Origin of the sequence: Cytobacillus oceanisediminis 2691, assembly GCF_007678455.1 — a bacterium.
GTDB lineage: Bacteria > Bacillota > Bacilli > Bacillales > Cytobacillaceae > Mesobacillus > Mesobacillus oceanisediminis_A.
Map to the genome: position 1 here is coordinate 114,129 of NZ_VEEP01000001.1, position 57,671 is coordinate 171,799.

General features: G+C 45.1%; 57 protein-coding genes (2 of these 57 cut by a window edge). 42 read left to right on the forward strand and 15 right to left on the reverse strand.

Translation table 11 applies throughout. The features are described from left to right. A protein-coding gene (locus tag FS736_RS00640; RefSeq protein WP_144474438.1) for a YjcZ family sporulation protein crosses the window boundary here: on the forward strand, positions 1-26 show its final stretch. The gene continues 67 nt to the left of window position 1, outside the view; 26 of the gene's 93 nt are visible here — the last part of the coding sequence; its start codon lies off the left edge, out of view; its stop codon occupies positions 24-26. Between the two features lie 384 nt (positions 27-410). On the opposite strand, the gene FS736_RS00645 is transcribed toward FS736_RS00640, so the two are convergent. From FS736_RS00645 to FS736_RS00655, 3 genes are all read right to left on the reverse strand, one after another. After that, positions 411-599: a hypothetical protein gene (locus FS736_RS00645; RefSeq protein WP_214705013.1), complete on the reverse strand. Its 189-nt coding sequence runs from the start codon at positions 597-599 to the stop codon at positions 411-413. A 346-nt stretch (positions 600-945) separates the two neighbouring features. Further along, positions 946-1,521, reverse strand: a complete 576-nt coding sequence (locus FS736_RS00650) for an HTH-type transcriptional regulator Hpr (RefSeq protein WP_144474439.1) — start codon at positions 1,519-1,521, stop codon at positions 946-948. Between the two features lie 238 nt (positions 1,522-1,759). Further along, entirely contained in the window at positions 1,760-2,128 is a 369-nt protein-coding gene (locus tag FS736_RS00655; protein ID WP_144474440.1) for a YtxH domain-containing protein, read from the reverse strand. Positions 2,129-2,289: 161 nt separating this feature from the next. Here FS736_RS00655 and FS736_RS25715 point away from each other — a divergent pair, with 161 nt between their 5' ends. Continuing rightward, the gene (locus FS736_RS25715; protein WP_144474441.1) at positions 2,290-2,496 is read left to right on the forward strand and encodes a membrane protein YhzF; all 207 of its coding nucleotides are present in this window, start codon (positions 2,290-2,292) and stop codon (positions 2,494-2,496) included. Positions 2,497-2,542: 46 nt separating this feature from the next. Here the strand turns inward: FS736_RS25715 and FS736_RS00665 are convergent, their stop codons facing one another. The 3 genes from FS736_RS00665 to FS736_RS00675 form a co-directional block, all read right to left on the reverse strand. Further along, positions 2,543-3,061 (reverse strand): tryptophan transporter, encoded by a 519-nt coding sequence (locus tag FS736_RS00665; protein ID WP_144474442.1) that lies wholly within the window; start codon positions 3,059-3,061, stop codon positions 2,543-2,545. A gap of 124 nt (positions 3,062-3,185) precedes the next feature. Next, the gene (gene serC / locus FS736_RS00670) at positions 3,186-4,268 is read right to left on the reverse strand and encodes a 3-phosphoserine/phosphohydroxythreonine transaminase (RefSeq protein WP_144474443.1); all 1,083 of its coding nucleotides are present in this window, start codon (positions 4,266-4,268) and stop codon (positions 3,186-3,188) included. A 394-nt stretch (positions 4,269-4,662) separates the two neighbouring features. Then, positions 4,663-5,082: an HIT family protein gene (locus tag FS736_RS00675; RefSeq protein ID WP_144474444.1), complete on the reverse strand. Its 420-nt coding sequence runs from the start codon at positions 5,080-5,082 to the stop codon at positions 4,663-4,665. Between the two features lie 581 nt (positions 5,083-5,663). Here FS736_RS00675 and FS736_RS00680 point away from each other — a divergent pair. From FS736_RS00680 to FS736_RS00690, 3 genes are all read left to right on the forward strand, one after another. Beyond that, positions 5,664-6,404 (forward strand): ABC transporter ATP-binding protein, encoded by a 741-nt coding sequence (locus tag FS736_RS00680; protein WP_144474445.1) that lies wholly within the window; start codon positions 5,664-5,666, stop codon positions 6,402-6,404. Continuing rightward, positions 6,397-7,608: an ABC transporter permease gene (locus tag FS736_RS00685; protein ID WP_144474446.1), complete on the forward strand. Its 1,212-nt coding sequence runs from the start codon at positions 6,397-6,399 to the stop codon at positions 7,606-7,608. Before FS736_RS00680 ends, FS736_RS00685 begins: the two co-directional genes overlap by 8 nt. Before the next feature lie 106 nt (positions 7,609-7,714). After that, a complete protein-coding gene (locus FS736_RS00690; protein ID WP_144474447.1) occupies positions 7,715-8,437 on the forward strand; it encodes an EcsC family protein in 723 nt (240 codons plus the stop codon). Between the two features lie 227 nt (positions 8,438-8,664). Here the strand turns inward: FS736_RS00690 and FS736_RS00695 are convergent, their stop codons facing one another. Then, the gene (locus tag FS736_RS00695) at positions 8,665-9,876 is read right to left on the reverse strand and encodes a M20 family metallopeptidase (RefSeq protein WP_186326625.1); all 1,212 of its coding nucleotides are present in this window, start codon (positions 9,874-9,876) and stop codon (positions 8,665-8,667) included. A 146-nt stretch (positions 9,877-10,022) separates the two neighbouring features. Then, the gene (locus tag FS736_RS00700) at positions 10,023-11,414 is read right to left on the reverse strand and encodes a hypothetical protein (protein ID WP_144474449.1); all 1,392 of its coding nucleotides are present in this window, start codon (positions 11,412-11,414) and stop codon (positions 10,023-10,025) included. A 283-nt stretch (positions 11,415-11,697) separates the two neighbouring features. Here FS736_RS00700 and liaF point away from each other — a divergent pair, with 283 nt between their 5' ends. Genes liaF through FS736_RS00715 form a run of 3 tightly spaced genes read left to right on the forward strand, consistent with a single transcriptional unit; the run spans position 11,698 to position 14,158 of the window. Beyond that, complete coding sequence (gene liaF / locus FS736_RS00705; protein ID WP_260983496.1) at positions 11,698-12,471, forward strand: cell wall-active antibiotics response protein LiaF; 774 nt, start codon at positions 11,698-11,700, stop codon at positions 12,469-12,471. Positions 12,472-12,482: 11 nt separating this feature from the next. After that, entirely contained in the window at positions 12,483-13,517 is a 1,035-nt protein-coding gene (locus FS736_RS00710) for a sensor histidine kinase (protein WP_251544603.1), read from the forward strand. Then, the gene (locus FS736_RS00715; RefSeq protein ID WP_144474451.1) at positions 13,517-14,158 is read left to right on the forward strand and encodes a response regulator transcription factor; all 642 of its coding nucleotides are present in this window, start codon (positions 13,517-13,519) and stop codon (positions 14,156-14,158) included. Before FS736_RS00710 ends, FS736_RS00715 begins: the two co-directional genes overlap by 1 nt. Before the next feature lie 123 nt (positions 14,159-14,281). Here the strand turns inward: FS736_RS00715 and FS736_RS00720 are convergent, their stop codons facing one another. Continuing rightward, entirely contained in the window at positions 14,282-14,791 is a 510-nt protein-coding gene (locus FS736_RS00720) for an antibiotic biosynthesis monooxygenase family protein (protein ID WP_144474452.1), read from the reverse strand. A gap of 286 nt (positions 14,792-15,077) precedes the next feature. Between FS736_RS00720 and hemE the strand changes: the two genes are divergently transcribed. The 5 genes from hemE (at position 15,078) to FS736_RS00745 (ending at position 21,575) form a co-directional block, all read left to right on the forward strand. After that, complete coding sequence (gene hemE, locus FS736_RS00725) at positions 15,078-16,124, forward strand: uroporphyrinogen decarboxylase (protein WP_144474453.1); 1,047 nt, start codon at positions 15,078-15,080, stop codon at positions 16,122-16,124. A 90-nt stretch (positions 16,125-16,214) separates the two neighbouring features. Next, entirely contained in the window at positions 16,215-17,159 is a 945-nt protein-coding gene (gene hemH / locus FS736_RS00730) for a ferrochelatase (protein ID WP_144474454.1), read from the forward strand. A 19-nt stretch (positions 17,160-17,178) separates the two neighbouring features. Continuing rightward, on the forward strand, positions 17,179-18,606 hold the full coding sequence (gene hemY, locus FS736_RS00735) for a protoporphyrinogen oxidase (protein WP_144474455.1): 1,428 nt from the start codon (positions 17,179-17,181) through the stop codon (positions 18,604-18,606). Positions 18,607-18,725: 119 nt separating this feature from the next. Then, positions 18,726-19,298 (forward strand): TetR/AcrR family transcriptional regulator, encoded by a 573-nt coding sequence (locus FS736_RS00740; RefSeq protein WP_144474456.1) that lies wholly within the window; start codon positions 18,726-18,728, stop codon positions 19,296-19,298. Between the two features lie 75 nt (positions 19,299-19,373). Beyond that, positions 19,374-21,575, forward strand: coding sequence for a YhgE/Pip domain-containing protein (locus FS736_RS00745; RefSeq protein WP_144474457.1), 2,202 nt, complete (start codon positions 19,374-19,376; stop codon positions 21,573-21,575). A 106-nt stretch (positions 21,576-21,681) separates the two neighbouring features. Here the strand turns inward: FS736_RS00745 and yhfH are convergent, their stop codons facing one another. Continuing rightward, a complete protein-coding gene (yhfH, locus tag FS736_RS00750; RefSeq protein ID WP_144474458.1) occupies positions 21,682-21,816 on the reverse strand; it encodes a protein YhfH in 135 nt (44 codons plus the stop codon). A 170-nt stretch (positions 21,817-21,986) separates the two neighbouring features. On the opposite strand from yhfH, the gene FS736_RS00755 reads away from it, so the two are divergent. From FS736_RS00755 to FS736_RS00800, 10 genes are all read left to right on the forward strand, one after another. Beyond that, complete coding sequence (locus tag FS736_RS00755) at positions 21,987-22,721, forward strand: MBL fold metallo-hydrolase (protein ID WP_144474459.1); 735 nt, start codon at positions 21,987-21,989, stop codon at positions 22,719-22,721. Between the two features lie 14 nt (positions 22,722-22,735). Then, a complete protein-coding gene (locus FS736_RS00760) occupies positions 22,736-23,725 on the forward strand; it encodes a lipoate--protein ligase (protein WP_144474460.1) in 990 nt (329 codons plus the stop codon). A 169-nt stretch (positions 23,726-23,894) separates the two neighbouring features. After that, complete coding sequence (locus FS736_RS00765; RefSeq protein ID WP_144474461.1) at positions 23,895-25,451, forward strand: fatty acid--CoA ligase family protein; 1,557 nt, start codon at positions 23,895-23,897, stop codon at positions 25,449-25,451. 103 nt (positions 25,452-25,554) lie between these two features. Beyond that, the gene (locus tag FS736_RS00770) at positions 25,555-26,331 is read left to right on the forward strand and encodes an enoyl-CoA hydratase-related protein (RefSeq protein WP_144474462.1); all 777 of its coding nucleotides are present in this window, start codon (positions 25,555-25,557) and stop codon (positions 26,329-26,331) included. Between the two features lie 290 nt (positions 26,332-26,621). Next, the gene (locus tag FS736_RS00775) at positions 26,622-27,350 is read left to right on the forward strand and encodes an AzlC family ABC transporter permease (protein ID WP_251544205.1); all 729 of its coding nucleotides are present in this window, start codon (positions 26,622-26,624) and stop codon (positions 27,348-27,350) included. Further along, positions 27,343-27,648 (forward strand): AzlD domain-containing protein, encoded by a 306-nt coding sequence (locus FS736_RS00780; protein WP_144474463.1) that lies wholly within the window; start codon positions 27,343-27,345, stop codon positions 27,646-27,648. The genes FS736_RS00775 and FS736_RS00780 overlap by 8 nt, the downstream gene beginning before the upstream one ends. A gap of 241 nt (positions 27,649-27,889) precedes the next feature. Beyond that, a complete protein-coding gene (locus FS736_RS00785; RefSeq protein ID WP_144474464.1) occupies positions 27,890-28,678 on the forward strand; it encodes an ABC transporter ATP-binding protein in 789 nt (262 codons plus the stop codon). Continuing rightward, a complete protein-coding gene (locus FS736_RS00790; RefSeq protein WP_144474465.1) occupies positions 28,662-29,417 on the forward strand; it encodes an ABC transporter permease in 756 nt (251 codons plus the stop codon). Before FS736_RS00785 ends, FS736_RS00790 begins: the two co-directional genes overlap by 17 nt. Positions 29,418-29,434: 17 nt before the next feature. Continuing rightward, entirely contained in the window at positions 29,435-30,433 is a 999-nt protein-coding gene (locus FS736_RS00795; RefSeq protein ID WP_144474466.1) for an aliphatic sulfonate ABC transporter substrate-binding protein, read from the forward strand. Positions 30,434-31,300: 867 nt separating this feature from the next. Then, a complete protein-coding gene (locus FS736_RS00800; RefSeq protein WP_144474467.1) occupies positions 31,301-32,584 on the forward strand; it encodes a M48 family metallopeptidase in 1,284 nt (427 codons plus the stop codon). A gap of 108 nt (positions 32,585-32,692) precedes the next feature. Here the strand turns inward: FS736_RS00800 and FS736_RS00805 are convergent, their stop codons facing one another. Continuing rightward, on the reverse strand, positions 32,693-32,929 hold the full coding sequence (locus tag FS736_RS00805) for an IDEAL domain-containing protein (RefSeq protein ID WP_144474468.1): 237 nt from the start codon (positions 32,927-32,929) through the stop codon (positions 32,693-32,695). 191 nt (positions 32,930-33,120) lie between these two features. Between FS736_RS00805 and FS736_RS00810 the strand changes: the two genes are divergently transcribed. Next, positions 33,121-33,699: a competence protein ComK gene (locus FS736_RS00810; protein WP_144474469.1), complete on the forward strand. Its 579-nt coding sequence runs from the start codon at positions 33,121-33,123 to the stop codon at positions 33,697-33,699. 23 nt (positions 33,700-33,722) lie between these two features. Here FS736_RS00810 and FS736_RS00815 read toward each other — a convergent pair whose 3' ends face one another. Further along, positions 33,723-34,115: a YhjD family protein gene (locus tag FS736_RS00815; protein WP_144474470.1), complete on the reverse strand. Its 393-nt coding sequence runs from the start codon at positions 34,113-34,115 to the stop codon at positions 33,723-33,725. A 243-nt stretch (positions 34,116-34,358) separates the two neighbouring features. Between FS736_RS00815 and FS736_RS00820 the strand changes: the two genes are divergently transcribed. The 6 genes from FS736_RS00820 (at position 34,359) to FS736_RS00845 (ending at position 42,483) form a co-directional block, all read left to right on the forward strand. Further along, positions 34,359-36,338: a S9 family peptidase gene (locus FS736_RS00820; protein WP_144474471.1), complete on the forward strand. Its 1,980-nt coding sequence runs from the start codon at positions 34,359-34,361 to the stop codon at positions 36,336-36,338. A 148-nt stretch (positions 36,339-36,486) separates the two neighbouring features. Further along, positions 36,487-37,425 (forward strand): LCP family protein, encoded by a 939-nt coding sequence (locus FS736_RS00825; protein ID WP_144474472.1) that lies wholly within the window; start codon positions 36,487-36,489, stop codon positions 37,423-37,425. Between the two features lie 107 nt (positions 37,426-37,532). Continuing rightward, positions 37,533-38,144, forward strand: a complete 612-nt coding sequence (locus tag FS736_RS00830; RefSeq protein WP_144474473.1) for a TVP38/TMEM64 family protein — start codon at positions 37,533-37,535, stop codon at positions 38,142-38,144. Between the two features lie 36 nt (positions 38,145-38,180). Continuing rightward, positions 38,181-38,735 (forward strand): signal peptidase I, encoded by a 555-nt coding sequence (gene lepB, locus FS736_RS00835; RefSeq protein WP_144474474.1) that lies wholly within the window; start codon positions 38,181-38,183, stop codon positions 38,733-38,735. A 100-nt stretch (positions 38,736-38,835) separates the two neighbouring features. Beyond that, positions 38,836-42,066 (forward strand): winged helix-turn-helix domain-containing protein, encoded by a 3,231-nt coding sequence (locus FS736_RS00840; RefSeq protein ID WP_144474475.1) that lies wholly within the window; start codon positions 38,836-38,838, stop codon positions 42,064-42,066. 21 nt (positions 42,067-42,087) lie between these two features. Further along, positions 42,088-42,483, forward strand: a complete 396-nt coding sequence (locus FS736_RS00845; protein ID WP_144474476.1) for a VOC family protein — start codon at positions 42,088-42,090, stop codon at positions 42,481-42,483. 13 nt (positions 42,484-42,496) lie between these two features. Here FS736_RS00845 and FS736_RS00850 read toward each other — a convergent pair whose 3' ends face one another. Next, the gene (locus tag FS736_RS00850; protein WP_144474477.1) at positions 42,497-42,814 is read right to left on the reverse strand and encodes a hypothetical protein; all 318 of its coding nucleotides are present in this window, start codon (positions 42,812-42,814) and stop codon (positions 42,497-42,499) included. Positions 42,815-42,894: 80 nt separating this feature from the next. After that, positions 42,895-43,152, reverse strand: a complete 258-nt coding sequence (locus FS736_RS00855; RefSeq protein ID WP_144474478.1) for a DUF3949 domain-containing protein — start codon at positions 43,150-43,152, stop codon at positions 42,895-42,897. 185 nt (positions 43,153-43,337) lie between these two features. Between FS736_RS00855 and FS736_RS00860 the strand changes: the two genes are divergently transcribed. The 11 genes from FS736_RS00860 (at position 43,338) to FS736_RS00910 (ending at position 53,226) form a co-directional block, all read left to right on the forward strand. Continuing rightward, positions 43,338-44,546 (forward strand): substrate-binding domain-containing protein, encoded by a 1,209-nt coding sequence (locus FS736_RS00860; RefSeq protein ID WP_144474972.1) that lies wholly within the window; start codon positions 43,338-43,340, stop codon positions 44,544-44,546. Positions 44,547-44,631: 85 nt separating this feature from the next. Further along, the gene (locus tag FS736_RS00865) at positions 44,632-45,405 is read left to right on the forward strand and encodes an ABC transporter ATP-binding protein (RefSeq protein WP_144474479.1); all 774 of its coding nucleotides are present in this window, start codon (positions 44,632-44,634) and stop codon (positions 45,403-45,405) included. Next, positions 45,383-46,090, forward strand: coding sequence for an ABC transporter ATP-binding protein (locus FS736_RS00870; protein ID WP_144474480.1), 708 nt, complete (start codon positions 45,383-45,385; stop codon positions 46,088-46,090). Before FS736_RS00865 ends, FS736_RS00870 begins: the two co-directional genes overlap by 23 nt. Before the next feature lie 17 nt (positions 46,091-46,107). Further along, a complete protein-coding gene (locus tag FS736_RS00875) occupies positions 46,108-46,968 on the forward strand; it encodes a branched-chain amino acid ABC transporter permease (protein WP_144474481.1) in 861 nt (286 codons plus the stop codon). Positions 46,969-46,984: 16 nt separating this feature from the next. Then, positions 46,985-47,986: a branched-chain amino acid ABC transporter permease gene (locus FS736_RS00880; protein WP_144474973.1), complete on the forward strand. Its 1,002-nt coding sequence runs from the start codon at positions 46,985-46,987 to the stop codon at positions 47,984-47,986. Then, the gene (locus FS736_RS00885) at positions 47,983-48,165 is read left to right on the forward strand and encodes a hypothetical protein (RefSeq protein ID WP_144474482.1); all 183 of its coding nucleotides are present in this window, start codon (positions 47,983-47,985) and stop codon (positions 48,163-48,165) included. Before FS736_RS00880 ends, FS736_RS00885 begins: the two co-directional genes overlap by 4 nt. Next, the gene (locus FS736_RS00890) at positions 48,159-49,226 is read left to right on the forward strand and encodes a 3-oxoacyl-ACP synthase (RefSeq protein ID WP_144474483.1); all 1,068 of its coding nucleotides are present in this window, start codon (positions 48,159-48,161) and stop codon (positions 49,224-49,226) included. The genes FS736_RS00885 and FS736_RS00890 overlap by 7 nt, the downstream gene beginning before the upstream one ends. Continuing rightward, positions 49,227-50,129, forward strand: coding sequence for an intracellular short-chain-length polyhydroxyalkanoate depolymerase (gene phaZ, locus FS736_RS00895; RefSeq protein ID WP_144474484.1), 903 nt, complete (start codon positions 49,227-49,229; stop codon positions 50,127-50,129). Between the two features lie 12 nt (positions 50,130-50,141). Continuing rightward, positions 50,142-50,882 carry a 3-oxoacyl-ACP reductase FabG gene (fabG, locus tag FS736_RS00900; protein ID WP_144474485.1) on the forward strand — a complete coding sequence of 247 codons (741 nt, stop codon included), beginning with the start codon at positions 50,142-50,144 and terminating at the stop codon, positions 50,880-50,882. A 383-nt stretch (positions 50,883-51,265) separates the two neighbouring features. Further along, positions 51,266-51,598, forward strand: a complete 333-nt coding sequence (locus tag FS736_RS00905; protein WP_144474486.1) for a hydrolase — start codon at positions 51,266-51,268, stop codon at positions 51,596-51,598. A gap of 116 nt (positions 51,599-51,714) precedes the next feature. Next, on the forward strand, positions 51,715-53,226 hold the full coding sequence (locus FS736_RS00910) for a class I adenylate-forming enzyme family protein (protein ID WP_144474487.1): 1,512 nt from the start codon (positions 51,715-51,717) through the stop codon (positions 53,224-53,226). Positions 53,227-53,317: 91 nt separating this feature from the next. Here the strand turns inward: FS736_RS00910 and FS736_RS00915 are convergent, their stop codons facing one another. Next, entirely contained in the window at positions 53,318-54,472 is a 1,155-nt protein-coding gene (locus FS736_RS00915; RefSeq protein ID WP_260983497.1) for an MFS transporter, read from the reverse strand. 370 nt (positions 54,473-54,842) lie between these two features. Here FS736_RS00915 and addB point away from each other — a divergent pair, with 370 nt between their 5' ends. After that, positions 54,843-57,671, forward strand: partial view of a helicase-exonuclease AddAB subunit AddB gene (addB, locus tag FS736_RS00920; protein WP_144474489.1) — the 5' portion only. Its footprint extends 747 nt past the window's final position; 2,829 of the gene's 3,576 nt are visible here — the first part of the coding sequence; the start codon lies at positions 54,843-54,845; its stop codon lies off the right edge, out of view.

Here is a 57,671-nt window from a genome sequence, read left to right on the forward strand (position 1 = left end):
TCATCATCGGTGCATCTTGGCTGTAAGATTTGATGAGGCGATGCTTTCTGCATGCCTGATTAATAAAAATAGTCTTTGTGGAGACCGAAAATAAAAAGCGGTGAGGATGTCCTCACCGCTTAATTTATGTTAATAGTATTTTATGATTTCAACTTCGAGAAATGTCTAGTTCCAGCGCCTAGCACCTCGAGACGCTTGGCTAGTGTCGCCTCCTAGAAACTCCGAAACTTCAACTCCGTCGGCAGAAGCAAAAAGCGCTTCTTTGTCGGACTCTCCAGTTTCTGCGTTTCTGAACAGTCGGCTATACTTTTCGGTTTCGGTCCTGCCAATGAAGTCAAAGAACGACTTCACTGTCATGCCCTCCAGCGCTTGTCGAAGCTGACCACGGCGCTTACGCTTTTCGTATGTAGTCACGTATACAAAATTTCAACGAAAGATGAAATAAGCAAAATTGTAACTAGGATATTGATCGTCCTGAAAATTTTAGCATGTTTGTCTTCCGGGATTTCCTTCTGGATGCAGAGGGAATCTGTTAGCTTATTTATATAGAAAAGAATGAAGGCTGCAAAAAGGACAAACACAAATAAAATGGAGATCATCGAAGAATCCCTCCTTATCAATCTTTTTATCTTAAATACAATAACAAATATTCAAGGAAAAAGATAGTTTTTTATAAAGCGGATGATTAGTAAGTTAGTGGAGGGTGAGAATGAATTTTTTAAATTCATTGCAAAGATAATATAAAGTTTGAATTTTTCGAAATGTGAGATAATGAGCATTTAAATGGAAGAACAAAAAGCGGAAGGATTCATTTTTACAACCGCTTTATAGGATGTTGTCGGCTGAAAGCGAAACCGTTTTTCAGCCAGAGGAAGTGAACAATGCTAGTGTATCTTGGAAGTAATCCCTTCCTCTATTTACGGAGCGAAACTGTGTTTGTCTATCTTAAGCATACTCCTTCTCGGCTGGATCGATCTTTTTAAGCGTTCCGTCCTCGTCTGTAAACTTTCTGTCAATATTCGAGAATGATTTCTCGAATATCTCCATGAAATCATCGCCATAAATATTCCTGACAATCGCCATGATTTCAATAATATCAGGGAATTTTCCATAGAGTTCCTTTAAGGGCATAGCACCTGAAAAAACTGCATTCTTATCAGGTTCGTAGCTTTCCATTAAAGCGAGCAATACGCCTTCGCCTTCTTCGGTTAACTGGATATACGTATTCCTTTTGTCGCTTTCCTTTTTGGAAAACTTTAGATAGCCACGTTCTTCAAGTTTCTTAGAAAAGTTGAAGGCAGTGGATACATGCATCACGCCAAATTTGGCTACATCAGAAATCGAAGCACCATTCAAGTGATAAGCAATCCATAAAATATGATGCTCATTGATATTCAGGTCGAATGGCTTGATCCATTGCTGCCAATCCTTTTCGACAGACTTCCAAAGGGCTTTACTTAACTGGGCAACTCTCTGGCTAAACATCATCGCTTCTTTCATAGTATAATTTTTATCTCCCATTCTCATATTCACCTACTTTATTATTTCTATTTTCATTATGCCAATAAAACAAAAATTAATAAAGATATAAATTTACTAAATTTTTAGAATTTGTTATTTTCCCACTGTAGTCTGGTGTAATTATGTAAAAATTGATAGGTCATAATAAAAATGCCATTTGCATAGTATATTTTTTCTTCAAAAAATAGGAAAATCCTTCCCGATGAAAAAATTTAGTTGGAGGGAAGGATTTCTCCTTTTATTTTTCTTCTGAATTGGCAGCCAATTCAGATTCAAGATCTGAAATGGATTCCTCCAGCTCTTTGATATCTTCCTGAAGGGCCATTTTATTTTCCTCTGTTTCAAGTTTCCATTCCCAAAGAGCGGTTTTTACATCGGTGACAAAAGTTTGGATGGAAGCCTTTCCTTCTTTGGAAGCAGTTGCCACCGTATTTTTTAATTCCACAACGGAATCCTTGATGTCTTTAAGAGACCCGATATACTCATCCTTATTCGCCTTAAGTGTCCTTCTTGTCTCATAACCAGACTTTGGCGCTGCGAGCAGCGTTGCAATTCCAGCTGCCACTCCTCCAACAACCATTCCCATTAAAACTGATTTTGCTTTCATGATTTGACCACCTCGTCATTTTTCTGTATATGTTCTGCAAAAGGATTCAAATTCCTCTATTCCTTCTATATTTAATTTCCTATTCTCGGGCAAATAAACGTTTTATGCTTCATAGGCTCAATTTAACAGGCATAAAGATAAATTAGGTTCATGTACAGAGGATGGAGAGGAGGGGAGCGGGGATTTTTGTTAGTATCGTATTTTTCATCAGTATTGCTTTCTTTTTGGGGGCAGTCCATAATCTCCTTGCATTGAAGAAACCAGGCATGTATCCTCCGAAGATGCATCTGCGAAAAAGGGCTGGCACGTTCGCAGGCGGGGGAGCCATTTTTCTATTGCTCGGGATTATCTTTTATTCATTTCAGTAATGTAAAAAAGCCCCTGTCCTCAAGCTTAGGACAGGGGCTCTATGATTTAATTGATTTCTGCAAGTTTTGCTCGTTTAAAGATATTGGTTGCCACTGGATAAAGAATGGCCATGAATACTGTGTTAAAGGCAGCTGCAGGCAGAACGACTCCCGCGAAAAGGGCGATGAATGGTCCAGGAAGGCCCACTAGGAAGTAAGCTGCTCCAAGGAAAACAATCCCGGAAACAATGGTTCCGATTGCCGTCAGGCCAGCTGCGATATATACTGATGACTTGAATTTTTTCAACGCCAGCAGGAGTGCCAAAAAGACAAATGCCGTTACAGGCTTGTCGATGATATTTGGAATAAGTCCGCCAGGGAACGTTGTAGTCAATCCAGAAATCAAACCAGTTACAGCTCCGATCAAAAATACACTTTTCTTGTCAGGAAACATAAGGACCCCAAGGAACATCATGGTAAGCATCATATCTGGCTTCATTCCAAGGATAAATCCGGGTACAACAGTGTGCAGCACTGCACCCATCCCAACTAATAGTGATAAGGCTACAAGGTTTTTCGTATTCAATTCTCATCTCTCCTCTGCTATTCTAGCTAACTATAGCTCCTCCTGCAGTGCTCTCAATGCCTGCAGCGAAAAGCTTGCTACTATTATAACATATATTTTAGGTGAGTAAAGGGATAATATTCTGTTAATTTCTTAGCCTGAAATCATTCATGAATTTAGCCAGTTTTTCGACATGGCCGAGCGGGACGGCATTGTATATGGAAGCCCTGCAGCCGCCAACAGATCTATGGCCGGCCAAACCAATAAAGCCTGCTTCCTCTGCCTCATGCAGGAAGGAGTCGGTCAAGTCTTCGTTTTCCAGCGTAAAGGTGATATTCATTAAAGAGCGGCTCTCTTTTTCAGCATGGCCCTTATAGAATCCATTACTGCTGTCGATTGCTTCATAAAGCATTGCTGCCTTCTGCTTGTTTTGCAGTTCTAGCTGTTTTACCCCGCCAATGGATTCGGCCCATTCGAGGACTAGCATCAGAAAATAAACGGACAGAGTAGGCGGAGTGTTGTATAGCGATTTGGAGTCAGCCTGCACCTGATAATTGAGCATTGCAGGCAAATCCGGCCTTGAACGTTTGATCAAATCCTTATGTATGATCACTACTGTGACACCGGATGGACCCAGATTTTTCTGCGCACCAGCGTATATGAGCCCATAGGAAGATATATTGACAGGACGGCTTAAAATGTCACTTGACATGTCCGCAACAAGCGGAACGTTAACTTTTTCAGGCAGGTTATGCCACTGGGTACCGAAGATCGTGTTGTTCGTCGTGATGTGGAGGTATGAAGAGCCAGGTTTTAAATTGATTTCTGAGAAGCTGGGGATTGATTTATAGTTAGAAGATTTTGATGAAGCAATTGCCTCCGCACTCCCGATTTTTTGTGCCTCCTTTAATGCTTTTTCAGACCATGTGCCAGTCATGACATATCCTGCAGTCGATCCTTCTTCAAGAAGATTCATCGGTACCATGGTGAATTGAAGACTTGCACCACCCTGGAGGAGAAGCACTTCGTAACCATCCGGAATGTGGAGGAGGTTGCGCAGCAATGACTTTGTCCGGTCATTGAGTGCTTCGAATTGCTTGCTGCGGTGGCTAAGTTCCATGACTCCCATCCCGCTGCCCTGGTAATTCATCATTTCTTTTTCGGCCCTCGCCAGCACAGCCTCAGGCAAGGCGGCAGGTCCGGCATTAAAATTCAGTGCACGTTTCAAGATCATCCCTCCGGAAAAATAAAATTGCAGTGTTTCGTTAATGCATTAAAGTTATTATCATGCTAACAGAAAAAGAAGGGAATTTCTAATGTTTTCAGAAAAGTTTAAACAAATTTCAAGAAGTTCGTTTTGCCTTACATATGACGAAAAGAGCAAAATAGCTGTATGGACAAGTTCTCCATTGCTTTTCAGAGAAGGTCAATTGGACAAAAACGATGGAAGAGCGGCAAAAAGTGTCCGATAGGAAAGCTCTATCGGACAAACACGAGGGGAAAACGGCAAAAAGTGTTCGATAGGAAAGCTTAATCGGACAAACACAAAGTGGGCAGCCAGAAAATTGTCCAATATAAAAGTTGTTTCTAACCAATAAAAAAACTCCCGCAAGTGCGGAAGTCTAGATTTTACTGTTGATCTCGGCAGCGATTTTCTGGTAGTCGTCTGCAGTATATTGATCCTGGTGTGTTTTCCAGACAGCCCCGAAACCGTCTCCATTGCCGTAGCGAGGAATCAGATGCATATGGAAGTGGAAAACAGATTGGCCGGCTGCTTCGCCGTTGTTCTGAAGGACATTCAGCCCGATTGGCTCATAGGCAGCCTTGATCGCATTGGCGACTTTAGGAACAGCCTTAAAAACATTAGCTGCCACTTCATCCGTTAACTCATACACATTTTCTTTATGTACTTTTGGGATGACAAGTGTATGTCCTTTCGTTACCTGGCTGATATCAAGGAATGCCAAAACGTTTTCATCCTCATATACCTTTGCTGAGGGAATGTCGCCATTGATGATTTTACAAAAAATACAATCATTCATATGTTCCACCCTTTCCATTAATCATGTTTCTGGTATTTTATCATATTTTGCCAATAAACATAAAGAAAGAAAGGACAGGATCCGTATGGATTCCTGTCCCTGAAGGGGGAACTGATTACTGTTTATTGACGTTCTTTAGCAGGTTTACCTTTGATAAACACCTCATTTTCAATTCATTCGAATCAAAAGAATGATGGGTTATTTCTCAGTACCTGGTTCAATCGGACCATCCCCTGTCTGCTTTAGTCGGTTTCACAACTTATAAAGCGGGAAGTGATCTGCGACACACACCTCATTTCAAAATGTGGAGTGATGTTACTGAACGGCTGGGTTAACATTTACGTAGCGCAATGCAACCATCCCCTTGTTTGAACGTGGTAAATCAGTGTGCTTATAAATCGAATAATATGTCTTTTACAGACACCTCATTTCGAATTATTGCTCGTTCCCCTTCAAAAATTATGATGCCCCGACTGGCAGTTTATATGTAAAAAAGTTCACCACTTACTTGAAACTTTTCTTAAATGAGATGCATTTGTTAAAATAACGGTACACGACTATGAACTGGAAGGGCGTTGCACATGTCTTTATTGGAAATAAACCAGGTTACCGGCGGATACACGAGGAATCCTGTGCTGAAAAATGTAAGCTTCACAGTCAATAATAATGAAATTGTTGGATTGATTGGCCTAAACGGCGCTGGAAAAAGTACGACGATCAAGCATGTGATTGGATTGATGGAACCTCAAAAGGGTGATATCAAAATCAATGGAAAGACATTCATTGAAGGGAAGGAAGAGTACAGAAAGCAATTCACTTTTGTACCTGAAACGCCTATCCTGTATGATGAATTGACGCTCGAGGAACACCTTCGATTGACAGCGATGGCCTATGGCCTTAAGGAACAAGAGTATGAACAGCGCATTGAAGCTTTGTTAAAAGAGTTCAGGATGAGTAAAAGGCTGAAATGGTTCCCTGCCCATTTCTCAAAAGGAATGAAGCAAAAGGTGATGATCATGTGCGCATTCCTTGTACAGCCATCACTCTATATCGTTGATGAGCCATTTGTTGGCCTTGATCCTCTAGGAATTCAATCTTTGCTGGATTTAATGGACAAGATGAAGCGAAATGGTGCGGGCATTTTGATGTCGACACACATCCTGGCTACGGCTGAACGGTATTGCGATCGTTTTGTGATTCTCCATAATGGAGAGGTACGGGCACAGGGGACACTTGAGGAATTACGGGAACAGTTCAATATGCCCGGCGCTACACTTGATGACCTGTATATCCAGCTGACAAAGGAAGAAGACTATGTTTAATCCGCAAGACTTATGGAAGGAGCGCTTCGGGACTTTTGCGAAGGAAACCGGGAGCTATCTCCGTTATATCTTCAATGGCCATTTAATGATTGTCGTCCTGTTTTTATTGGGAACAGCGGCGTTCTACTATCAAGATTGGATAAAAACACTGCAGTCCGATTTTCCGGCTGCGTGGATCATTGCGTTTATTCTCGCAGCTGTACTTACATATAGCCCTGTCCAGACATTCCTGACCGAAGCGGATAAAATCTTTCTTTTGCCGCTCGAAACAAAGCTGGGTGATTATTTCAGGAAATCGGTCATTTTCAGCCTGAGCCTGCAGTCTTATCTTTTGCTTATGGTGCTTGCGGTTTTAATGCCTCTTCACGTAAAAGTGCATGGTGCAGACTTCAAGTCGTTTTTCATCCTGCTGATTGCTGTGATCCTGATAAAACTGGTCAATCTATTGATTCGCTGGCATGTCCAGCATTATATTGAATCAAGCGTGAAAATGATGGACAGCATCATTCGTTTTTTTATCAACACGGTGCTGATTTATTTCATCTTCTCAGGGGCTCAAATTCTATTTGCAATAGTTCCTGCACTGATTTTCGTTTTCCTATATCTGTATTATAAAAAACAGACTGCGGACAAGGGACTGAAATGGGAGCAATTGATTGAGGATGAAGAGCGGAGGATGAATGCCTTTTACCGTGTTGCCAATATGTTTACGGATGTTCCAAAGCTCCGTGGCAGGACCAGAAGGCGGAAATGGCTTGACTGGCTGGTCAATAGGATTCCTTACCGACAGGACCTTGCATTCAGCCACCTTTATATAAGGACATTCGCAAGAGCCGGGGATTATTTTGGCTTGCTCGTCCGTCTTACCGCAATTGGAGGAGCTGCGCTTTACTTCCTCACATACGGGCCAGGCCAAATTTTGTTCGCCTTGCTTTTCATGTATTTGACAGGGTTTCAGCTCTTGCCGTTATGGAACCATCATGAAAATAAACTTTGGGTCAGTCTTTATCCTTTATCGGAAAAGTCGAGGCGGAAATCCTTTACGAGCCTGCTGTTGGGCATATTGATTTTTCAGACGGCCGTGTTTGCAGGAATGGTCCTGATTAAAGGAGAGCTCGTATTTGGCGCCATCATTTTGGCTGCAGGCGTCGCTTTTGCATTGTTTTTTGTCTATTTTTACAGCATCAACAAACTTAAATCATGATCATAAATCCTTTTCATAATGGCTCCCAGGCTTTTATGAAGAGGATTTTTTTGCAACAAATGTGATTTAAATACGTAAGTATTAGTACGAAAAGGAGTGAAGAGACTTGAATGAGTATGAACTGAGGGCATTTGATGAGGTAATTGCCTGGAAGCGGAAGCTGAATAAACGATCTGGAATATTGGCGCGTGCCTCAAAAAAAGCTCAGACAAAAGTGAACCAGCTAATCCCGGAAAAAGTCCATCAAATCCTCACGGAAAGTATTAAAAACATGGTCAAAGCAACACTTGCTGGCTCGAATTTAACGACGAAAAAGCAGCAGGGAACCGGTTTGACACTTGCCAGCAAGGACGAATTGCTGAACAAGAAACTATCAGGATATAAAAGGACGGCAGCTGTCGAAGGGGCAGGCACTGGTGCTGGCGGAATATTGCTTGGAATGGCAGACTTTCCGCTGCTGTTATCGATTAAAATGAAATTTTTGTTTGAAGCTGCCTCCATATATGGTTTTGACCTTTCGAAATATGAAGAAAGGCTGTTCATCCTCTATGTATTCCAGCTGGCATTTTCGAGCGATGCCCAAAGGAAGCAGACATTGGATGTGCTTGAAAATTGGGAAAGCCGAAAATCAGAGTTGCTGGAACTGGATTGGCAGCAATTTCAACAGGAATACAGAGATTATATTGATTTTGCCAAAATGCTGCAGATGATGCCGGGGATTGGAGCGGTGGTAGGTGCCTATGCTAATTACAATTTGCTTGACCAGCTTGGAGAAACAGCGATGAATGCCTACCGGATGAGGATCCTGCAGACACCGCCACAGATGTGAGAGGCTGGGTTAACGGGCAGGCCTGAAATTATTTCGTGAGCCCGACACCAAAGCGCCTATGAAGCCTGTAGGAAGGCAAAAGGGTGTTGGTCCGTTAACAGGACCCTTATCGGCCATTAAGCAGCTCTGGGTGAACACGAAATTATGTTTTTCTTCGATTTCTGTCCCAATAAAAAATCTGACTGCAGCCAAGTGATTTGTCTGCAGTCAGATATAGTAAGATTTTTTTACGCTAATGTTTCTTGATGGTTATGCTGTTCCTTCGTCTGGTAGTTCAATGCGGCTGAGCAAAGCGCTTTTGCGGCAATGAGCATTGCTTTTTCATCAATGTCGAACCTTGGATGGTGGTGGGGGTAAGATTCAGCACTTTCCGGTTTTGCTCCAGTGAAAAAGAACGTCCCTTTCACATGCTGGAGGTAGTAGGCAAAGTCTTCACCACCCATTTGCAGGTCGCTTTCTTCAATTTTGGTCACTTCCGGCACTTTTGAAGCGCAATCAATCAGGAACTCGGTTTCTGCTGCATGGTTCACTACAGCTGGATAGCCCTTATCATACAAATACTCATAGGTACAGTCGGATGCCAGACATGTTCCCTGAACAACTTTTTCGATTTCGGCCGCGATAAAATCGCGGGTGTTTTCATTGAATGTCCTCACTGTACCAACCAGTCTGGCTTTATCGGCGATGACATTGAAAGCATTATCTGCCACAAACGAGCCCACGGTTACAACGGCAGAATCGACGGGATCCACACGCCTGCTTACGATTTGCTGCAAGTTGGAAACCAGCTGTGCTCCAGCCACAATGGCATCCTTTGTTTTATGTGGCTGGGCACCGTGTCCGCCTTTGCCCTGGATTGATATCTCAAAGCGGTCTGCTGCTGCCATGATCGGACCGATGCGATATTGGACAGTACCTGTCGTCTCACTGGCCCACAGGTGGGTGCCAAAAATGACGTCAACACCTTCGAGGCAGCCGTCTTCAATCATCGAAATGGCGCCGCCTGGTGCATACTCCTCAGCGTGCTGGTGAATCATCACATAAGTTCCGTGAAGATTTTCCCTTGCTTCATGCAATACCTTTGCCAGGACCAGCAATGTCGCTGTATGGCCATCATGTCCACATGCATGCATAACGCCCGGAACGAGGGATTTGTATGGGACATCCTTTTCATCCTGGATTGGAAGGGCATCAAAATCAGCTCTAAGTGCAACTGTTTTGCCCGGTTTGGCTCCATATATTTTTGCGACTACCCCGTTGCCGCCAACATTGGTGCGCACTTCAACCCCAAGCTTCTCATAAAAGGCTGCGATATACCTCGCAGTGTTCTCTTCCTGGAAAGACAATTCTGGATGTTGGTGCATAAAGCGGCGGATTTCCACCATTTCCGGATAAAGATCTTCTATTTTCCTAAAAAGCTGATCCTGCAATTGGTTCATCTCCTTATGTATAATAGTTTGATAATTTTAATAATTATAACATGATTAGAGAATAATAACATTCAAGAATAACAGCAAAAGAAGCTCCCTGATAAAGGAGCTTCATATATAAATGGTGCCATTGAATGGCAGCCAGTGTTTTCAAGCTAAATCAGGAACATTGCCACAATCGTGGTTACGATTAGTCCGATGGTGACAGGCAGGAGGTTGCGCCTTGCCAGCTCGAATGGATCCACACCGCAAATAGCGGCTGCCGGAATAAGTGCCCAGGGTACGAGGGTGCCGCCGCCGACCCAAATTGCGGCAATCTGTCCGAGTGCAGTCAGGGTTGCTGCACCGGCGCCTATGGCAGTCGAGAAAATTGCTGCGACCGATCCAGCCAGGGATATGCCGGAAAATCCTGAGCCATCCAGACCGGTTATCGCTCCCACTGCTGTAAGTGTCACGGCTCCGACTTCGGCATTAAGGGGTACGACAGAAGCCAGCGCCACCCCCAGGTCATTGACGATTCCCTGGGACGTCTCCGGAAGGAACTCACCAATGATTTTCATGAAGCCGGAGTCGCCGAGATAGAAGAAGGCGGCAATCGGGATGACAGCCCCAAAAACCTTGAATCCAAACTGAAAGCCTTCAATGAGGTAGCTGGTCGTTTTTTCAAGACCTTTGTTCTTGTGAGCTGCAAGGGAAATTAGAAGCAGGATAAAAATCGAGGTTCCGCCAACAAGAGCAGTCGCATCGCCGCCCTGAAGGTCAAGGATGGACATTGCGGCAACATCCGCTGCGAACAAAACCGGTACCAGGAGAGCGAAGAACTTCTTCGCACCATCTGTCAGCAAGGTTGGATCACTAGTTTGTTTTAATTCAACATCAACGGAACCGCTGCTTACTAATTTGCCGCTTTTCATATCCCTTTTTAACAGATAAAATGCGGTCACCGTCGTAACAACCCCCATGACAATGACCAATGGGATACTTGCCTGAACCACCGAACTGACGGGTATGCCGGCAGCATCAGCTGTCAGTTTTGGAGCAGCCTGAATGACAAAGTCCCCGGAAAGGGCAATTCCGTGTCCAAAGAGATTCATAGCGACCGCTACGCCAAGGGCAGGAAGCCCGACTCTTACCGCGACTGGCAAAAGGACAGCGCCCATCAAGGCTACTGCTGGAGATGGCCAGAAAAACCAGGATATGCACATCATGACGATCCCAATCGTCCAGTATGCCAGCGCTGGTGTTTTAATCAACCTGGCGAAAGGCGAGATCATCGCATCGTTTATCCCCGTCACGGTAAGCGTCCTGCTCATCGCCACAATGATGGAAATTACAAGAATGGTAGGCAATAGCTCAGTGATGGCATATATGAAACTATTGAAAACACTGCTGACCGAGCCGCTCAAAGAGCCTGTCGCGACGATGGCCAATAAAAAGATTCCGAGGATCGATACAAGCGTTGTATCTCTTTTCATGACCATGAACCCGATGATCAGGAAGATGAATAATACATATATCCAATGAAGTGCTGTTAATTCTATAATCATAAAATATTGCTCCCTTCTGAATGACGTACTGTTATCTGCCTGCACTGAATAGGCAAATTTCCTAATTAAGTACTACAGAATATGATGGAAGCAGAAAGGTGTGAGAAGGATCCTGTAAAAAAATTATCAGTCCCGGGACGGAGGCGAAAAACTTCTCTGGAGGGGAGAAATAAGCTTTTCCTTTTCTTAAAATAGTTATATCAAGCAAGTTTACTAGTGAATTAAAGGGATTTTTTCGAATGAAAAAGAATAATAGAGTAGGAAAGCAAGAAAGAAGGGGAAAGTGTTGCGTACTCGATCGGTGAATCAAATAGCAATGGCTATTGGGCTGGCAGGCGTGGGAATCATTCTTTTGCTCGTCAATTTAGGTGTAATTTCCTTGGAAATAAAAGAGCTTTTTGTCGTTTCTTATCCTTTCGTGCTGTTGGTTTATGGGCTGGTGGCTCTTCTGAAAAAGCAGTTCGGCTGGGGATTGTTCATTGTTGTTTTTTCATCGCTTTTGGTCATGGACCGTCTTGATGTGATTGACTTCAAACTCCTGGACGTGTGGAAGCTCTGGCCGCTGTTCCTGATTTATTTTGGGGTAAGCATGTTAATCGGGAAACGGAAGTTTAAGCTCATCTACCAAACAGAACTGCCATCAGCTAAACAGCTTGAGGATTTTCAAGGAACCGAAGGGAATTCCACTAAGAAAATTCGGGGTGCCTCAATTGGCAAAGTAACATTCAAAGAGCAAAACTGGGCAGTTGAACCAATGGATCTTTATAATATGGTCGGTGAATACTTTATTGATTTCAGCAAAGGCTTCATTCCCGACAAAGAGACGCCGATCAGGGTAAGAGGCTGGGTGGGTGAAGTGAAAATGCTCATCCCGGAGGGAATCCCGGTAAAAGTAAATGCCGTGATCGGCGTAGGTGAAGTAAAGCTGTTCGATTATGCTCAGGAACAAATCAAACATGTGATTGCATATAAATCAGATGACTATGATGATGCCATCAGGAAACTGAACATCACCATTGAGTTGAAGATCGGTTCTGTCAGAATCGACCGTGTTTAGGGGGGAGTGAAATGACAAGTATCCGCTTATGGTTTATTCAGACTTTCTTGATGATGGCATTCATCACTTCCCTCATTCTCTTCATTGGCCTGCAGATTTTCTTATTCATGGTGCCTGACAGCGGCCTCACAACTTCGATGACCTTTTGGTTTTGGCTGTACAGCTTTGTCGTCCTGTCGGCAGCGGGATTCTATTTCAGCCTGCGTGGGAGCTATACAATTAAAGGGCGTCTCAGCGATATCTTATTATTTATTGCTACCTTGCGCAGGGGGAAATTCACAGAAAGGATCATCACCGATGAAAAAGATGAAATCGGCCTGATTTCGGAGGAGCTCAATCAGCTGTCAGAATATCTTCAGGAACAGGTTCATTCCCTGCAAAAGATGGCAGAGGAAAAAACTGAACTGTCCAAAACAGCCAAGTCAGCAGCAATCATGGAGGAAAGACAGAGGCTTGCCAGGGATCTGCATGATGTAGTCAGCCAGCAGCTGTTTGCCCTAAGCATGATGTCATCTGCTTCACTCCGTTGGTTCGATCAGGAACCTGGAAAGGCCAGGAAACAACTGGAGCAGATTTCCGAGATAGCAGGCAAGGCCCAGGGAGAAATGCGGGCGCTCCTTCTGCATCTGAGACCAGTCCAATTAAGCGGGGAGAGTCTTTGCGAAGGAATCGTTAAACTCATTCAGGAATTAAAGCAAAAAACAAACCTTGAATTTGAGGCAAGCATTGATGAAATCGAAAACATTTCCCAGGCTGCAGAAGAGCATATTTTCCGGATCGTCCAGGAAGCACTGTCCAACATCCTGCGACATGCAGATGCGGCAAAAGTGAAAATCTTGCTTGCAGAAGAGAATCAAACGATTCATCTATATATTGGCGATGATGGAAAAGGCTTCGATATTCATGAAGAAAAGATGGCATCTTACGGCTTGAAGACAATGCGGGAGCGTTGCGAACAAATTGGCGGTACCTATACTATCCGTTCAAAAGAAAATGAAGGTACATATATAGAGATCAGGATACCCGCTATGAGGAGAGAAGAATAATGGGGAAAATCAGAGTGGTCGTGGTTGATGATCATGAAATGGTCCGAAAAGGCATCCTTTCCTATTTGGAGACCGAACCGGGCATCGAAATTGTCGGGGAGGCGGACTGCGGTGTAAAGGCTGTATCACTGGTGAAAGACTCGAGGCCGGATGTCGTCCTTATGGATCTTTTAATGGAAAAAGGCACGGGGATTGACGCAACCAGGGAGATATTAAGCTTTTATCCGGAATGCAAAATCATTATCATAACAAGCTTTTACGATGATGATCAGGTTTTTCCGGCAATTGAGGCAGGGGCATTCAGTTATATGCTAAAAACCGCGACAGCAGCAGAAGTCATTGCGGCAATTGAAAAAGCTGCCAGAGGAGAAACGGTGATTGAACCAAAGGTAGCCAACAAAATGATGAGAAAACTGAGGCCGCAAGAACGCAAGCCTCATGATGAACTGACAGAACGTGAGCTGGATGTCCTGAAATGTATTGGCGAAGGCATGACAAACCAGCAGATCAGCGAAGAACTATTCATTGGTGTGAAAACAGTAAAAACACATGTATCCAATATACTCGGAAAATTAGGTTTATCAGACAGGACACAGGCTGCCGTTTATGCAAACCGGAACGGATTGATCAAGATGCCATAAGGAGGGGAGGGTGTCATGGGATGGCATCCTCTTTATTATTCAGCTGAGATAAAGGCACTGATAAGAGCAGGGAACAAAAAAAGCGCCATCCATCACACAAATGGAGGCGCCAAAAGGCGGAAATCATTCGCCTTCAATATAATACTTTGATACATACGATGCACTCTCGAAAATATTTGGCTTGGCGCCATCAATGCCAGCCTCTGTGCCGCGATTCTTATGTGCATGGGCATAGGCCTTGGATTTTTGCCAGTTTTCAAATGAGCTTTCTTTATCCCAGATGGTCATGATGATGTAGGTATTGGAACTCAATGGCCGCAGTACACGGATGGCGACAAATCCTGGTTCGTTCTCAATCATCCTTGGCCGGTTCAGGAAGCGGTCCTCAAAAAGCGGCCTGCCCTCATCGGTTACAGGGATATTATTAAAGACAGCAAAACCTTCATGTCCGAGTGGGCCGGCAGAATCGATCACCTCATATTTCCTCGGAGAACTGAATAATGTTTTCCCTTCCGTCTCATGGACAAGGATGGATGATTCGTTGTTGTTCATCAGGACCATGTTTTCGCCCTGGTGTTTTTCTTTTAATTTCAACAAAAAATCAGCTGTTCCTGATGTAATGAATAGATTCATCTTTTCACCTCATTTTTAAAATTAAGTTCTTCCTTCTATTATAATGATTTTCCCACTTTAATCTATTTTCCCTGTTTTAAAGAAGCTAAAAACAAAAAAACGTCTAATTTTCGACAATTTAAAGCGTTTCCTATGAAATGGGGGCGTAAAAACGATATAGTGTAGTTAGTTTGTTTTTTTATAAAAATGAAGAAGTCTGTTTTCTCATTGGAAATAGGTGTTTTTTATTTCAATCCTTTTATATTACAATGGAATACAGACATTATTGAAAGGTGGACCACACTTAATGAGCAAGATAATCAATGATACTTTCTTAAAAGCAGCCAGAGGGGAAAAAACGGACCATGTCCCTGTATGGTATATGAGACAAGCTGGCCGTTCCCAGCCTGAATATAGAGAGATCAAAGAAAAATATTCCCTCTTCGAGATCACTCATCAGCCTGAACTTTGCGCATATGTAACAAGGCTGCCGGTAGAACAATATGGTGTTGATGCCGCCATCCTTTATAAAGATATCATGACTCCGCTACCAGCTATGGGCGTAGAAGTCGAAATCAAATCAGGCATCGGGCCAGTAATATCGAATCCAATCACATCGCTGTCAGATGTGGAGAAATTGGGCACAATCAATCCAGAGTCTGACATTCCGTATGTTCTCGATACAATTAAGCTTCTTACACAAGAGCAGCTGTCTGTTCCGCTGATCGGGTTTTCCGGTGCACCGTTCACACTTGCAAGCTATATGATCGAAGGCGGACCTTCTAAAAACTATAACAAGACAAAGGCATTTATGTATGCACAACCGGAAGCATGGTACGCATTGATGGAAAAGCTAGCCGATATGGTGATTACTTATGTCAAATCCCAAATCAAAGCCGGAGCTAAAGCGATCCAGATCTTTGACTCATGGGTTGGCGCATTGAATGTCCAGGATTACCGCACATTTATTAAACCAGTCATGAACAGGATTTTCTCGGAACTGAAAAACGAGAATGTGCCATTGATCATGTTTGGAGTGGGTGCAAGCCACCTTGCCCTGGAATGGCATGACCTTCCACTTGATGTAGTTGGTCTTGACTGGCGTTTGCAGATAAGCGAAGCTCGTGAGCTTGGCATCCAGAAAACGGTCATGGGAAATCTTGATCCGGCGATTCTGCTTGCGCCATGGAACGTAATTGAAGAAAAGGCGAAAGCGATCCTTGATCAGGGAATGGCACAGCCTGGCTACATCTTTAACCTTGGACATGGTGTCTTCCCATCAGTTAACCCTGATACGCTGAAAAAATTGACTGCATTTATCCATGAGTATTCTGCCTCAAAGCTGGGCAAATAGTTTCTATTTTCAATCAGAGCATTGGATTTGGTAAATTAGAGCTATTTTTGGCAGAATAAAAGCTTAGAGACTGGAAAAAGAGGTGCAATCATGACGAAGAAAAAAATGGGTTTGCTTGTGATGGCATATGGCACACCTTACAAAGAAGAAGATATAGAACGATACTATACACATATCCGCCACGGACGTCCGCCGGCACCGGAAATGCTTGAAGACCTGCAAAATCGTTATGAAGCGATTGGCGGGATTTCTCCGCTTGCGAAAATCACTGTGGAGCAAGGCGAGAAACTGGAACAGTATTTGAACAGCATCCAGGATGAAGTTGAATTCAAAATGTACCTTGGATTGAAGCATATTGAGCCTTTTATCGAAGACGCTGTAAAGCAAATGCATGAAGACGGAATTGAAGAGGCGGTCAGCATCGTGCTAGCTCCGCATTTTTCAACCTTCAGTGTGAAGTCCTATAATGGCCGGGCAAAAGAAGAAGCAGCCAAGCTGGGCGGACCTGAGATCGTCTCCGTAGAAAGCTGGTATGATGAAAAGAAATTCATCAAATACTGGTCTGACCGTGTGGCAAAAACGTTTGCAGAAATGCCTGCTGATGAGAAGGAAAACTCAGTCTTGATCGTTTCTGCCCACAGCCTTCCGGAGAAAATCCTCCAGATGGGCGATCCATATCCTGCACAATTGAAGAAAACAGCAGACTTGATTGCCAAGCAGGCCGGTGTAAAGAATTACGCGGTAGGCTGGCAAAGCGCCGGCAATACCCCGGAACCCTGGCTTGGACCAGATGTCCAGGATTTGACAAGAGAGCTGTTTGAAGAGCATGGCTACAAAGCTTTTGTGTATGTACCAGCCGGATTTGTTTCCGAGCATCTTGAAGTGCTGTATGACAATGATTATGAATGCAAGGTCGTGACGGATGAAATCGGGGCCAGCTATTACAGACCGCCAATGCCGAATGCAGAACCGGAATTCATTGACGCTATGGCAGATGTCATTTTAAAGAAGCTGTCATCTTCAAGCCAAATCTAGTAAAAGAAGGCGATTTACCGTGACAGATACGAAAAGAGTGGTAATTATAGGGGGAGGCATCACTGGTTTGGCTGCTGCGTATTATTTGCAAAAGCATGCCAGGGAAAACGAGCTTCCTTTGGATGTAAAACTGGTGGAAGCTTCCCACCGTGTTGGCGGGAAAATGCAGACCTATGTAAAAGATGGCTTCGTCATTGAAAGAGGGCCGGATTCCTTTCTTGAACGAAAAGAAAGTGCAGGCCGTCTGGCGAGAGAAGTCGGCTTAGGTGATAAATTAGTCAATAACAGTACAGGCAAATCGTACGTGCTCGTTAAGGACAAGCTTCACCCTATTCCAGGCGGAGCCGTGATGGGAATCCCTACTCAGATCGGTCCATTTGTTACAACAGGTTTGTTTTCATGGCCGGGTAAATTCCGGGCTGCCGGCGACTTCTTCATGCCTCCTTCCAAAGTGGAAGGAGACCAGTCACTCGGGGAGTTTTTCCGTCGCAGGCTTGGTGACGAAGTGGTCGAGAATTTGATAGAACCTTTGCTCTCGGGTATTTACGCCGGGGATATTGATAACATGAGTTTATTGTCCACTTTCCCGCAATTTTATCAGACAGAGCAGAAATACGGGAGTCTGATACTTGGGACTAAGAAATCAACACCGGCCCCGAAAAAGAAGCCTGCTGAAAGCGGACAGGTGAAGAAAAAAGGGATGTTCCTGACTGTGACGTCTGGTCTGCAGTCGTTTGTTGATGCGATCGAATCAAAGCTTGAGTCAGGTTCAGTCATCAAGGGAATCCGGGTCGATAAAGTGAGCAAAAAGGAGCATGGTTACCGTTTGAAGCTGAGCAGCGGTGAGACGCTGGATGCAGACAGCATTCTTGTAGCTGCACCGCATGAAGCAGCCCTGCATATGTTCGCTGATCATGAACACATCTTTGACCCATTCCGCGACATGCCTTCAACATCAGTGGCAACGGTGGCGATGGCGTTTCCGGAAAGTGTCATAAAAGAAGATATCGATGGCACAGGTTTCGTCGTCTCCAGGAACAGTGATTACACAATCACAGCCTGCACATGGACACATAAAAAGTGGCCCCATACGACACCAGAGGGAAAAGTTCTGCTCCGTCTTTATGTCGGCAGACCAGGTGACGAGGCAATTGTCGAGCTGTCGGATGATGAAATCATAAAAATTGCATTGGAAGATTTGAATAAAACAATGGATATTCAGGCGCAGCCAGACTTTGCGGTCGTTTCCCGCTGGAAGGAAGCAATGCCGCAGTATACGGTCGGACACAAGCAGAGAGTGGCAAATTTGAAGACTGACCTTGAAAAGGAACTTCCTGGCGTCTTTGTAGGAGGAAGCTCTTTTGAAGGAGTCGGTCTTCCCGACTGCATCGACCAGGGGGAAGCTGCGGTCGAAAAAATACTTGGATATTTGCAGCTTAACCGATAAAAAACCCTTTTCTAAGGGTTTTTTATTTTACATACTTGCCACAGTGAAAAAGATGTGATAAATTAACTTGTGACGAAATGACCGTTTTTCTCATTCAGTCATTTTATGGAGGTGTAATCATGGCAATCGACCGGAGGCAGCAGATCATTGATGCGGCAAACAACTCTTTTTCTCTTTACGGCTATAAGGCAACGACAATTGATCAGGTCGCAAAGCTGGCGAATGTAGGGAAAGGGACAATCTATACTTTCTTCAAAAATAAAGAAGAGCTTTTCGATGAAATTATTAACGGCCTTATCAAAGAAATGGGAGAGGTCGCAATTGAAGCTGTGAATCCAGCAGATTCTTTTTACGAAAATGTCCACAGAGCTTTATATCGGCTGCTGGAGTTCCGTAAAAAGCATCAGCTGACGATAAAGCTTTCCCAGGAAGCACGGGACATTGGGACCCCTGCTGTTGTGGAGGTCATGGATAAGCTTGAATCTGCCATCCTGGGTTTCATTAAGGATAAAGTCATCCAGGCAATCGAAAAGGGCGAAATAAAGGAATGCGACCCGGAAATCACTTCTTTCATCATGATGAAGCTTTATATTGCATTGATTTTTGACTGGGAAAAGAAAAACAAGCCGCTGGAAAAAGCGCAAATTTCAGAGCTGTTTGAGTTCTATATTTTCAAAGGATTGTCTCATTAGGAGGGAGTCCTTATTTTCAGCACATAATTGACCAAATGAATAAAACGGTCATTTATTTTATCTAGGAGGATTAAGATGAGAAATAAACTATTCACCCAAGAATTGCTTGCTATTTTTCGAAATAAGAAGCTGCTGATCCCGATTATTGCCGTCTTGTTCATTCCGGTTTTGTACAGTGGAATGTTCTTATGGGCATTCTGGGATCCATATGAACATCTTTCCGATCTTCCTGTAGCAGTTGCCAACAGTGATGCTGGGTCAACGATTGATGGAAAGAAGCTTGAACTCGGCAATGACCTGGTGGATAAGCTGAAAGAAAACCAGGATTTTGGTTTTGAATTTGTATCAGAAGAAGAAGGGGAAAAAGGACTTGAGCAGCAAAAATATTATATGCTTATCAAAATCCCAAAAGATTTCTCTGAAAATGCTACAACATTGATGGATGAACATCCTGAGAAACTCGAACTTGTTTATATGCCTAATGAAAGCTTCAACTTCCTATCTGCTCAGATTGGCGGAACAGCAGCAGAAAAAATCAAGGCTTCTGTGTCCGAAAAGGTTTCTGAAACCTATGCGGAAACTATGTTTGACAATATCGGCGAACTGGCCGATGGTCTTGGTCAAGCGAGTGACGGTGCTGCAGACTTGAACGATGGTGCGGTCAAGCTAAAGGATGGCAGCCAGAAGCTTTATGATAATCTATCTGTGCTCGCTAGCAAGTCGATTGAGTTCAACCAGGGAATGAACTCAGCTGATTCTGGTGCGAAAGAATTGGCAAATGGAGCAGGAAAGCTAGCCGGGGGACTTGGTCAATTGGAGGAAGGGGAAACGAAGCTTGAAAATGCTTCAGGTCAGCTTCTTACAGGCCAGAAAGACTTACAGGCAGGAGCTTCAGAAGTAAAAGCTGGTTTAGAGCAGGCAAACAGCAAGATACCAGCATTGATTGAAGGTACTAAACAAATTGAACAGGGTTCTGAGAGTCTCGGCCAAAACCTGACAGCCTGGAAAAGCGGGGCTGATAATGCAGCTGGCGGAGCGGCACAACTTCATGCCGGTATTCAAGAACTGCAAAAACAAATGGAGGCGATGGCGCCTTTATTGAGTGCATACCCTGATAAACAAAAAGAGCTTGCCGCAGCGCTTGCTAAACTCGAAGCTGGAAGTGCAGGTCTTGAGAATGGGACAGCGCAACTTTCAGATTCAGCAGGTAAACTGGCTGCAGGATCTGGGGAATTATCAGCTGGCTTGAATAAAGTCATTGCTGGCCAGGGTGAGCTCCAGCAGGGAATCTCCAAACTTGCAGCGGGCAGCGGGCAAGTAGAAGGTGGGGCTGCGAAACTGGCGGCAGGCCAGGAAGAATTTCATTCAGGTCTGCAGCAGTTCGGTGACAAGCTGAGTGAGGCGAAAGCTGGTTCTGTTGAGCTGGCAAATGGAAGTTCCAAGCTTGTCGGCGGAATGGACCAGCTGGCAGCGGGGGCGGGTGCCATGACGGACGGAGCAGACAAACTGGCATCTGGTGCGGGAGAATTGTCTGAAGGCAATTCCAAGGTAGCGGCTGGGACATCCGAGCTTGCTGAAAAGCTGAAGGATGGAGCAGAAGAAGCAAAGGTGAATCCAAATCAGGAAACCTACAATATGCTTGCTGCGCCAGTAAAGCTGGCAAATGAAAGCTTCAGCTCAGTTCCGAACTACGGAACAGGATTTGCACCATATTTCTTATCTCTTGGCTTATTTGTCGGTGCGTTGCTGCTTTCGATCGTATTCCCATTAAGGGAACCAGCCGGAGTTCCTTCAAGCGGTGCAAGCTGGTTCTTCAGCAAATTCAGCATCCTTGCCGGAATCGGCATATTACAGGCACTTGCAGCCGATGCAATCCTTCTTATGGGGCTGGGTCTTGATGTACAAAGCGTTCCTTTATTCGTGGTGTTCTCGATTATCACAAGTCTGACTTTTATAGCTTTAATCCAGTTCCTTGTGACGTTATTAGGAGATCCGGGGCGTTTTGTTGCAATCGTCATCCTGATTTTGCAGCTTACGACAAGCGCAGGAACTTTCCCATTGGAATTAATTCCAGGATTCCTTCAGAAGTTTAACGCATATTTGCCAATGACTTATTCAGTCCAAGGTTTCAAAGCTGTCATCTCAAGCGGGGATTTCACTTTCATGTGGCAAAATGCAGGGATTTTAGCTGGGTTTATTTTATTCCTGGCAGCAGGAACAGCAATCTATTTCCATTGGATGTTCAAAAGAAAATTCACCATGCTAGTTGAGGAATAAAAAAGGAGCCAGCTCTTAAATGTAGAGCTGGCTTTTCATTTGCAGTTTTATCACTGCGGGAAAGGGATTGTATTACACCCGGAAAACCGGGGAAGGAAAACGAAGGTTAAAACTTTCCTGGGTCCATGCATCCGTCACATTTATTTCCGTAGCATTCATGCTGTTCATCAATTGTTTCTCCACACTCAATGCATTGCTTCTTTGGCAAATTACGAAAGAATTCTACAACATTTTCAATCATGATGTTCCCTCCATTCGAGTAGTTGTTTTGGTACAGTGATATTATTTACTACATTGTATTATAACAGTACAGATGACGTCAATCATAATTTTCTGAAAAAACGGCTAAAGTGAAAAAATGGGCAAAATGAAGTATAGTGAAAGAAAAGTGTGATTATAGGAGGGAATTAATTGAAGCTGACAATAGTAGGATTCTGGGGCGGATATCCTAAAGTGAATGAAGCCAGTACCGGATACTTGCTTGAACACGAAGGTTTTAAGCTCATGATAGACTTTGGCAGCGGCGTTCTCGCGAAGCTCCAAAATTTTGTGCAGCCTGAAGAACTGGATGCGATGGTGCTGTCACATTATCATCCTGATCACGTTGCTGACATCGGTGTACTGCAGCACGCGCGTCTGATCCAGGGTTTTTTGGGAAAGAAGTCCCCTCAGCTGCCAATTTACGGTCATACACAGGACAAGCAAGAGTTCGCAAAACTTACATATAAGAACATCACAAAGGGTGTGGCCTACAACCCGTCAAAAAAGCTTGAAATTGGTCCTTTCACCATATCCTTTATCCCTGCGGTCCATCCTGCCCCATGCTATGCAATGCGGATCGAAGCTGGCGGCAAGTCCTTGGTGTATACAGGGGATACTTCCTTTAAGGAAGAGTTCATTCCTTTTGCATCCGGGGCTGACTTATTGCTTTCAGAATGCAATTTTTATGGTAACCAGGACGGCAAGGGTGCGGGACATATGAACAGCTATGATAATGGAAAACTCGCTAATCAGGCGGGAGTAAAGCAGCTGGTACTGACTCACCTGCCACATTATGGTGAAATCGATCAGCTCGTTTCCGAAGCTTCATCACTATTTTCCGGCCCGATAACTTTGGCCAGGGAAGGTCTTGAAATAACCTTATAAAAGGAGAATCAACCATGTTATTTATTGATAATAAAGGAATCACAGATCCGAGGATCAACCTGGCAATCGAAGAATATGCCTTGAAGAATCTTGATATCAATGAAACCTACCTGCTTTTCTATATAAACGAACCATCCATCATCATTGGCAAGAACCAGAACACAATTGAAGAAATCAATACCGAATATGTCGAAAATAACGGCATCCATGTCGTCCGCCGTTTATCCGGAGGTGGTGCCGTGTACCACGACCTTGGCAATTTGAATTTCAGCTTTATCACGAAGGATGACGGAGACAGCTTCCATAATTTCAGGAAGTTTACTGAGCCAGTGGTGAACGCCCTTCGGAAAATGGGAGTAAACGCGGAATTAAGCGGCAGGAATGACTTGTTGGCAGAAGGCAGGAAGATATCCGGAAACGCGCAATTTTCAACAAAAGGGCGGATGTTCAGCCATGGCACCTTATTATTTGATTCAGAAATCGAAAGCGTCGTTTCGGCGCTTAATGTAAAAAAGGACAAAATAGAATCGAAAGGAATCAAATCAATCCGCAGCCGAGTCGCAAATATTTCCGAGTTCCTTTCAAATAAAGTGACAATTGAGGAATTCCGCTCCCTTCTGTTAAAAAATATCTTTGAAGGACTGGATGAGATTCCTGAGTACGTCTTAACAGAAAAGGACTGGGAAAATATCCATGAACTATCAAAAGAAAGATATCAGAATTGGGATTGGAATTACGGGAAATCGCCAAAATTCAACCTGCAGCATTCCCATCGCTTCCCGGTCGGCCAGATAGATGTCCGATTTGAGGTCAACAAGGGAATCATTGATCAGTGCAAAATCTATGGAGATTTCTTTGGTGTAGGCGATGTCACTGTGATTGAGGACAAGCTGACAGGAATAAAATACGAGAAATCCCAGATTGTCAGTGCGATGGAAGATGTGGACATCAAACATTATTTCGGAAATATTTCTAAAGAAGACTTTATTAACTTAATATATTAAATTTTTGAACGCGGTGTTGATACACCGCGTTTTCTGTTTTATAAATATAAAATGTTAGAATTCTGACATATTTTCCTTGAATCCATAATTTTCTTTCAATATAATATATTTAGAAAACTTTTTATTAAGTTTGGTGATTGAGTTCACCGCAAAGGGGGAAGGGAGTTATATGAATCTTTCATCACAGCTTCATCACACTGCCTCAATGCTGGGCAATAAGCCGGCATATTTTTTCATGGATAAAGCAAGTACCTATGCTGAACTGGATGCGTCCGTCACAAAGTTTGCATCTGGCCTTGAAAAATTAGGGGTAAAAAAGGGCGATCATATTGCCTTGCTGCTAGGAAACTCTCCACATTTTGTCATCAGTTTGTACGGAGCGCTTAGACTCGGTGCAACAGTCATTCCCATCAATCCAATTTACACCGCAGATGAAATCGGCTATATCCTGAACAATGGTGATGTAAAAGTTGTCGTCGGTCTGGACATGATGCTGCCACTCGCTGAAAAAATGCATCAGCACCTGCCAAATGTCGAATACTTTGTCATTGCTGAGACTGGCAAAAGCCAGATGTCTGAAGAAGAAATGTCCAAGCTCACATTAGGTTCGAAATTGAAACCGTTTACACATGTTATTGGTTCCGGTGACCTTGCCTACAAAGGTCCTGAGTTGAGTGATGATGATATTGCAATCATTCTTTATACATCAGGAACGACTGGAAAGCCTAAGGGTGCAATGCTTACACACAAAAATCTGTACAGCAACGCCCAGGATGTAAGCGATTACTTGAGGATGAACGAAGATGATAGGGTGATCACTGCCCTGCCGATGTTCCATGTCTTCTGCCTGACCGTTGCCCTTAATGCACCATTGATGAATGGCGGAACATTGTTGATTGTTCCTAGGTTCAGCCCGGCAGAAGTGTTCCGGATTGCCAGGGAGTACGAGGCCTCTGTATTTGCAGGCGTGCCGACCATGTACAATTTCCTTTTCCAATATCCAGAAGGAAATCCGGATGACCTTAAATCACTAAGACTGTGTATTTCAGGAGGTGCTTCACTTCCGGTTGCATTGCTTCAGAATTTCGAGCGAAAATTCAATGTCATGGTTTCAGAAGGTTATGGTTTGTCTGAGGCGTCACCGGTTACATGCTTCAATCCACTCGACCGCCCGCGCAAGCCTGGTTCAATCGGAACCTCAATCGTGAATGTTGAAAACAAGGTCGTCAATGAAATGGGAGATGAAGTGGCTCCTGGAGAAGTTGGCGAATTAATTGTCCGCGGCCCGAATGTTATGGCAGGTTATTATAAGATGCCAGAAGAAACAGGCGCTACTATCAGGGATGGCTGGCTGTATACAGGAGACCTCGCCCGCATGGACGAAGAAGGTTATTTTTACATTGTTGACCGCAAGAAGGACCTCATTCTTGTCGGCGGTTATAATGTATATCCCCGTGAAGTCGAAGAAGTATTGTACAACCATCCGGATATAGTAGAGGTTGCCGTACTAGGCGTACCAGATCCGAATTTTGGCGAAGCAGTAAGATGCTATGTTGTCAGCAAAAATCCTGAGCTGACAGATGAGCAGCTGCTCGAATATTGCCGCGAGCACCTGGCGAAATACAAGGTGCCAAGCGCAATTGAATTCCTTGAAGAGCTGCCGAAAAATACAACCGGCAAAATTTTAAGAAGAGCATTGAAAAATCAGGTACTGCAAGGAAAGTAATCTTTAAGAAAGAGAGGCAGGCGCCCGTGCCTGTCTCTTTTTCAGCATTTGGCAGGAATTTTTATTTCTCAGATAGAATGTCAATGAAGAAGGAGCTGATAGAATGGGGAATATTGATTTCCAATTGGAAGGACATACAGCAATTGTGACGCTGAATCGACCGGAAGCATTAAATGCTTTTAATTATGACACACTCGACGAATTACAGCGTGTTATTGAAGAAATCAGGACAAACCGTGAGGCCAGGGTAGTGATTTTTACCGGAGCGGGTGAGAAAGCATTCAGCGTCGGAGCTGATTTGAAGGAACGCCGCACACTGTCCGATGAGGAAGTGAAACGCAATATCTATAAAATCGGCGAGGTCTTCACAATGGCAGACCAGCTTCCGCAGCCAACAATCGCAGCGATCAATGGATTTGCCTTTGGAGGCGGAATGGAGCTCGCGCTTGCATGTGATTTCCGCGTTGCTGCTGCCGGGACGCAAATGGGGTTGACAGAAACGAGCCTGGCAATCATACCTGGAGCTGGAGGAACACAGCGGCTGCCAAGGCTGATCGGTCAGGCAAAAGCACTCGAGCTGATCTTAACAGCGAGGAGGCTTAAAGCGGAAGAAGCACTGGAATATGGCCTCGTTACCGCTGTAGTCAAAAAAGAAAGCTTGCTTGAAGAATGCATGAAGTTTGCCGAAATGATGCTGGCGAACGGGCCTGTGGCACTGCAGCAGGCAAAGTACGCAGTCAAGCAGGGAATGAACGGAGACCTGCAGACAGGCCTGCAAATAGAGCGCAAAGCCTACGAAGTCACAATCCCGACAGAAGACAGACTCGAAGCACTGGCAGCTTTCAGTGAAAAACGGAAACCCGATTTTAAAGGAAGGTAACTGAACACGGCCGCGGCCGTGTTTTTTTGAAAAGTCATTTAGGTTCTGCATTATATCAGCGGATATCCGAATATATCGACCACATCCAACGATATATCAGCGGATTCTTCATTATATCAACCACATGACGAGAGAGAGAACACCTACTCGCTTTTTACTAGAGCCTGCCAGTCAAAAATAGATATTTCGATTAAAGAAACACTTTTCCATGGTGCTGGAAATATGTATAATATATTTTAATTGATTAAAGGATTGTAATTTATACATATTAATAGAAAGGCGGGAAGGTCGTGGAAAGTACATTGGCTGTAAAGCAGGCAACAGATTTTAAAAAAGGGATTCAATCAGGGATCAGTATTGCGATAGGGTATATGCCGGTTGCGCTTACCTTTGGCTTGATCGCCAAGACAACGGGACTTGCTCTCGGTGAGACGGTCATGATGAGCATGCTGGTATTTGCAGGTGCCGCACAATACATATCCTTAAGCCTCCTGGCGCAGGGAATCGGTATTTTTGAAGTTATTCTCACTACGTTTATCGTGAATATCCGCCATTTCCTCATGTCTGCGTCTTTAAATGAGAAGGCGGAAGAGGATACGGTTGGGGCGAGGATGGGGTATTCCTTCGGCATTACCGATGAGACGTTTTCGGTCGCAGCCACGCGGGAGGGAACGGTCAATGCCGGGTATATGTTCGGCTTGAATCTCACTGCCTACTCAAGCTGGGTCATCTTTTCAGGGCTAGGCTACCTTGTCGGGGCCGGATTGCCGCAAACCCTTCAAGAAAGCATGTCAGTCGCATTATATGCTATGTTTGTCGGCTTATTGGTTCCATCGATGAAAACCAATGTGAAAGTTATTTATCTGGCAGCACTCGCTGCTGCATTCAACTCGATTTTCACGATGGCTGAACTAATGTCAACGGGATGGGCCATTGTCCTTGCTACTTTATTGTCAGCTGTCCTTGTAGAGGCTGTAGAAACATTCAAGAAAGGCAGGGGGGCAGAAGCAGATGAGTAGAGAAATCATCATCATGATCATAGGCATGGCTGTCGTGACCTACATACCGAGGATGCTTCCGTTCGTGATGTTCCGGGGAAAAGAACTGCCGCCATTTTTGCAAGGCGTCCTGAAGAATGTCCCTTATGCCACACTGGGAGCGCTGATTTTCCCGGCTATCCTGTTCATCCAGGAAGACATCTGGTACGGCCTGATTGGTGCAGCGGCCGCGTTCATCGTTGCCTTTTTGGGAGCAAACGTCATTGTGGTTGTCATTGGTTCAATATCCATTTTGACTCTATATTCTTATTTTTTCTAGATCTGCATACGTGCAGGTCTTTTTTTTAGAGGGTTCTTCGTAATCTTTGTGGCTGTCACACCTTGCAGACAAATCTCCAGAAAAGTTTAAAACACCCTTCTTTTTAAAAGTGAATGTCCAATAAAAACAGGCTGGATAATCGAAAAAATAATGAAATGTTGACAAGATGATTGAATAGATTATAATTAACTTTATTAATTCCGACTAAACTAATTAGTTTTATGAGAATAGGGTGATTAGATTGTTTATAGAAATCAGCAATGTCCACAAACAGTACGCAGACAAAAATAATCACCAGGTTGATATTTTAAAAGATATTAATCTAGGAGTGAATAAAGGTGAGTTTGTATCCATTCTCGGCCCATCAGGGTGTGGTAAATCTACGCTTCTTTCAATTGTCGCAGGCCTGACTCCCGCAACAAGTGGAGAAATAGTGGTTTCAGGCAAGAAAATTGAAAAGCCGGGAAAGGACAGGGGGATGGTGTTCCAGCAGGCGGCGTTGTTTCCATGGCTGAATGTGCTTGAAAATGTCATCTTTCCATTAAAGAAAGAAATGCCAAAGAAACAGGCTGAAGAGGAAGCGAAGAAATACTTGCAGATGGTGCAGCTGAGCAATTATCTGTCCCATTACCCCCATGAGCTGTCAGGCGGCATGCAGCAGCGTGTGGCGATTGCCAGGGCGCTTGCGATGAACCCTGATATCCTCCTGATGGATGAACCGTTTGGAGCACTGGATGAACAAACCCGTTCGCGTCTTCATGATCAACTGGAGACAATCTGGTCAGAGACGCAAAAAACGATTTTATTCGTAACACACAGTATCTCTGAATCCATTAAGCTTTCAGATCGAATCATCGTTATGGGGACGAAGCCGGGCGTAATCCTGAAGGATATCAAAGTGGAAATTCCAAGGCCTCGCCATGAACATAAAAAAGAAATGGTCGAGCTTGAAGAATATATCATGGGCTTCCTGAAGAAGGAGATCGACAAAGTCATCAGGGAGGAGCTTGCACATGAATCCAAACATTAAAAGAATCATATTTTTTGCAGCAGTCATTGCATTCTGGTACACAGGGAGCAAGCTTGAATGGTGGCTGCCGATCATCCTTCCAGCACCGGAAAAAGTCCTGGAAGCCCTTATAACAGGCTTCCAGGATAAGACGCTGATTTATGACCTGATTGCCAGCTTTAAGCGTCTTGCAGTCGGTCTTGGTCTCTCGCTGGTGATTGGCACAGGGCTTGGTGTCCTGCTAGCCAAATCAAAAACGGCTGATGAGACTCTCGGTACAGTCGTCCTGGCACTCCAAAGTGTGCCTAGCATTGTATGGCTTCCGCTTGCAATCATGTGGTTCGGGATGAACGAGAAGGCAGTAATCTTCGTCGTTGTTCTGGGAGGAACGTTCGTTATGACGCTCAATATCAGAGTGGGCATAAAAAATGTTTCACCTTTATTTATAAAGGCAGCAAAAACCATGGGGGTCAATGGCTGGGATTTATATAAAAGAGTGATTTTCCCAGCAGCGATTCCTTATGTTGTCACAGGTTCAAGACTCGCATGGGCCTTCGCCTGGAGAGCCTTGATGGCCGGGGAATTATTGAGCACCGGACCGGGCCTTGGATACACGCTCCGTTATGCATCCGATTTTGGCGACATGGCTCTTGTTATTGGGGTTATGATCATCATTGGCGTAATCGGTACCATCGTAGACCAGCTTATTTTCCAGCGTATCGAAAAATCTGTTCTGAACCGCTGGGGACTTGAATCATAAAATCAGGAGGGAATCACATGAAAAAAGCTTCGATATTTTTGGCATTTTTAATGGCGTTTGCTGTGCTTCTAGCAGGCTGCGGCACCGGGGGAGCATCCAAATCGAATGGCGAAAAGAAAAAAATCGTCATTGGCTATTTTCCTAACATCAACCACGTTCCTGCCATGGTGGCAAAAGACAAGGGCTACTTTGAGCAGCAGCTTGGGGATGGAACAACAGTAGAGTACAAAACTTTCGCTGAAGGCGGTTCATTCATGACCGCACTGAAAACAGGCGAAATCGACGCAGGACTTGTAGGACCAGGACCGGCGATGAACAACTATACAACAGGAGCAGATGTTAAGATTATCGCTGGAGCATCGACTGGCGGTACCGTCGTTTTAGCAAGAAAGGGAGTCGAAATTAATTCTGCTGATGACTTCGCCGGTAAGACCTTCATTACTCCTGGAGTTGGCTGCACACATGATGTCCAGTATGAAACATATCTTGAAGCAGAAGGCATCACTTCACAGCGTATCGGCGGTACAATGAAGCATCTTACCGGCCAGCCGGCACAGTACGCAGCGATGCTTAAGTCGGGAAAAGTTGATATTGCAGTGGCACCAGAGCCATGGGCAGCAGTGATTGAAAAAGAAACAGGTGCAGAAGTCGTCATCGGCTGGGATGAAGTATCCTTCGGAGAAACACTCCCTGCATCCGTAATGGTCACTTCCGGCAAAATGATCGAAGAACAACCAGATACTGTTCAAAAAATTATTGATGCACATAAAGAAGCTGTGAAATTCATCAATGAAAATCCAGCAGAAGCTCAGGAAATCACGATCAAAGACATCAAAGAAACGACAGGCCAGGAGCTTGAAAAAGATGTCGTCGAGCTTGCCTGGGAACGCATTGGTTTCACTACTGAAGTTGACGCACAGGCAATCCAGGACTTCTCGGATTCATCCTACGCTTTGAAGTTCCTTAAAGACAAACCAGACTTCAAAACGTTGATTGACGGCAGCTTCCATAATTAAAACAAAGAGTACCAGGATCTTTCCTGGTACTCTTTTGCTGTTTGAAAAGATGCCCTTATGCAAGGTGTTTTTCTTTTTATAAGTGCATCATTCAGGTGGAAAGATGCCCTTATGCAAGGTGTTTTTCTTTTATAAGGGTACCAGTCAGGTGGAGAGATACCCTTATGCAAGTCATTCCAGCTCCATAAGGGTACCATTCAAGCGGAAAGAGACCCTTATGCAAGCCAAATCACCTTTATAAGGGCACTATTCAAGCGGAAAGAGACCCTTATGCAAGCCAATCCAGCTCCATAAGGGCACCATTCAAGCGGAAAGATACCCTTATGCAAGGCAACCCAGCTCCATAAAGGTACCATTCAAGCGGAAAGATACCCTTATGCAAGTCAATCCCGCCTCATAAGGGCACCATTCAAGCGGAAAGATACCCTTATGCAAGACATTCCAGCTCCATAAGGGCACCAGTCAGGTGGAGAGATACCCTTATGCATGGCACTCCAGCTCCATAAGGGCACCATTCAAGCGGAAAGAGAACCTTATGCAAGGCAAAACACCCTTATAAGGGCACCATTCAGGAGGAAAGATACCCTTATGCAAGTCATTCCCCCTCCATAAGGGCATCATTCAAGCAGAAAGATACCCTTATGCAAGCCAAACTACCCTTATAAGGGCACCATTCAAGCGGAGAGATACCCTTATGCATGGCACTCCACCTTCATAAGGGTATTATTCCAGTGGAAAGAAGCTAACTAAGGGTTCGGTTACATGAACTTTTTTGCCATTTTTACCGGTCATCAATAACTTGTTCTATTTTTGGGACAAAGGATTAAAATAGTTATAGACACGGTTGTACGTAAAGGGGGAGAAGCTATGGCGAGAAAGATGGGTTTTTACGGTGTGGTCGCCTATGTGCTCTATGGTTTTGCGGTGTACTGGTATTTATTTTACTTTGCTGATAGTAATCTTCCATTTGAGTTTGAGGGTTCGAGGGCAGATCCGGCAACATTCCTGAACGGGAGAGAACTTATGCTGAGCGAGGAATACTCGAAGGTCAGGAATTTATTATTCTTCCTGTCTACGCCCTTTGAGTGGCTGTTTTACTTTTTGATTCTGCTTCTGGGGCTGTCTAAAGCTTTTAAGAAATGGGGAGAAGAGACGTCGAAGAATAAGATTGGCCAGACTGCGATCTATTTAATCTGGCTTTCATTCTTTGCCTATCTGGCGACTTTCCCTCTAAGTTACATCAGTTACACCCTTTCCAGGACTTATAATATTTCCACACAGTCCTTTGCTTCCTGGATGAAGGACGAATTGATCGATTTCTGGGTCAATTATGCAATGATGTTTGTGATTGTCATTGTCCTGTACTGGCTTATGAACAAGTTCAAGCGCTTTTGGTGGCTGGTTGCCTGGCTGGTTTCCGTGCCGTTCACTTTGTTTATCATGTTCCTGCAGCCTGTTGTGATCGATCCGTTGTACAATGATTTTTCTCCGCTGAAAAATAAAGAGCTGGAGGCAAAGATTCTTGATCTTGCCGGTCAGGCAAAAATCCCTGCGGAACATGTATTCGAAGTGGATATGGCAGAAAAGACTAATGCCCTTAATGCCTATGTGACGGGAATCGGATCCAATTCAAGGATCGTCCTCTGGGATACGACATTGAATAAATTGAATGATGACCAAATCTTGTTCATAATGGCCCATGAAATGGCCCATTACGTGGAGAAACATATATATATCGGGATTGGCGGATACCTATTGCTGTCCCTGTTCGGTCTCTACTTTGTCTCGAAATTGATGAATTGGGCAGTCGAACGATGGGGCAAGGAATTCAAACTGGAGCATCCTGGTGACTTGAGGTCGCTGCCGTTGTTCCTGATGTTCCTATCGATGATCATGTTTGCCTCAAGTCCTGTCTCTAACCTTGTGTCACGCTACCAGGAAACTCGTGCAGACCGGTACGCAATCGAAATGACGGATAACACCGGTGCGGCGATTTCTGCTTTCCAGGAACTGACGAAGGCGGGACTCAGTCAGGTTGATCCGCCTTGGCTGGTGAAAATCTTCCGCTACGGCCATCCAACCATGCTGGAGAGAATTTCGAGACTTGAGGAGTATGAAATTCAGAAGAGAAATGAAATGGAAGATGAATAGCTACCGTGGGAACCCTCAAGCCGAGGGTTTCTTTTTTCATTTAAAAGGATTAAACGCATTTTTATTTCAAGATAATAAAAAACCCCCGATATAGGGGATTTCACTCATTTAAGTTCCAAATTGTTTGTTGAGATCTTTCAACTCTTCCGTCAAATTCAAAAACAGGATTTTGTCACGGTCATCTATCGCTTTGTCGATTCTGGTCATCAATTTTTCTCTTTTGGTATTCAGTTGAATTTCTGAGATTAACATGTCAACATACAGGTCCAGAACAAATGATTCCTTGGCTTTTATGCGTTTCATCACACTGGCCTTCATGGTATCAGAATACGATTTCTCTTTCATTGACCTCACCTCTTAGACCTTTTTTATATTATATGGAGGATTGAAAAGATAATCAACTAAATTTTTATAATTTTTAGAAAATTTTTATCAGAATATTAATTGTGGCTAAAAACGGAACTTTATCTGTTTTTAAAGAAAATTTTAGCAATTATGTTAAAATAGGGTGTAAGGTATTTTTAGGAGGTGAAGGAATGACAGGGAACTCAAGGAATTTAGTAGAAGAATATGAAATAAACCCTTTTACGATGATTATTCTACCTGAAGAATACGGCAGCAGGATTTACTCGAGGGTCATTGAACTGGAGGAGGAGTATGTATCCCCTTTCAGGCCGATAGATATTATCAAAAAAAGCTGCAGATATTTTGGAAGCAGTTATGAAGGCAGGAAAGAAGGAACGAAACAGCTTACCGGGATCACCCATAAAACCCCGATCATTATCGACCCTATAAGCTCCATCTATTTCATGCCGACAAGCTCACCCACAAAGCCGGACTGCATTTGGGTATCACATGAGCATGTGTTGTTCCATAAGAAAGTGGATGCCCAAAGTACACAAGTTACCTTCAGGAACAAGAAGACCAGGATTCTGCCGGTATCCCATCATTCATTCGAAAATCAGCTGCTTCGGACATCCATGCTGCGCACAAAATTCATGCAGCGGATGAAAGAAACTGAACGGAAAGCACTGTACCTTCTGCACGGTCCTAAATTCAATGACTCGCAAGGCTATCCTCATGTCAATCTGGTCAGTGAGGTATATAAAGACTAAAAAGCTAAGGGGAATCCGGCTGGTCAGCCGGATTCTTTTTCAATTGTTCCCAAAGCAGGCTTAAATCGTTTGAAAAGGTAGTGTACCATCAATTCCTGGACTTTATTGCGGATGCGGGGATTGAAATAATTATGGTGTTCTTCGTATCCTTTGTAAATGAAGAGAAACATGGTGAAGGCATCATCCCGTTTTACTTCCTCAACCTTCAGCTGATTCTTTTTAAGGTAGGTTTTCACTTGTGCGAGCTCTTTCTGTACGGCTTTCATTGTTTCTTCGATTAGCTCCAAATAAGGCTTTTTTAATTTAAATGGACTATTTTCAACGACAGAAAGATCCCGATTGAGCACGACCAGCACCATCGGCAAATAGATGGCCTGTTCCATCATATCGCGGTCTTTTTCAGGAATCCTTGTCATTTTGCTCTGCCCCTTCGATATAAAATAAGAACGTTTGTTCGTAATTATCGTAATGGATTTTGAACAGGATTTCAAGAGGATAAAAAATTTTCTTGTATTAACATCTTTTCCAAAATGACAGTAAACTTACAGCGTTGCTGAATAAGCACCTAAAAAGTTTCTTTCTAGAGCAGGAAATATATTTCTGTTAACGAAATAATAATGTAGCAGCATCAATTTTACATTGGAAGGATGGCTAGCAGGATGGAAAAAAGATTGATCAAGGCAGAAGATTTATTTGAATTGAAATCCGTCACAGATCCCCAGTTTTCGCCTGATGGTAAAAAGTGTGTGTTTGTGCAGACTGAGATGTTGGAGAAGAAGAATGATTATGCCTCCAATCTATACATAATTGATATAGAAGGCGGGGAGCCGAAACAATGGACCTATGGGGAAAACCGCAGTCAAACACCACGATGGTCACCGGACGGCACGAAGCTCGCATTCGTTTCGAACCGCAGCGGGAAGAATCAAATTTTTGTCCTGGATGCAGCTGGCGGTGAGGCAATGCAGGTGACTGATTTCGAGAATGGTGCCAGTGGCCCAGTGTGGTCTCCGGACGGCAAAAAAATTGCTTGTTCCGTCTCATTAAAACCGGATGAGGATTTGTTTGAGAAAGCAGACGAAAAAAAGGATGACAAGAAACAAGAACCGTTCGTTGCTGAGGAAATGAAATATAAATCAGACTCTGCTGGCTTCTGGGATGGGAAGTACAGGCAGACTGTCATTGTGAATGTTGTAGATGAAGAGGCGGAGGTGGTTGCAAAAGGAGAGGCAGACTACCATTTGCAGTGCTGGTCTCCTGATGGCAAGAGTCTTGTATTGTCGGCGGATGAGTCGCCGGAACGGGATTTTTCATTTAAGAGCGACCTATTGCTGATGGACATCAAGTCAGGAGACAAAACAAAGATTACAAATGGCAAAGGGTACTTTGGCAATGCAGTTTTTTCTCCAGATGGAAAATACATTGGCTATATAGGGCATGAAAGGGAATTTGAGAATGCCACTTTAAGCCAGTTATATATTCGTGACATGGAGACTGGGAATGTGCAATGCATTACGGAAAACATGGATATCCTTGTCGGTGACGCTGTTGCGGCGGATTTCCAACAGGGAGCCCACAGTCCGGGGTTGATTTGGGGTGATGACAGTGAAAGCCTATATTTCCTGGCGACCGACCAGGGAAACACTGTTTTATATTTCGCTAACTTAAATGGAGAAGTGTACCCAGCGCTACTCGATCAGCAGCATGTATATGGTTATACACTGGACAGGAAAAATCAGAGGATTGTTGCCGCAATCAGCAACCCGGTGCTTCCTGGGGAACTGTTCCAACTGGAAGTAACCACTGGTGAAATGAAGCAGTTGACCTCAGTGAACGAAAAGTTCCTGAAATCCATTACTTTATCTCAGCCAGAACAGATTTCATTCCAGGCTGGTGACGGCACGCCCCTCCATGGATGGATCATGAAGCCAGCTGGATATGAAGAGGGCAAAAAGTATCCGCTGATTCTTGAAGTTCACGGCGGCCCGCACGCAATGTATGCAAACTCTTATTTCAACGAGTTCCAGGTCCTCGCGGCAGAAGGCTATGGAGTTCTTTATATCAATCCGCGCGGCAGCCACGGCTATGGGCAGCAATTTGTCAATGCCGTGCGCGGTGATTATGGCGGCGGAGACTACCAGGATGTCATGGATGCCGTCGATTATGCGCTGAAAAACTACGATTTCATTGACAAGGACCGTTTGGGAGTGACCGGCGGCAGCTATGGCGGATTCATGACAAACTGGATCGTCGGCCATACAGACAGATTCAAGGCAGCGGTAACCCAGCGCTCGATTTCAAACTGGATCAGCTTCTATGGTGTCAGTGATATCGGCTACTATTTTACCGAGTGGCAAATCAAGGCAGACCTAAGCAATCTGGAAACATTATGGAAGCACTCACCATTGGCTTATGTGGATAAAATCAATACACCACTACTGATTCTTCACAGTGAAAAGGATTACCGCTGTCCGATTGAACAAGCTGAGCAGCTTTTCATCGCTTTAAAGAGACAGGGGAAAGAAACAAGATTCATCCGATTCCCTGAATCAAACCATGAGCTATCAAGAAGCGGAAAGCCGAATTTGCGCTTGAGCAGACTGGCAGCTATTGTTGATTGGTTTAATAGCCATCTGTAAAAATACGATTACTTTCTAACCCGCGGCGAATCCCAATGCCGCGGATTTTTTTTTGAAAATTTCACCAGAAAAGTTTAAGGTTATAATGAAAGAAGGAAAATACTATAGATGATGTTTTTCAATAACTATACTCGGAAGGAACTTTCATATGAGATCTGATAGGCACCAGCATAAGAAAAAAAGAAAAAGAATCAGATGGTCCAGCATTTTTTTGCTGCTGTTCCTCCTGGCCGGGGCCGTGCTGCTCTACTCCTATATGCAGTATCGCTCTGGAGTGAATGATTCGGAAGAGGCTGCGAATCAAAATAAGCAGGAATACCATTTTAACGGCGAGCGTGACCGTAACGGACTGACAAATATTCTGTTGATTGGCAGCGATGCCAGAGGGAAAGAAGCTTCCCGTTCGGATACAATCATGATTGCCAGCTATAATCCGGATACAGAATCTTATAAATTGACCTCGATTATGAGGGACACTTATGTGGAAATTCCAGGGCATGGGATGAATAAAATCAATGCAGCTTTTGCGCTTGGCGGACCGGAATTATTGAGACAGACAATCAAGGACAATTTTGATGTCAGCCTCCAATATTATTCGATCGTTGATTTCGAAGGATTCGTGCGCCTGATTGATGAGGCATTTCCCGAAGGTGTAGAGGTCAATGTTGAAAAGCAAATGTCAAAAGGAATCGGTGTCACATTGGAACCTGGTGTGCAAAGGCTGGATGGAAAACATTTGCTTGGATATGTCCGCTTCCGGCAGGATGCAGTCGGAGACTTTGGCCGAGTCGAACGTCAGCAAAGTGTCATAAAAGAGGTCGGCAAGGAGTTTGCCAGCATCCAGACGCTCCCGAAGCTTCCTAAACTGGTAGGAGTAGTTACTCCTTTCATCAATACCAATATGGATACTGGTGATATTTTGTCGATGGGTAAAGGCCTGATTTCAAAGGATAATCGGGATATTGAAACAATGAGAATTCCGGTTGAAGGGTCATACGAGGATCAGAGGGTGAGCGGTGCCGGTGCAGTGCTGGCGATTGATTTAGAAGCAAACAGACAGGCCCTGGAGGAATTTTTAGCTAAATAGACTGCGGGCTGCTGATTAGAGGTGTACAATCGACTCTATGAGGTAATTAGAAAATAAGATTTTAGATGCCTGCCGACCCAGAAGGTTGTTTGGACAAGGAGATTTCAATGGATGTTGAATGGATGAAAGAATGGTTTACAATTGAAAATATTATGGAGCTGCTCAGCCAGTACCGTTCCTTTGGGCCGATTCCGGGGATTTTGCTGCCGATGCTCGAAGCATTTCTGCCATTCCTGCCGTTGTTTTTATTTGTCATGGCGAATGCGAATGCATTTGGGCTATGGCTTGGGTTTCTTTTTTCCTGGACTGGTGCGGTACTCGGAGCGTTGCTCGTATTTTGGATTTTCCGCCGATATGGCCAGGGACGACTTCTCCGGTTTTTACAGAGGCACCCAAAAGTCCAGAAAGGGATGGATTGGATTGAACGCCATGGTTTCGGGCCGATTTTCCTGATGCTGTGCTTTCCTTTTACTCCTTCTGCCCTCGTCAATATAGTCGCCGGGCTTTCAAAAATCAGCATGGCCCAGTATATGCTTGCTGTCATAGCGGGCAAAATGGTGATGATTTTTACCATCAGCTTCGTTGGCTATGATATTCGCGCCTTAATTACCAATCCGGCACGGACTGCCCTTGTTCTGGTGGTAATTGCCATCCTGTGGTATATCGGCAAAAGAATTGAAGTAAAAATGAATATGAGTGTTCAAAAAAACGATGACTGAAAACAGGATCAGGTTGACAGGTGGTGGATGCAGAGGATGAGAGAAGCAATGAAAAGAGAAGGTGCAGAGTGGATCAAGGCTTTTTCGCTTGGCATTATCTTATTTGTCTTCATAAGAATCTTCTTCTTTTCCAATTACGTCGTTGAAGGGGAGTCGATGCTTCCGACATTGGAGGACGGGAATAAAGTCGTCGTCAACAAGTTGGGGTATGAGACGGATGATCTTGAGCGGTTTGATGTGATTGTCTTCCATGCGAATGAAGAGGAAGACTATGTGAAGCGGGTGATCGGGCTGCCGGGAGACCGGATCGAATATCGAAAGGACCGGTTATTCATCAATGGAAAGAAAGTGGCCGAACCATTTCTGAAGCAGTATCGTGACCAATCGCCAGAAGGTTATTTGACCGGTGATTTTACCCTCGAGGATTTGACCGGAGTTGAAACAGTGCCAGATGGAAAATTATTTGTTCTTGGTGATAATCGCCTCGGCAGCTGGGACAGCAGACAGTTTGGTTTCATTTCGGAAAAGCAGGTGGTTGGCAAGGTCAATCTGCGCTACTGGCCGCTTGAAGAAATGGATATAAAGTTTTGAGATATGCTTCTATGTGAAAAGACTCGTCAAATTTCGAGTCTTTTTTTATATTTTGTATGCTAGACTAGCATCATTATAATATAAACAGGGCGGAGATTATATGCAGGGAACATTGCCATTGATCAAAACAAAGCTGATTGTCCCCAGTTTGCAGGAACAATGGATCAGGCGTGCGGATTTTTCGAAGAAAATGAAAGCGATTACCGAAAAACGGCTGACCGTTATCCAGGCAGGGGCAGGTTATGGGAAGAGTACCGCTCTCGCGATGTATGTCAGGGACCAAAACGAGCAATGCTGCTGGTATACCATCACTTCTTCCGATGACGATATTCTCCCGTTTTTATCCTATTTGACAGCTTCGATCCAAACCTTGTTCCCGGACTTTGGCTTTGAATTAACAGCCTATATGAAAAAGATGGATCGCTATATAAGAGAAGAGGAATTAAGCATGCTCTCTTCGCTTTTCATCAACGAAACCTTGCAAATACCTGCGCCAATTATCGTCATCCTGGATGATTTCCACGCAATAGAACATTCCTACCATATCAATGTCTGGATGGAAAAGCTGCTTGAGCATATGCCAGACCATCTTCATCTCGTCATTTCGACCAGGACGAAGCCGGGTTGGAAGGTTCTTGCCAAAATGAAGGCAAGGAATGAGTTGAATGAGATTTCGAAAAGCGATTTGATTTTTGGCAAGGAAGAAATCGAATTACTGCTCTCTGACTATTATCAAATGACAATCAGTGACGAACAAATCGACCAATTGTACAACATTACTGAAGGCTGGGTCATCGCGGTCGGAATGATTGCTCAGCAGCTGCCTCATCTTCAGAGTCTTGATGACCTTTTAACGGAGCCTGCAAAGTCGCTGGAGGATTTGTTTCAATACCTGGTTCATGAAGTATTCTCAAAACAGCCTCCGATGATTCAGCAGTTCCTCGAGCAGACCTGCATTTTCGAAGAAATCAGCTCTGAAGTATGTGATCACATACTTGGCATGAACGGTTCAGTCCAGATGCTGCAGCAGCTGGCAGCGAAAAACCTGTTCATTCATCAAGTTGGCGAGAACCAATTCCGCTATCATGCTCTTTTCCGTGAGTTCCTCGAGAATCGGCTGCTCACAAACCGGCCAGAGCATTACCATTATTTGATTTTGAACAGTGGACGTTATTTTGAAAAGAACGGACAGTGGGAAGAAGCTTTATACTGCTATGAAAAGGCCGGCCAATATAATGCAGCAGCAGCGATTATGGATGAACAGGGATTGGAACTCCTTGAGAGGGGCAAACTCGAGAATCTGCAGGAGCGGCTGGTAAAAATCCCACAGGAAAATAAAGAGCGCTATTGTTCCCTATTATTCCTGGAAGGTGAGGTTTATCGCTACCGGTCCATGTACCAGCAGGCGGAAAGATGTTATGAAAAAGCGATCCAGACAGCTGAGAGTACCGGCAATGTGGAGTGGGAAAGCAGAGCGCTTGAAGGAAAAGCAAAAATATATCTTGATACAATTCAGCCTCTGAAAGCGGAACGTATTTTGGCCAGGGCAATCGAACTCAGGGAAACAGCAAAGCTCGAGGGCACAGCCAAGGGAACAGGGAGACTGTACAGGCTGCTTGCCGAAAACCTGATCAATTCTGGACAGGCAGTGAAAGCTGAAAAATGGATTGAACGGGCGAGGGCGATGGGGGTGCAGATTGAAGACGGGAACCTTGAGGCTCGTCTCTACCTTAGGACCGGCCGATTCGCTGAGACCAGGAGGATTTTAACGGATATAAAGGGAGTGGATAAGCTCCACCTGCCCCTATCCCATCGGGAAACAGACTTGTTGTTGGCATTGATTGAAGCTTTTACAGGCAATGGAATGCAAGCGAAGATCCTGTCCCAGTCAGGCATTGAACATGGGATCAACAGCAAGGCACCATTCGTGGAGGCGTGCGGCTGGATCAGAATGGGGCATGCTGTTCAGCTGATTGATCAATACGATCTGGAGATGGCAGAAAAATGCTATGAAACTGCACTCGATATTATGGGCCGGCTGAGCATCGAAAGAGGGAAGGCTGAACCGCTGATGGGCCTTTGCATACTCTATGGGTCAAGAAGGGAATATGAGCGTTCTGCCGAGGCTGGAAGAAAGGCGCTGCTTGAAACGGAACAGGTGAAGGATGTTTGGCTTTCTGCCTTGATCACGCTTTGCATGTCAATCTCGGCCATTTACAATGACAGGTTCAAGGAAGCAGCCGAATTCCTGAGAAAAGCAGAGGAATTGTTCTATCAGTGCGGTGATGAGTATGGCAAAATGCTGCTGTCATTCTGGGATTCAGTTCAATATTTTACATTAGGCGATGAAGAAGGTTTCAAAACGGCATTCGCCAGCTTTTTAAAAAGAATGAAAACTGGTGGATATGAATTTTTCCTGAAAAAGAAGACGACATTTGGCCCCCGGGACTTGCAGATCCTCTCCCCGATGCTGATTCAGGCAATGAAGCTTTCAATTGTTCCGGCATATACGGAGAAGCTGATGGAGGATTTAAAAATTCCACGCCTTAATGCCCATCCTGGCTATACGTTAAGGGTTCAGACTCTGGGACAATTCCGTCTTTGGCTTGGGGATAGGGAAGTGGAGGACAGAAGCTGGCAAAGAGGGAAGGCGAAAGAGCTTTTCCAGCTTTTCCTGACAAAAAGGAATCAGTTCTTGATGAAAGAAGATATCTTTCAGATTCTGTGGCCAGCATATGAGGATAAAAATGCAGACAGAGATTTCAAAGTCGCGCTGAATGCTTTGAACAATGTCCTTGAACCTGCACGTAAGGCAAGGGCAGCCCCGTTTTTCGTCATCAGGGATGGGACTGGTTATGGAATAAATCCTCACGCAGCGATAGAGCTGGATTCACGCCTTTTCGAAGAATGGGCAGAAACCGGTCTGGAAGAGAAGAACACCGAAAAATCAATAGAGGAACTAGAACGCGCATTGCATTTATATAATGGGGATTATCTCCCGGAACGGAGATATGAAGACTGGTGCATCAATGAGCGGGAAAGGCTGCTGGTCTATTTTTTGCGCAGTGCCGAGAAACTGGCACAGCTGAATGTTAGGCGTGAAAACTATGACTCTGCCATCCACTGGTGCCAAAAAATCCTCCACAAGGATCGAACATGGGAGGAAGCGTATAGACTATTGATGTTTTGCTATTATCGAAAAAACAATCGTCCACAGGCAATCCGGTGGTATCGGAAGTGTTGTGACGTACTGGAGGAAGAGCTAGGTGTAACTCCGCTTGAACCGACCAGGCATATGTATGACATGATCATCGAAGGAACGAATGCGTGAGCTCAAAAGGAGGAGAAGGGAATGGAAAGGCAGATTCATAGTTCGCTAAAGGTATTGCTAGTTTCAGATCTTGATCGTGCAAAGAAATTTTATTCGGAAGTATTAGGCTGCGAAGTAACGGACTGGTGGGTAATCCGGGATGGCTTTACAGGGCTTGGAATCAAACTGCTGGAAGCAAGCGATCCAAAAGACGTCAGGCCAAATCCTCCGCCGAAAGGGTCAGACATTGGTATTGACTTATATTGTTATGTCGAGGATTGGAAGGCACTGGATGAACTTTATCACGAATTTAAATCAAAAGGTGCTCCTATAGTGATCGAACCGTGGGTGGATGAAAATAATGGACCCTGGAAGGAATTTGCCATTAAGGACCTTGATGGCTACTGTATCGCCTTTGGCGGGACAGATGGCTCATAAGCATTGGTTCAGATTATACAACTGTAACGACCCTGTCAAAATAACTTTTCAGCATCAGCCATCTGGCAGGATAAGTCATGGCAAAGTCAGTGATTGACTGATCTGAATACATGAGCAGGCAATCGATTTGTCTTTTGTGGAACTGCAAGTCATAGAGCAGGGCATGCGGGATTGTATAATGTTCATTCAGCTGATATGGATTCAGCTTTACCGGCACTACTCTTTTTGTTTGAATAAAATCAGCCAGGGCATTTTGCTGGATTTCAAAGCTGTCATCCCGGGTACACCCATTTATATGAATCTGTTCATTAATTAAATAGATAGCTTGCATAAAAAATCCCCTCCGTATTTTTAGGCATTAGTCCAATTATCGCCATAAAAATAGGAGGGGATACTTTTTTATTTGACCTTTTATCTGTGTCTGAGTTTATAGATGATTCCCGCGAGGATATTCGCCGGCAGGAACAATGGATTCGACTGCAGGTTCATGTGCAGGACTTCTTCCTGGACAGGCATTTCCTCATACATTTCACTCAGTATTTGCTTTCGCCTTTTCTGTGAATCTTCCATGGTTTTTATGTACTTGTATTGAATCAGTGTCATGATCGCAGTTGTGTTCAGCAATGGCAAACTGAAAAGGATGATAAGAAACCAGAATATAGAATCCATTGAAGTTGTCCCCCTTAATTTCTTATAAGGTAAAATCCCCAGATAGTTTCATATTTTTCAAATTCGCTGTAACTCATTTGTAACTGCATTTTTTTAAGATGATGTCAAAGCTTGTGGCTTTGATGCAACATTTTAAAGGGGGAGAGAAAATGAAAGCGGGTAAACGGAATTTTGCTTTATCTTTTATGCTTATTTTGGTCCTGTTGTTCACGAGTGCCTGTGGCGGATCGGGAACAGAGAAGTCAGGTGGAACAGAAGGAAAAGAAGGGAAGGATGAACCGAAAAACACGGAACCGATCAAGATCGGCGTCCTGGCTTCACAAACAGGCGGGCTTGAGGCTTATGGGAAGCAGACACTTCGAGGGTTCGAGCTTGGTCTGGAATATGCTACTGATGGAACCAATGAAGTAGCCGGCCGTAAAATCGAATTCATTGTCGAAGATACGGAAACAAAACCAGAGGTAGCTGTCCAGAAAGCAACAAAGCTTCTTGAGGAAGATGAAGTTGATTTCCTTGTGGGTTCATCAAGCTCTGGTGACACCCTGGCAGTCCTGCCATTGGCTGAGGAATATGAAAAGATCATGATTGTAGAACCTGCTGTTGCAGACAGCATTACCGGATCCGAATTCAATGAATATATTTTCCGCACAGCGCGGAATTCTTCACAGGATGCTGTAGCAGGTGCTGCTGCAATTGCCAAGAAAGGCGTGAAAATCGCTACTCTTGCACCGGATTATTCGTTTGGCCGTGATGGCGTCTCGGCTTTCAAGGAAGCAGCAGAAAAACTCGGCGCAGAAATCATCCATGAAGAATACGCAGATCCTGCTGCAACGGACTTCACTTCGAACATCCAGAAAATCATCGACCAGAAGCCGGATTACTTATTCGTTGTCTGGGCTGGCGCCAACTCACCATGGAACCAGATTGCTGACATGAAGGTCCAGGAAAAAGGCATTAAAATTTCTACCGGTGCTCCTGATATCGCTGCACTTTCGACAATGGAGCCGCTGATTGGCATGGAAGGCTTTACTGTTTATTATCATGATCTTCCGCAAAATGACATTAATAAATGGCTCGTGGACGAACATAAAAAACGCTTTAATGGCGAACTGCCCGACCTGTTCACTCCAGGAGGCATGACAGCTGCGATGGCAATCGTAGAAGCCTTGAAGAAAACCGAAGGAAACGCGGACTCCAAGAAACTGATCAAAACAATGGAAGGCATGAGTTTTGACACTCCGAAAGGCAAGATGACCTTCCGGGAAGAGGACCATCAGGCACTCCAGGCATTATACGCCATCAAGCTGGAGAAAAAGGATGGAGTCAACTATCCAGTCCCAGTCCTGATCCGTGAACTGTCACCGGAAGAAACGGCTCCTCCGGTACGCAATTAACTTAAATGTCCATAATGAACTTCGGTAAATCAGCCGGAGTTCATTATACTTTTACTCCAATATTCTAAAGGTGGTGAACCAAAGCATGACGGCAATTCTCGAAACAAAAAATCTTAGCATAACATTTGGCGGCCATACCGCGGTGGACTCTGTCAGCATCTCGGTACCCCCTAACCATTTCAAATCGATCATCGGGCCAAACGGTGCTGGCAAGACGACATTCTTCAATTTGTTAAGCGGTCAGCTTACTCCGACCGAAGGACAGGTCTTCTTTAAAGGCAATGAGATTACCAGGCTGTCACCGACAAAAAGGACGAGGGCCGGAATCGGCCGCTCCTTTCAAATCACCAATGTCTTTCCAAACCTGACAGTGATGGAAAATGTCCGTCTTGCGGTCCAGTCGCATGAGGGAATCCGCTATCAAATGCTTAAACACTTCCAATCCTACAATAAATTCGAGGAGCAGGCAGAGGAGTGGCTGAAGCTTGTGCTGCTGGATGACAGGAAGGATGCACTTGCGAGGAATCTGGCCCATGGAGAAAAAAGAAAGCTAGAAATCGCAATGCTGCTTGCCTTGAACACAGAAGTGCTCTTACTTGATGAACCGACAGCGGGAATGTCACTGGAAGAGGTTCCGGCCATACTTGACGTCATCCGTAAAATCAAACAACGGGGCGACAGGACGATTGTATTGATCGAGCACAAAATGGATATGATCATGGATCTCTCTGATACGATCATGGTTTTGTTCAACGGCGCGTTGCTTGCTGACGGAACTCCTGAAGAAATCATGAAAAATGAGACAGTCCAGTCTGCATATTTGGGAGGGTTGCATAGTGAGCACGCTGCTAAAGCTTGATCAAATAGAAACATTCATCGGCCAGTACCATATCCTTCAAGGAGTATCTTTTGAGGTGCCGAAAGGCGAAGTGACGGTACTTCTTGGCCGTAATGGCGCCGGGAAAACAACGACCCTCAGGACCATCATGGGATTGAATCCGGCTGCCAAGGGATCTGTTTTATATAAAGGTGAGGAAATCAAGAGCCTGCCAACCTACACAATCGCCAATAAAGGAATCGGTTATGTGCCCGAAGATCAGGGGGTTTTCGCTGACCTGACCGTCGAAGAGAACATCAAGGTGGCAGTCAAGAAAGAAAATGATGAAACCAGTCAGCGGCTTGACTGGATACTGGATCTGTTCCCTGACTTGAAAAAGTTTTGGAACAAGCCAGGCGGACTGCTTAGCGGAGGGCAAAAACAAATGCTCTCGATCGCCAGGGCCTATGTAAATGACAATGAATTGCTGCTGATTGACGAGCCAAGCAAGGGCCTTGCCCCGATTGTCGTCGAGAAGGTCATGGAATCGATCCAGCAAATGAAAGAAAAAACGACCATCATCCTCGTGGAGCAGAATTTCATGATGGCCAGCACGATTGGAGACAGCTTCTACATTATTGATGATGGCAGGACGGTTTCGAACGGTTCAATGAATATTCTGCGGGATGATGAAGAAATGAGAAGGAAGTATCTCGGGATTGCCTGAGAAAGGGGGAAGCAAGTGTGGATGTTTTGATAAACCTGAGCCTTAACGGCCTTGCCACAGGAATGCTGGTCTTTCTTCTGGCAGCCGGTCTCACTTTGATTTTTGGCCTGATGGATGTGCTTAATTTTGCCCATGGCGGCTTGTTTGCCTGGGGAGCCTACAGCGGGATTTGGATTTATACATCGACAGGCAGCTTTCTTGCCGGAATCATTGGTGCCATCCTTACGGGCATGATTCTTGGAATCGTGACGGAACGGTGGATCATCAAGCCGGTATACGGCAACCACGTACAGCAAATTTTGATCACGCTCGGTTTGATGCTTGTTTTATCCGAAATGTTAAAAGTCGTCTGGGGACCGAACCAGATTTCAGCAGCCACGCCTGATTATCTGTCTGGCAGCTGGGAATTCGGCGGAATCATCATCATCAAATACCGTGTCTTCATCATTGCCGTCGGATTCGCGGTGTTTCTCGCCGTCCAATATTTGCTGAAGAAAACAAAGATCGGTCTCGTTGTTCGTGCGGGTGTCATGAACAAAGAAATGGTCCAGTCGCTGGGAATCAATATTCAGAAGGTCTTTATGTTTGTATTCATGATCGGAGCAGGCATGGCGGCACTTGGAGGCATGCTGTTAGGACCTTATTCCGGAGTGATTTATGCCGATATGGGCATGGAGTTCGCCATCCTGGCGTTCATCGTTGTCGTCATCGGCGGCATGGGCAGCTTCACAGGCTCGGTGATGGCGGCAATTTTAGTCGGTCTGTCAGGTTCTTTCATGGCCTATTATGTACCGGACCTGGCACTGGCTGCGAACATGCTGCTGATGGCAGTCGTGCTTATTTTCAGGCCTCAGGGCTTGTTCGGGGCAAAGGGGTGAAGCGGAAGTGATAAAGATGTTTTCAAATCGCATGAATATATTGTATTTACTTGCTGCCGTGTTTTTGGCTGTTCTCCCTTTTGTCTATGACTCAAGGAGCATGCTCATCCTGCTCTCACAGGTTTTCATTTTTGCCGTGCTTGCGATGAGCTATGACATCCTGCTCGGATACACGGGCATTGTCTCCTTCGGACATGCGATGTTTTTCGGGATCGGTGCTTACACGGTTGGTGTCTTCATGAAAAGATTCGAACCGGAAACGAGCTATTTTTTGCTGGCCGTATTGGTCACGATTTTACTTACAGCACTTGTCAGTTATTTTGTCGGCCTGCTCACGCTAAGGCTGAAAAGCCATTTTTACGCGATGCTGACGCTGGCCTTTGCCGGGTTGTTCCTCGTGCTTGCTGAAAAATGGCGGACAGTCACATATGGAAATGATGGATTCACATTCAGAGTCCCGGACTTTTTAAAGGACCGGACGGATTTTTACCTGATTTGCCTTGGCTCCATGGTGATTGTGTTCATCTTATTGAAAAGGTTCACGAACTCGCCGCTCGGAAAGGTGCTTCAGGCCATCCGGGAAAATGAGCAAAGGACGGAGTCACTGGGATACAGCGTCCTGCAGTATAAGGTCATTGCAAGTGTGGTGTCCGGAGTGATTGCCGGGATCGCAGGAATTTTGTATGCCGTCTCCCTCAGGTTTGTCAACACGAGTGTATTCACGATGGATATCACTCTCGACGCCTTGCTGATGACGATCATCGGCGGAGTCGGAACGCTAGTAGGTGCCATCATTGGCGCCGGGATCATCGAATTCTCCCACCACTGGCTGACAGAACTGGCAAAGGTCCACTGGATCTTTGAAAGATGGATCATCTTTTTTGGAATCATTTATATACTCGCTGTCATGTTCTTCCCGATGGGGATTGTCGGTTCCTTAAAGAAGTTGAAATTCAGCAGGAAAAAGAAAGCACCTGCTTCCTTAAATTCGGATGCCGTCAGTCAGGGCGAGTCATGATGGAGATGCAGCAAGTCACCTCATTCGTGCTCCGCTTCCAGCTTACAGACATTGAAGCCGGAAGCGGCAAAAAATATTGGCGTGTCAAAGTTACCCATGTTCAGGATGAAAAGGAAGCCTTGTTTCAATCAATCGATGAGGCGATGGCTTATATCAAGGGAATTGTAGGAGAATGCTAGTTTTACAGGCAGAGAATGAGCCATTTGCAAGGAGGGCTGAATACGTGCAGATCGGGATTGTCAGCACAGGAATCTATCTTCCGGAAACATATATAACAGGAAGGGAAATTGCTCGGGCAGCAGGAATTCCGGAAATGGTTGTGGAAGAAAAAATGGGAATCAAGAAAAAGCCTGTTCCTGGTCAGGAAGACCATACATGTGAGATGGGAATCAGGGCTGCAAAGACGGCAATCGAAAAAGCGGGTATCGATCCGATGGAGATTGATCTGGTGATCTATATCGGTGAGGAATACAAGGAGTATCCATTATGGACTGCCGGAATCAAGCTTCAGGAAGAAATCGGCGCTTATAATGCCTGGGCATTTGATACAGCATTGCGTTGCGGGACGACAGTCATGGCATTGAAACTTGCCAGGGGCATGATGCTGTCCGACCCTGAAATCAAAACGGTGCTGCTGGCTGGCGGCTATCGGAACGGGGATTTCATCGACTACCAGAATCCGCGGACCCGCTTCATGTACAATCTCGGAGCAGGCGGCGGGGCGATTTTACTGAAAAAGGGCCATCAGGAAAATCTGCTGCTCGAAACAGAAATGATTACTGACGGGTCTTTTTCCGAGGATGTCGTCGTGGTTGCAGGGGGAACGAAAAATCCGCTTTCGGCAGAAAGTCTGAAGCGGGGTCTTTATCAGCTTGATGTCCTCGATCCACAGGGAATGAAAGAAAGGCTGGAGCAAAAGTCGATGGCCAACTTCCTGAAGGTCATCCGCCGTTCTGTGGAAAAAAGCGGTTTTTCAGAAAAAGATATTTCATACATTGGGATGCTGCATATGAAGCGTTCCGCACACCAGTTTGTTTTACAGGAATTAGGACTGGGTGAATCAAATTCTATTTATCTCGAAGACTATGGACATATCGGCCAGATTGACCAGATCCTGTCGCTGGAACTGGCTGAAAAGGCAGGGAAGCTGAAGAATGGTGATGTTGTAGTCCTTGTCAGTGCCGGGATCGGCTATGCCTGGGGAGCAACAACTATACGCTGGGGGAAGGGTGAAGCTTGAATGGAGAGAACGGCTGTTGAATTGAAAAAGGTGGAATTGCCGAACGGTGAAAGCATTACTTACCGGGAACGGGACGGCGGCGTGAAAAACGTGCTGCTGATCCATGGAAACATGACATCGTCGAAGCATTGGGATGTGCTGATTGATCAGATGAATCCGGAGTATAAAGTGTATGCGATGGACATGAGGGGATTCGGCGGCTCGAGTTACCGCAAGCCCATCATGTCAATCAAGGATTTTTCCGATGATGTAAAGCTGTTTGTCGACGAAATCGGGTTAAATAATTTTTCACTTGTTGGCTGGTCGACAGGTGGTGCGGTAGGAATGCAGTTTGCTGCTGATTATCCTGGCTATTGCGAAAAACTGGTGCTGCTCGCCTCTGCGTCAACAAGGGGTTACCCGTTCTTCGGAACGAGTCCGGAAGGCTTGCCTGATCTGGACAATCGACTTAAGACGTATGATGATGTTAAGGCGGATACCGGAAAAACGATTGCTGTCCAGACTGCATACGACGGGCAGAATAGAGGATTTTTAAAGGCGATGTGGAATATGTTGATCTATACCGAGCGTCAGCCGGAAGCAGCACATTATGAAGAGTATGTCGATGATATGCTGACACAGCGAAATCTGGCAGAGGTCTATCATTCTCTCAATAGTTTTAATATCAGTGGTGTTGATAACGGTTTGGGGATGGGGACAGATCAGGTAAAGGATATCCAGATTCCTGTCCTAGTCCTCCGAGGTGACCGCGATCTTGTTGTCACAAGCAAGATGGCCGACGAAATTGTCGAGGATTTTGCAGGTCGTGCAAGATTTGCAGAGTTGAAGAATTGCGGCCATTCGCCACTAGTGGATGATTTGGATCAGCTGCTAAGGCATATCGATGGATTTTTAGCAGAATAGGAAGGTGTTTTTATGAGACTGCAAGATAAAGTAGCGATCATTACCGGAGGGGCAAATGGGATTGGCCTTGCCGCAGCGAAAACCTTTGTGCGTGAAGGCGCACGGGTGGCAATGGCGGATTTTGATGAGGAAACAGGATCACAGCGCGCAGCCGAGCTCAAAGCAGAAGGCTATGAAGCAGCCTTTTTCCAGGTGAACGTCGCTGATAAGGATAGCGTGGATTCGATGGTAAAGGATGTTCTGTCCCATTTTGGCAAGATTGATATTCTTGTAAATAATGCAGGCATCACAAGGGACGGGATGCTGCACAAACTCGCTGTGGAGGATTTTCAGAAAGTTGTTGATGTCAACCTGACAGGCGTCTTCCATTGCGCCCAGGCCGTTGTCCCGGCAATGGTCCAGCAGGGATCTGGAAGAATCATCAATACCTCTTCCGTCTCCGGCATTTACGGCAATGTCGGCCAGACCAACTACGCAGCAACAAAGGCGGGGGTTGTCGGGATGACGAAAACCTGGGCAAAAGAGCTCGGCCGCAAAGGAATCAACGTCAATGCCGTCGCCCCAGGATTCATTGAGACCGGCATGACAGCTAAAGTACCGGAAAAGGTGATTGAGCAAATGAAAATGCTCGTCCCGCTCGGCAGACTGGGCTTGCCCGAGGATATCGCGAATGCCTACCTCTTCCTGGCCTCAGATGAATCAAAATATGTGAATGGCACCACCCTCCATGTGGACGGCGGAATCATGATGTAATGTTGAAAAAGCGCACTTGCTGCGCTTTTTTTTATTTTGAGAAGACGTCGAAATTGGAGAGTAAATATTCCAACCGGGAATATATTTGCTGCAACCGTTAAATAAATCATCCCAACCGTATAATAAATTGTCTCAACCGTTAAATAAATCGAGCCAACCGTTAAATAAATCCTCGAGCCGTGAAAAAACCTTCCAACTGGTAAAAAAAGTCGATTCCACCGGTATTAAAACTAACTATTCCCACACCAAATGGCCAAAAAGCTCCCTAAAATACCAAAAATGCATTGCACTTCTAACCTTTTCAGTCTGCCGATAATCAGTTTTTGGGGGTTAACTTCCCTCCAAAAGTGGTAAATGGTATAAAAAAGATTGAGGTGCTGTACATGGAAGAGCAAAAACAGAGGTATTACTTCAATATAGAAAGCGGCGAGGTGCTGGATACGCCAGCAGATCAGGAGGGCCATTTCTTCACGTTGATCGCGACAGGAGAGGAAATCAAGGATCTGCGCGAGTACCTGGAAGTGAACTATAAAGCAGACTGGGCGACTTACGGGAATTCCCATCTGCACCCTTTCAAGGACCCGGATCGCGAGCATGCAGAATATGACATGGCCTTGAAGGAGATTTACGCAATGGTTTACAGACTTGGCGATGCCGAGTCAAAGAATCATGTGAGAAATATGGGCATCTTATCAGAAGAAGAGTTAATTAAATAAGCGACCCGAACACCATGGCCATCCAGGCTGTGGTGTTTTTTGCATTCGATGTAACTATCCTGTAACTCCCAATCTTTAAAATAAAACCCATCACGTCGAGAGAGGGAGAGATTGCGGTGAGGTGGGAGCTCGATTGGCTTGAATCAAGAGCGAGATTGACACCGGACGCTGCTGCGATCGCTGATGCCGGTACAGGTCAGGAATGGTCGTTCAGGGAAGTCAATGAACGAGCCAGGGCGATTGCGGCATGGATGCAGGGAATTGGTGTCAAAAAAGGCGACAGGATTGCAACGCTTGCGCCCAACGGGGTCAGTTACTTCGATTTATTATTCGCCTGTGGGAAGATTGGTGCTATTTTTGTGCCTTTGAACTGGAGGCTATCGGTGGATGAATTAGCCTTTATCATACAAGACAGTGAACCGGCGCTGCTGGCGTTCCATTCGAAATTCACAAAAGAAGTGACGATGGTCTGGGATCAAGCAGGCCAGTGCATCCAAATCAATGGTTCACACTATCAGGATTTGATTACTAGTCCGAAGCAAATCCAGCCTGTCGATCTGGATGAAGAAGACCCGCTGGCGATGATTTATACAGGAGGGACGACCGGAAAGCCAAAAGGTGCTGTTCTGTCACATCGAGCGATCATCTGGAACAGCATTTCGACCATTGCGAGCTGGAACCTGACAGATGATGACAAGACGATCACCTATTTGCCTTTATTTCACACAGGCGGGCTGAATGCTCTGTCGATCCCCATCCTGATGGCAGGTGGGACGGTCGTGCTGGGGGATGAATTTACTCCTGAAAAAGCGATTGAATATTTGATCAGGCATAAATGTACGATCGTATTGTTTGTGCCGACGATGCACCACATGCTAGTAAAATCAAAAGAGTTCCAGCAAGCGGAATTCAGGGATATGAAATTGTTTTTATCTGGCGGGGCTCCGTGCCCGCTGGATATCTATGAAGCTTATAAAAAGAAAGGCCTGGCCTTCAAAGAGGGATACGGCCTGACGGAGGCTGGCCCGAATAATTTTTTCATCGATCCTTCAGATGCGGATGTCAAAAGAGGTTCGGTCGGCAAACCGATGTTATTCACCTGCATCAAGGTCATCAGAGACGATGGAAGTGAAGCGCCAGCCGGTGAAATCGGCGAGTTGGCGATCAGGGGCAAGCATGCCTTCTCGTATTATTGGAAAAATGACAGCGCGACTCAAAATGCCTGGAAAGATGGATGGCTCCACACCGGCGACCTTGCCAGACAGGATGAAGAAGGGTTTTTCTATATCGTCGGCAGGAAAAAGGAGATGATCATCACAGGCGGAGAGAATGTTTATCCCCTGGAAATCGAGCACTGGCTAAGCTCACATCCTTCCATCCTGGAAGCCGCGGTAATCGGTGTGCACGATGAAAAATGGGGTGAAGCCGTGACGGCATTCATCGTCCTTGAAAGAGAAGCAGCGTTAAGCGGAGATGGGGTAAAGGAATATTGCAGAAAAAAGCTGGCTGGCTATAAAGTGCCGAAACAGATCCACTTTATCACTCACATGCCAAAAACGCATGTCGGGAAAATTGACAAAAAGCTGTTAAAGGAAATGACTAGTAAAAATCAGAAGCCAGTCAGCTGAAAAAGGAATTTAATTTTATTAAAAAAACCTTTTGAGTAAAGCAACAGAATCAACTAAACTTCCTGCCATGAAATCACCAATCAAAAGCATTTCAGCCAGCATTCGCTGACTGGAATGCTTTTTCATTTACAAAAATACATAAAATGAAATTAAAAAGAAACAGAAGTGTCAATAACAGCATGACTCCGTGAAACGGTAATACAGCGGCGACTGGCGGAGCCAGGCTTGCACCGGTCAGCAGGATGAATGAATAAAGTGAAAGTGCCTTCGCCCGCTGACTGCTGCCGAAGACCCCAATTAGTGTAATGACGGTGGGGATGACTAGTGAGATGGATGAAACAAAAAATATGGAGAGAATGATCAGGGCGCTGGCTGTGTGCAGGAACAGCAGGGTGAACGCACTCGTGGAGCCGATTGCCAGCCCGAACATCAGCGTCCTCAGTGTGCCCCATCTGTCCATCAATGTCCCGGTGAATAGTGATAGGATGGCACCAATCAATCCGACCAGGCGGATCAGCAAAAGGTCAGAGGCAGGTCCGGCAAAGAAACGGCCAATCGCATCGTAGAAAGCGATGATCGCAAACAGGAGCGAAAAGGTGATGATATAACACTTCATCAACTGCTGCTCTTTTAATAATTGAAAAAATATCATCCCCAGCGGTTTTCGTTCGAAGGGCTGTACCGGCGATTCTTTCAGCAGGAAAAAAGCAAAAGAAAACAGAATTAAATAAACGGCAGCAAAGAAATAGAAGACGGCATTCCAGGAAAAAGTTTCAGCCAGGAAGGCACTGGCGACCTGGCCGAAGATGCCGGCAATCAAAAAGCCAGTGTTGATCAGGACCACAAGGATGGTTCTCTGCCGGGCAGTGAACAGATCATATGAATAGGCAAAGGCAACCGAAGCAAATGTAGCCAGAGTCAAACCTTGCAGAGAACGAGTGATCCAAAGGCTGAGGGACCCAGCAGAAAAACCGACACCACAGGTGGCAATAGCGGAGGCCAGCAAACCGAACACGAGGATCTTCCTCCGGCCTGTATAATCCGATGCTGGTCCGAACGAGAGGAGACCGCAGGCATAAAGAAAAGTGAATAGCCCGCCTGCAAGAACAACATGAGATTCTGGTATCCTAAGGCTATCCGATACCACCGAATAAACGGGAATCAATGTATAGATATTGCTGGCGACCATAATGGCGCTCAGCGTCAGTAGGATGGAAGCTTTTTGAAAAAAGCTTATCGATTTCATTTTCATCACCTGCCACATACAATATATGCAGATTCCCCGTCCGATGATGGTTGTTCATTTGCACTCAAGAAGGTCATGCACTATGGGAAAAATTAACGGGCTCTTTGCTTCCAAATCGGCCTGTGAAAAAGGTATAATAGGATACATACAGAACAATTGTTTGGCAGACAAAAGGCGCAGGTGAGAGAAGCGCCTTTTTCGACTTTAGCAGGTGGCTGATTTCATAGATTATTGCTTTTTTGAACATAGCACTTGGATCAACGATGGCTCCAATGTCCTTACAAATAAAAAACAGGCACAGTGCACGTCGTGAAAGGAAAAAAGTTAGGCCTGGAAGATTGTTATTTTACTAGAAGAAAGGGGAAGTCAGATGTCTGTACGTTTAGTACTGGGGCGCTCGGGCAGCGGGAAAACCGAGCTGATCATGAAGGAAATGAAGGACAGGCTTGTTTCGGATCCTCAAGGAGATCCGATTGTCTATCTTGTGCCGGAACAAATGTCTTTCCTGTCAGAATACAGATTATCCACAGATCCTGACCTTGGTGGAATGATCAGGGCACAGGTATACAGCTTCCCGCGCCTGGCGTGGAGAGTGCTTCAGGAAACGGGAGGATACATACGCCAGCATTTGGACAGCGTCGGGATCAGTATGATGATCCGCAAAATCATTGAAGACAAAAAAGAGGACCTGAAAATCTTCCAAAAAGCTGCGGATAAAAATGGTTTTATCCAGCAGATGGAGCAAATGCTGATCGAGTTCAAACGCTATGCCATCAATCCGGAAGAACTTGCAGGGAAAATGGCTGAAGGCTCCGGAGGTAACAAGGCATTACATGATAAGATCCACGACCTGGAGCTGGTGTATCGCCAGTTCGAAGATGAATTGTTTGGTAAATATATAGATTCCGAGGATTATTTCAAGCTGCTTGCCGAAAAGATCCCGGCTTCTGACTATCTGAAAAATGCGGAAGTATACATTGATGGTTTTTATAGTTTCACGCCGCTTGAACTCATGATCATTGATCAGCTGATTGCCTCCTCCAAAAGAGTGACAATCGCACTCCCGGTTGACAGGGATTTCAAGCATGAACAGCCTGATGAACTTCATTTATTCAGGCTGACAGGAGAGACCTGCCAAACACTCTATGACATGATAAGGACAAAAGGCTATGAGCTAGAAGATAATGTCGTGCTGTCTGAACAACGGCGCTGGCAGGATGAATCCCTGAAGCATCTTGAAAGGGAATTCGATTCAAGGCCGGCTGTACCGTATTCAGGCGAGGCGTCAATCCATATCGCACAGGCAGCCAACAGACGTTCCGAGCTTGAAGGAGTTGCCAGAAAAATCATTGGCCTGGCACGGGATGATGGATACCGCTATCGCGATATCGCTGTCTTGATGAGGGGAAGCGAATACCGTGAAGTACTGGAAACCATTTTTGAAGACTACGGACTTCCATTCTTTATCGACCAGAAACGGAATATGCTCCACCATCCATTGATCGAGCTTGTCCGTTCAAGCCTGGAGACGGTCCTGGGGAACTGGCGGTATGAGCCGATTTTCCGGGCTGTAAAGACAGACCTGCTGTTCCCTGAGGGTGCTGACCTGAACAGGGTGCGTGAACAGATGGATATCCTGGAGAACTATGTGCTTGCATATGGGATCCAGGGAGATAAATGGACGAGAAAAGACCGCTGGAAATATCGGAGAATTCGGGGGCTCGAGTATGACAGTGTGGCCCAGACGGATGCTGAGAAGAAGATTGAACAGGAACTGAATGACTTGAAGCAGTTAATTACTTCACCGCTTCTGCGAATGGCCCGGCGCCTGAAACGTGCTGACACAGGCAGAAAGCTTTCTGAAGCGGTTTATCTCTTCCTGGAGGAGCTCGATATTCCCGCCAAGCTCGAAGCATGGAGAATATATGCGGAGCAGGAAGGAAGGCTGATTGACGCAAGGGAGCACGAGCAGGCCTGGAATGCCGTGATCAATCTCCTTGACCAGTTCGTCGAAATGCTGGGTGACAGCAAGGTGGCACCGAAGCAATTCGTTTCCATCCTTGATGCTGGTTTTGAGTCACTGAGGTTTTCGCTGATTCCTCCGGCAATTGACCAGGTACTGGTTGCCGACATAGAAAAAACAAGGCTTGCCGATGTAAAGGTGGCTTTTGTGATTGGCGTGAACGAAGGCATTCTTCCTGCCAAGATGACCGAGGAAGGAATTTTTGCGGATGACGACCGCGAGCTTTTGCAATCAAAAGGCTTGAAGCTTGCCCCGGGCAGCCGAACTAAGCTGCTGGATGAGAGTTTTACGGCTTATAAGGCTTTTGTGACGCCTTCGGAGCAGCTTTATATCAGTTATCCGATTGCCAATGAAGAGGGGAAAGCCCTGATGCCTTCTTCCTTCATCAAAAGGATTTCGGACTTGTTTCCAGGACATCAGACGCATTTCTTCCTGCCAGATCCTTCGGAATTGCCGGAAGCAGAGCAGCTTGAATATGCTGCCGGTGAAAATATTGCCTTATCCTATCTGACATCCCAGCTTCAGCTGAAGAAGCGGAATTATCCTGTCTATGATTTTTGGTGGGATGTGTACGATTATTATATGAAGAATCACCGCTGGGCAGATACAGCCCGGAAAGTTCTTTCCAGCCTGTTTTATGAAAACAGGACGAAACAGCTGTCTGAATCTGTCACGAAGGAATTGTATGGCGAGGAAATCCAGGCAAGTGTCTCCAGGATGGAACTATTCAACAGCTGTCCATTCTCGCATTATGTCCAGCATGGCTTGAAGCTGCGAGACCGGCAGATATTCCGGCTCGAGGCTCCGGATATCGGCGATCTTTTCCACGCGGCATTGAAGGAAATCGCTGAAACGGTGATGGAGCAAAACCTTAGCTGGGCCCAGCTTACAAGGGCACAGGCTGAAGAATTGGCAAGGGATGCTGTGCAAAAGCTTGCTCCAAAACTGCAGAATGAAATCCTGCTTAGCTCGAACAGGCATCATTATATCAGGCAAAAACTTCAGAACATCATCAGCCGCGCATCTCTCGTGTTGAGTGAGCATGCAAAAGTCAGCGGGTTCTCCCCAGTCGGCCTGGAACTCGGCTTCGGCCGGCAGGGTAAACTGCCTCCGCTGGGCTTTTCGCTGAAAAATGGCACAAAGATGGAGCTGATGGGCAGGATTGACCGTGTTGAT

Bases quoted from the DNA above. Each gene is read 5' to 3' on its own strand.
- FS736_RS00645 (WP_214705013.1), bottom strand. From the start codon at position 599: ATGATCTCCATTTTATTTGTGTTTGTCCTTTTTGCAGCCTTCATTCTT.
- FS736_RS00650 (WP_144474439.1), bottom strand. From the start codon at position 1,521: ATGGGAGATAAAAATTATACTATGAAAGAAGCGATGATGTTTAGCCAG.
- FS736_RS00655 (WP_144474440.1), bottom strand. From the start codon at position 2,128: ATGAAAGCAAAATCAGTTTTAATGGGAATGGTTGTTGGAGGAGTGGCA.
- FS736_RS25715 (WP_144474441.1), top strand. From the start codon at position 2,290: ATGGAGAGGAGGGGAGCGGGGATTTTTGTTAGTATCGTATTTTTCATC.
- FS736_RS00675 (WP_144474444.1), bottom strand. From the start codon at position 5,082: ATGAATGATTGTATTTTTTGTAAAATCATCAATGGCGACATTCCCTCA.
- FS736_RS00680 (WP_144474445.1), top strand. From the start codon at position 5,664: ATGTCTTTATTGGAAATAAACCAGGTTACCGGCGGATACACGAGGAAT.
- FS736_RS00685 (WP_144474446.1), top strand. From the start codon at position 6,397: ATGTTTAATCCGCAAGACTTATGGAAGGAGCGCTTCGGGACTTTTGCG.
- FS736_RS00695 (WP_186326625.1), bottom strand. From the start codon at position 9,876: ATGAACCAATTGCAGGATCAGCTTTTTAGGAAAATAGAAGATCTTTAT.
- FS736_RS00700 (WP_144474449.1), bottom strand. From the start codon at position 11,414: ATGATTATAGAATTAACAGCACTTCATTGGATATATGTATTATTCATC.
- FS736_RS00710 (WP_251544603.1), top strand. From the start codon at position 12,483: ATGACAAGTATCCGCTTATGGTTTATTCAGACTTTCTTGATGATGGCA.
- FS736_RS00715 (WP_144474451.1), top strand. From the start codon at position 13,517: ATGGGGAAAATCAGAGTGGTCGTGGTTGATGATCATGAAATGGTCCGA.
- FS736_RS00720 (WP_144474452.1), bottom strand. From the start codon at position 14,791: ATGAATCTATTCATTACATCAGGAACAGCTGATTTTTTGTTGAAATTA.
- hemE (WP_144474453.1), top strand. From the start codon at position 15,078: ATGAGCAAGATAATCAATGATACTTTCTTAAAAGCAGCCAGAGGGGAA.
- hemH (WP_144474454.1), top strand. From the start codon at position 16,215: ATGACGAAGAAAAAAATGGGTTTGCTTGTGATGGCATATGGCACACCT.
- FS736_RS00740 (WP_144474456.1), top strand. From the start codon at position 18,726: ATGGCAATCGACCGGAGGCAGCAGATCATTGATGCGGCAAACAACTCT.
- FS736_RS00745 (WP_144474457.1), top strand. From the start codon at position 19,374: ATGAGAAATAAACTATTCACCCAAGAATTGCTTGCTATTTTTCGAAAT.
- yhfH (WP_144474458.1), bottom strand. From the start codon at position 21,816: ATGATTGAAAATGTTGTAGAATTCTTTCGTAATTTGCCAAAGAAGCAA.
- FS736_RS00760 (WP_144474460.1), top strand. From the start codon at position 22,736: ATGTTATTTATTGATAATAAAGGAATCACAGATCCGAGGATCAACCTG.
- FS736_RS00765 (WP_144474461.1), top strand. From the start codon at position 23,895: ATGAATCTTTCATCACAGCTTCATCACACTGCCTCAATGCTGGGCAAT.
- FS736_RS00770 (WP_144474462.1), top strand. From the start codon at position 25,555: ATGGGGAATATTGATTTCCAATTGGAAGGACATACAGCAATTGTGACG.
- FS736_RS00780 (WP_144474463.1), top strand. From the start codon at position 27,343: ATGAGTAGAGAAATCATCATCATGATCATAGGCATGGCTGTCGTGACC.
- FS736_RS00790 (WP_144474465.1), top strand. From the start codon at position 28,662: ATGAATCCAAACATTAAAAGAATCATATTTTTTGCAGCAGTCATTGCA.
- FS736_RS00795 (WP_144474466.1), top strand. From the start codon at position 29,435: ATGAAAAAAGCTTCGATATTTTTGGCATTTTTAATGGCGTTTGCTGTG.
- FS736_RS00800 (WP_144474467.1), top strand. From the start codon at position 31,301: ATGGCGAGAAAGATGGGTTTTTACGGTGTGGTCGCCTATGTGCTCTAT.
- FS736_RS00805 (WP_144474468.1), bottom strand. From the start codon at position 32,929: ATGAAAGAGAAATCGTATTCTGATACCATGAAGGCCAGTGTGATGAAA.
- FS736_RS00810 (WP_144474469.1), top strand. From the start codon at position 33,121: ATGACAGGGAACTCAAGGAATTTAGTAGAAGAATATGAAATAAACCCT.
- FS736_RS00815 (WP_144474470.1), bottom strand. From the start codon at position 34,115: ATGACAAGGATTCCTGAAAAAGACCGCGATATGATGGAACAGGCCATC.
- FS736_RS00820 (WP_144474471.1), top strand. From the start codon at position 34,359: ATGGAAAAAAGATTGATCAAGGCAGAAGATTTATTTGAATTGAAATCC.
- FS736_RS00825 (WP_144474472.1), top strand. From the start codon at position 36,487: ATGAGATCTGATAGGCACCAGCATAAGAAAAAAAGAAAAAGAATCAGA.
- FS736_RS00830 (WP_144474473.1), top strand. From the start codon at position 37,533: ATGGATGTTGAATGGATGAAAGAATGGTTTACAATTGAAAATATTATG.
- lepB (WP_144474474.1), top strand. From the start codon at position 38,181: ATGAGAGAAGCAATGAAAAGAGAAGGTGCAGAGTGGATCAAGGCTTTT.
- FS736_RS00840 (WP_144474475.1), top strand. From the start codon at position 38,836: ATGCAGGGAACATTGCCATTGATCAAAACAAAGCTGATTGTCCCCAGT.
- FS736_RS00845 (WP_144474476.1), top strand. From the start codon at position 42,088: ATGGAAAGGCAGATTCATAGTTCGCTAAAGGTATTGCTAGTTTCAGAT.
- FS736_RS00850 (WP_144474477.1), bottom strand. From the start codon at position 42,814: ATGCAAGCTATCTATTTAATTAATGAACAGATTCATATAAATGGGTGT.
- FS736_RS00855 (WP_144474478.1), bottom strand. From the start codon at position 43,152: ATGGATTCTATATTCTGGTTTCTTATCATCCTTTTCAGTTTGCCATTG.
- FS736_RS00860 (WP_144474972.1), top strand. From the start codon at position 43,338: ATGCTTATTTTGGTCCTGTTGTTCACGAGTGCCTGTGGCGGATCGGGA.
- FS736_RS00865 (WP_144474479.1), top strand. From the start codon at position 44,632: ATGACGGCAATTCTCGAAACAAAAAATCTTAGCATAACATTTGGCGGC.
- FS736_RS00880 (WP_144474973.1), top strand. From the start codon at position 46,985: ATGTTTTCAAATCGCATGAATATATTGTATTTACTTGCTGCCGTGTTT.
- FS736_RS00885 (WP_144474482.1), top strand. From the start codon at position 47,983: ATGATGGAGATGCAGCAAGTCACCTCATTCGTGCTCCGCTTCCAGCTT.
- FS736_RS00890 (WP_144474483.1), top strand. From the start codon at position 48,159: ATGCTAGTTTTACAGGCAGAGAATGAGCCATTTGCAAGGAGGGCTGAA.
- phaZ (WP_144474484.1), top strand. From the start codon at position 49,227: ATGGAGAGAACGGCTGTTGAATTGAAAAAGGTGGAATTGCCGAACGGT.
- fabG (WP_144474485.1), top strand. From the start codon at position 50,142: ATGAGACTGCAAGATAAAGTAGCGATCATTACCGGAGGGGCAAATGGG.
- FS736_RS00905 (WP_144474486.1), top strand. From the start codon at position 51,266: ATGGAAGAGCAAAAACAGAGGTATTACTTCAATATAGAAAGCGGCGAG.
- FS736_RS00915 (WP_260983497.1), bottom strand. From the start codon at position 54,472: ATGAAATCGATAAGCTTTTTTCAAAAAGCTTCCATCCTACTGACGCTG.